At 47.2% G+C, this 57,671-nt stretch carries 51 protein-coding genes and 1 tRNA gene (2 of these 52 cut by a window edge); 27 read left to right on the top strand and 25 right to left on the bottom strand.

Annotated elements, in window-relative coordinates; genetic code table 11:
• A protein-coding gene (locus GXP69_RS10100) for an S-adenosylmethionine:tRNA ribosyltransferase-isomerase (protein ID WP_163914949.1) crosses the window boundary here: on the top strand, window positions 1-439 show its final stretch. 779 nt of this gene lie to the left of the window's left edge; 439 of the gene's 1,218 nt are visible here — the last part of the coding sequence; its start codon lies off the left edge, out of view; the stop codon is at window positions 437-439.
• 496 nt (window positions 440-935) lie between these two features.
• On the opposite strand, the gene GXP69_RS10095 is transcribed toward GXP69_RS10100, so the two are convergent.
• The 3 genes from GXP69_RS10095 to GXP69_RS10085 form a co-directional block, all read right to left on the bottom strand.
• A complete protein-coding gene (locus tag GXP69_RS10095; protein ID WP_163914948.1) occupies window positions 936-2,339 on the bottom strand; it encodes a M20/M25/M40 family metallo-hydrolase in 1,404 nt (467 codons plus the stop codon).
• Between the two features lie 157 nt (window positions 2,340-2,496).
• Window positions 2,497-4,227 (bottom strand): S41 family peptidase, encoded by a 1,731-nt coding sequence (locus GXP69_RS10090; RefSeq protein ID WP_163914947.1) that lies wholly within the window; start codon window positions 4,225-4,227, stop codon window positions 2,497-2,499.
• A gap of 32 nt (window positions 4,228-4,259) precedes the next feature.
• The gene (locus GXP69_RS10085; RefSeq protein WP_163914946.1) at window positions 4,260-5,255 is read right to left on the bottom strand and encodes a DUF1028 domain-containing protein; all 996 of its coding nucleotides are present in this window, start codon (window positions 5,253-5,255) and stop codon (window positions 4,260-4,262) included.
• Window positions 5,256-5,456: 201 nt separating this feature from the next.
• Between GXP69_RS10085 and GXP69_RS10080 the strand changes: the two genes are divergently transcribed.
• The 9 genes from GXP69_RS10080 (at window position 5,457) to GXP69_RS10040 (ending at window position 16,918) form a co-directional block, all read left to right on the top strand.
• Window positions 5,457-6,248 (top strand): NYN domain-containing protein, encoded by a 792-nt coding sequence (locus GXP69_RS10080; RefSeq protein WP_163914945.1) that lies wholly within the window; start codon window positions 5,457-5,459, stop codon window positions 6,246-6,248.
• A gap of 18 nt (window positions 6,249-6,266) precedes the next feature.
• Window positions 6,267-7,121 (top strand): dienelactone hydrolase family protein, encoded by an 855-nt coding sequence (locus GXP69_RS10075; RefSeq protein WP_163914944.1) that lies wholly within the window; start codon window positions 6,267-6,269, stop codon window positions 7,119-7,121.
• A 432-nt stretch (window positions 7,122-7,553) separates the two neighbouring features.
• Complete coding sequence (locus tag GXP69_RS10070; RefSeq protein ID WP_163914943.1) at window positions 7,554-10,280, top strand: S8/S53 family peptidase; 2,727 nt, start codon at window positions 7,554-7,556, stop codon at window positions 10,278-10,280.
• A 155-nt stretch (window positions 10,281-10,435) separates the two neighbouring features.
• The gene (locus GXP69_RS10065) at window positions 10,436-11,203 is read left to right on the top strand and encodes a DUF6056 family protein (protein ID WP_163914942.1); all 768 of its coding nucleotides are present in this window, start codon (window positions 10,436-10,438) and stop codon (window positions 11,201-11,203) included.
• Window positions 11,204-11,224: 21 nt separating this feature from the next.
• Window positions 11,225-11,944 (top strand): hypothetical protein, encoded by a 720-nt coding sequence (locus GXP69_RS10060; RefSeq protein WP_163914941.1) that lies wholly within the window; start codon window positions 11,225-11,227, stop codon window positions 11,942-11,944.
• Between the two features lie 503 nt (window positions 11,945-12,447).
• Entirely contained in the window at window positions 12,448-14,385 is a 1,938-nt protein-coding gene (gene dnaK / locus GXP69_RS10055) for a molecular chaperone DnaK (protein WP_163914940.1), read from the top strand.
• Window positions 14,386-14,538: 153 nt separating this feature from the next.
• Window positions 14,539-15,783, top strand: a complete 1,245-nt coding sequence (locus tag GXP69_RS10050) for a porin family protein (protein ID WP_163914939.1) — start codon at window positions 14,539-14,541, stop codon at window positions 15,781-15,783.
• A 99-nt stretch (window positions 15,784-15,882) separates the two neighbouring features.
• Window positions 15,883-16,377 carry a methylated-DNA--[protein]-cysteine S-methyltransferase gene (locus tag GXP69_RS10045; RefSeq protein WP_163914938.1) on the top strand — a complete coding sequence of 165 codons (495 nt, stop codon included), beginning with the start codon at window positions 15,883-15,885 and terminating at the stop codon, window positions 16,375-16,377.
• A gap of 82 nt (window positions 16,378-16,459) precedes the next feature.
• A complete protein-coding gene (locus tag GXP69_RS10040) occupies window positions 16,460-16,918 on the top strand; it encodes an RDD family protein (RefSeq protein ID WP_163914937.1) in 459 nt (152 codons plus the stop codon).
• 50 nt (window positions 16,919-16,968) lie between these two features.
• Here the strand turns inward: GXP69_RS10040 and GXP69_RS10035 are convergent, their stop codons facing one another.
• The 6 genes from GXP69_RS10035 to GXP69_RS10010 form a co-directional block, all read right to left on the bottom strand.
• Complete coding sequence (locus GXP69_RS10035) at window positions 16,969-17,541, bottom strand: SixA phosphatase family protein (protein ID WP_163914936.1); 573 nt, start codon at window positions 17,539-17,541, stop codon at window positions 16,969-16,971.
• 34 nt (window positions 17,542-17,575) lie between these two features.
• Entirely contained in the window at window positions 17,576-20,440 is a 2,865-nt protein-coding gene (locus GXP69_RS10030) for a tetratricopeptide repeat protein (protein ID WP_163914934.1), read from the bottom strand.
• Between the two features lie 51 nt (window positions 20,441-20,491).
• Window positions 20,492-21,070, bottom strand: a complete 579-nt coding sequence (locus tag GXP69_RS10025; RefSeq protein ID WP_163914932.1) for a hypothetical protein — start codon at window positions 21,068-21,070, stop codon at window positions 20,492-20,494.
• 67 nt (window positions 21,071-21,137) lie between these two features.
• Window positions 21,138-21,833, bottom strand: coding sequence for a phosphatase PAP2 family protein (locus GXP69_RS10020; RefSeq protein ID WP_163914930.1), 696 nt, complete (start codon window positions 21,831-21,833; stop codon window positions 21,138-21,140).
• 121 nt (window positions 21,834-21,954) lie between these two features.
• Window positions 21,955-22,036 (bottom strand) — tRNA-Leu (locus tag GXP69_RS10015).
• Window positions 22,037-22,144: 108 nt separating this feature from the next.
• Complete coding sequence (locus GXP69_RS10010) at window positions 22,145-22,864, bottom strand: phosphatase PAP2 family protein (RefSeq protein WP_163914928.1); 720 nt, start codon at window positions 22,862-22,864, stop codon at window positions 22,145-22,147.
• Between the two features lie 92 nt (window positions 22,865-22,956).
• On the opposite strand from GXP69_RS10010, the gene thpR reads away from it, so the two are divergent.
• The 3 genes from thpR to GXP69_RS09995 are packed head-to-tail and all read left to right on the top strand — an operon-like array spanning window position 22,957 to window position 24,710.
• Window positions 22,957-23,520, top strand: a complete 564-nt coding sequence (gene thpR / locus GXP69_RS10005; RefSeq protein ID WP_163914926.1) for an RNA 2',3'-cyclic phosphodiesterase — start codon at window positions 22,957-22,959, stop codon at window positions 23,518-23,520.
• A gap of 30 nt (window positions 23,521-23,550) precedes the next feature.
• Complete coding sequence (locus tag GXP69_RS10000) at window positions 23,551-24,042, top strand: CinA family protein (protein ID WP_163914924.1); 492 nt, start codon at window positions 23,551-23,553, stop codon at window positions 24,040-24,042.
• Window positions 24,043-24,056: 14 nt separating this feature from the next.
• Window positions 24,057-24,710, top strand: a complete 654-nt coding sequence (locus GXP69_RS09995) for a class I SAM-dependent methyltransferase (RefSeq protein ID WP_163914922.1) — start codon at window positions 24,057-24,059, stop codon at window positions 24,708-24,710.
• Window positions 24,711-25,304: 594 nt separating this feature from the next.
• On the opposite strand, the gene dnaA is transcribed toward GXP69_RS09995, so the two are convergent.
• The 3 genes from dnaA to GXP69_RS09980 all read right to left on the bottom strand — a co-directional run bounded on the left by dnaA (window position 25,305) and on the right by GXP69_RS09980 (window position 28,544).
• Complete coding sequence (dnaA, locus tag GXP69_RS09990) at window positions 25,305-26,729, bottom strand: chromosomal replication initiator protein DnaA (protein ID WP_163914920.1); 1,425 nt, start codon at window positions 26,727-26,729, stop codon at window positions 25,305-25,307.
• 105 nt (window positions 26,730-26,834) lie between these two features.
• A complete protein-coding gene (locus GXP69_RS09985) occupies window positions 26,835-27,770 on the bottom strand; it encodes a metallophosphoesterase (protein WP_163914919.1) in 936 nt (311 codons plus the stop codon).
• Window positions 27,771-27,776: 6 nt separating this feature from the next.
• Window positions 27,777-28,544 (bottom strand): 5'-nucleotidase C-terminal domain-containing protein, encoded by a 768-nt coding sequence (locus tag GXP69_RS09980; protein WP_163914917.1) that lies wholly within the window; start codon window positions 28,542-28,544, stop codon window positions 27,777-27,779.
• Between the two features lie 177 nt (window positions 28,545-28,721).
• Here GXP69_RS09980 and GXP69_RS09975 point away from each other — a divergent pair, with 177 nt between their 5' ends.
• Window positions 28,722-30,503 carry a T9SS type A sorting domain-containing protein gene (locus tag GXP69_RS09975; protein WP_163914915.1) on the top strand — a complete coding sequence of 594 codons (1,782 nt, stop codon included), beginning with the start codon at window positions 28,722-28,724 and terminating at the stop codon, window positions 30,501-30,503.
• 12 nt (window positions 30,504-30,515) lie between these two features.
• Here the strand turns inward: GXP69_RS09975 and GXP69_RS09970 are convergent, their stop codons facing one another.
• Both GXP69_RS09970 and GXP69_RS09965 read right to left on the bottom strand, forming a co-directional pair.
• A complete protein-coding gene (locus GXP69_RS09970) occupies window positions 30,516-31,055 on the bottom strand; it encodes a hypothetical protein (RefSeq protein WP_163914913.1) in 540 nt (179 codons plus the stop codon).
• 30 nt (window positions 31,056-31,085) lie between these two features.
• Window positions 31,086-32,402 carry an amidohydrolase gene (locus GXP69_RS09965; RefSeq protein WP_163914912.1) on the bottom strand — a complete coding sequence of 439 codons (1,317 nt, stop codon included), beginning with the start codon at window positions 32,400-32,402 and terminating at the stop codon, window positions 31,086-31,088.
• 111 nt (window positions 32,403-32,513) lie between these two features.
• Between GXP69_RS09965 and GXP69_RS09960 the strand changes: the two genes are divergently transcribed.
• The 4 genes from GXP69_RS09960 to scpA all read left to right on the top strand — a co-directional run bounded on the left by GXP69_RS09960 (window position 32,514) and on the right by scpA (window position 37,569).
• Window positions 32,514-32,897, top strand: coding sequence for a YkvA family protein (locus GXP69_RS09960; RefSeq protein WP_204281984.1), 384 nt, complete (start codon window positions 32,514-32,516; stop codon window positions 32,895-32,897).
• 70 nt (window positions 32,898-32,967) lie between these two features.
• Window positions 32,968-34,800 carry a methylmalonyl-CoA mutase subunit beta gene (locus tag GXP69_RS09955; RefSeq protein ID WP_163914910.1) on the top strand — a complete coding sequence of 611 codons (1,833 nt, stop codon included), beginning with the start codon at window positions 32,968-32,970 and terminating at the stop codon, window positions 34,798-34,800.
• Between the two features lie 86 nt (window positions 34,801-34,886).
• Entirely contained in the window at window positions 34,887-35,327 is a 441-nt protein-coding gene (locus GXP69_RS09950; protein WP_163914909.1) for a YybH family protein, read from the top strand.
• A 100-nt stretch (window positions 35,328-35,427) separates the two neighbouring features.
• Window positions 35,428-37,569 (top strand): methylmalonyl-CoA mutase, encoded by a 2,142-nt coding sequence (gene scpA / locus GXP69_RS09945; RefSeq protein ID WP_163914908.1) that lies wholly within the window; start codon window positions 35,428-35,430, stop codon window positions 37,567-37,569.
• Between the two features lie 130 nt (window positions 37,570-37,699).
• Here the strand turns inward: scpA and GXP69_RS09940 are convergent, their stop codons facing one another.
• The gene (locus GXP69_RS09940; RefSeq protein WP_163914907.1) at window positions 37,700-38,494 is read right to left on the bottom strand and encodes a hypothetical protein; all 795 of its coding nucleotides are present in this window, start codon (window positions 38,492-38,494) and stop codon (window positions 37,700-37,702) included.
• Window positions 38,495-38,639: 145 nt separating this feature from the next.
• On the opposite strand from GXP69_RS09940, the gene GXP69_RS09935 reads away from it, so the two are divergent.
• From GXP69_RS09935 to GXP69_RS09925, 3 genes are all read left to right on the top strand, one after another.
• The gene (locus tag GXP69_RS09935; protein ID WP_163914906.1) at window positions 38,640-39,035 is read left to right on the top strand and encodes a hypothetical protein; all 396 of its coding nucleotides are present in this window, start codon (window positions 38,640-38,642) and stop codon (window positions 39,033-39,035) included.
• A gap of 93 nt (window positions 39,036-39,128) precedes the next feature.
• The gene (locus GXP69_RS09930; protein WP_163914905.1) at window positions 39,129-39,371 is read left to right on the top strand and encodes a hypothetical protein; all 243 of its coding nucleotides are present in this window, start codon (window positions 39,129-39,131) and stop codon (window positions 39,369-39,371) included.
• 107 nt (window positions 39,372-39,478) lie between these two features.
• Window positions 39,479-40,603, top strand: coding sequence for a WD40 repeat domain-containing protein (locus tag GXP69_RS09925; protein WP_163914904.1), 1,125 nt, complete (start codon window positions 39,479-39,481; stop codon window positions 40,601-40,603).
• Between the two features lie 90 nt (window positions 40,604-40,693).
• On the opposite strand, the gene GXP69_RS09920 is transcribed toward GXP69_RS09925, so the two are convergent.
• Window positions 40,694-42,097: a DUF5723 family protein gene (locus GXP69_RS09920; RefSeq protein WP_163914903.1), complete on the bottom strand. Its 1,404-nt coding sequence runs from the start codon at window positions 42,095-42,097 to the stop codon at window positions 40,694-40,696.
• 255 nt (window positions 42,098-42,352) lie between these two features.
• On the opposite strand from GXP69_RS09920, the gene meaB reads away from it, so the two are divergent.
• A complete protein-coding gene (meaB, locus tag GXP69_RS09915) occupies window positions 42,353-43,333 on the top strand; it encodes a methylmalonyl Co-A mutase-associated GTPase MeaB (RefSeq protein ID WP_163914902.1) in 981 nt (326 codons plus the stop codon).
• A gap of 739 nt (window positions 43,334-44,072) precedes the next feature.
• Here meaB and folB read toward each other — a convergent pair.
• The 3 genes from folB to GXP69_RS09900 are packed head-to-tail and all read right to left on the bottom strand — an operon-like array spanning window position 44,073 to window position 46,339.
• Window positions 44,073-44,429 carry a dihydroneopterin aldolase gene (gene folB, locus GXP69_RS09910; protein WP_163914901.1) on the bottom strand — a complete coding sequence of 119 codons (357 nt, stop codon included), beginning with the start codon at window positions 44,427-44,429 and terminating at the stop codon, window positions 44,073-44,075.
• 6 nt (window positions 44,430-44,435) lie between these two features.
• Window positions 44,436-45,413 carry a DivIVA domain-containing protein gene (locus GXP69_RS09905; protein ID WP_163914899.1) on the bottom strand — a complete coding sequence of 326 codons (978 nt, stop codon included), beginning with the start codon at window positions 45,411-45,413 and terminating at the stop codon, window positions 44,436-44,438.
• Entirely contained in the window at window positions 45,410-46,339 is a 930-nt protein-coding gene (locus tag GXP69_RS09900) for a WD40 repeat domain-containing protein (RefSeq protein WP_163914897.1), read from the bottom strand. Before GXP69_RS09900 ends, GXP69_RS09905 begins: the two co-directional genes overlap by 4 nt.
• A gap of 262 nt (window positions 46,340-46,601) precedes the next feature.
• Between GXP69_RS09900 and GXP69_RS09895 the strand changes: the two genes are divergently transcribed.
• The gene (locus tag GXP69_RS09895; protein WP_163914895.1) at window positions 46,602-47,252 is read left to right on the top strand and encodes a 4'-phosphopantetheinyl transferase family protein; all 651 of its coding nucleotides are present in this window, start codon (window positions 46,602-46,604) and stop codon (window positions 47,250-47,252) included.
• A gap of 1 nt (window position 47,253) precedes the next feature.
• Entirely contained in the window at window positions 47,254-47,844 is a 591-nt protein-coding gene (locus GXP69_RS09890) for a thioredoxin family protein (RefSeq protein ID WP_163914893.1), read from the top strand.
• A gap of 176 nt (window positions 47,845-48,020) precedes the next feature.
• Here the strand turns inward: GXP69_RS09890 and GXP69_RS09885 are convergent, their stop codons facing one another.
• The 6 genes from GXP69_RS09885 to GXP69_RS09860 form a co-directional block, all read right to left on the bottom strand.
• A complete protein-coding gene (locus GXP69_RS09885) occupies window positions 48,021-48,653 on the bottom strand; it encodes a class I SAM-dependent methyltransferase (protein WP_163914891.1) in 633 nt (210 codons plus the stop codon).
• 80 nt (window positions 48,654-48,733) lie between these two features.
• On the bottom strand, window positions 48,734-49,060 hold the full coding sequence (locus GXP69_RS09880) for an immunity protein Imm33 domain-containing protein (protein WP_204281983.1): 327 nt from the start codon (window positions 49,058-49,060) through the stop codon (window positions 48,734-48,736).
• 41 nt (window positions 49,061-49,101) lie between these two features.
• A complete protein-coding gene (locus GXP69_RS09875; RefSeq protein WP_163914887.1) occupies window positions 49,102-49,953 on the bottom strand; it encodes a transglutaminase-like domain-containing protein in 852 nt (283 codons plus the stop codon).
• 104 nt (window positions 49,954-50,057) lie between these two features.
• A complete protein-coding gene (locus GXP69_RS09870) occupies window positions 50,058-51,686 on the bottom strand; it encodes an acyl-CoA carboxylase subunit beta (protein WP_163914885.1) in 1,629 nt (542 codons plus the stop codon).
• Window positions 51,687-51,767: 81 nt separating this feature from the next.
• Window positions 51,768-52,826 carry an MlaD family protein gene (locus tag GXP69_RS09865; RefSeq protein ID WP_163914883.1) on the bottom strand — a complete coding sequence of 353 codons (1,059 nt, stop codon included), beginning with the start codon at window positions 52,824-52,826 and terminating at the stop codon, window positions 51,768-51,770.
• 20 nt (window positions 52,827-52,846) lie between these two features.
• A complete protein-coding gene (locus GXP69_RS09860; protein ID WP_163914881.1) occupies window positions 52,847-53,629 on the bottom strand; it encodes an N-acetylmuramoyl-L-alanine amidase family protein in 783 nt (260 codons plus the stop codon).
• 85 nt (window positions 53,630-53,714) lie between these two features.
• Here GXP69_RS09860 and GXP69_RS09855 point away from each other — a divergent pair, with 85 nt between their 5' ends.
• From GXP69_RS09855 to GXP69_RS09845, 3 genes are all read left to right on the top strand, one after another.
• Window positions 53,715-56,366 carry a putative LPS assembly protein LptD gene (locus tag GXP69_RS09855; protein WP_163914879.1) on the top strand — a complete coding sequence of 884 codons (2,652 nt, stop codon included), beginning with the start codon at window positions 53,715-53,717 and terminating at the stop codon, window positions 56,364-56,366.
• Between the two features lie 79 nt (window positions 56,367-56,445).
• Complete coding sequence (gene panB, locus GXP69_RS09850) at window positions 56,446-57,264, top strand: 3-methyl-2-oxobutanoate hydroxymethyltransferase (RefSeq protein ID WP_163914877.1); 819 nt, start codon at window positions 56,446-56,448, stop codon at window positions 57,262-57,264.
• A gap of 159 nt (window positions 57,265-57,423) precedes the next feature.
• Window positions 57,424-57,671 carry the 5' end (the start) of an RluA family pseudouridine synthase gene (locus GXP69_RS09845; protein WP_163914875.1) on the top strand. 424 nt of this gene lie beyond the right edge of the window, so 248 of the gene's 672 nt are visible here — the first part of the coding sequence; it begins with the start codon at window positions 57,424-57,426; its stop codon lies beyond the right edge, outside the window.

The raw sequence follows: 57,671 nt of genomic DNA, 5'->3' as shown, positions 1-57,671 counted from the left end.
GCTGCCTCAGGTGGAACAAAATAAGCCTGTGATTCCGGTTGGCACTACCAGCATGCGGTCCCTGGAAAGCCTGTACTGGCTGGGGGTAAAGGTTTTGCAGCAACCCGAACTACCCAAAGAGCAACTTCACATAAGCCAATGGTTTGCTTATGAAACGACAAACTTGCCATCAGCAACTATAGCTTTAACTGCTCTGCTGAACTACATGGCAAACTATAACACCGACCACCTGCATGCCAGCACCCAGATCATGATTGCGCCGGGCTATAGTTTCCGTATCTGCAAAGGGTTAGTTACCAATTTCCATCAGCCGGAAAGCACACTTTTGCTGCTAGTATCTGCACTTATTGGCGAGAACTGGAGAACCGTTTACCAGCATGCCCTGCAAAACAACTATAGATTTCTGAGCTACGGCGATAGTTCGCTGCTACTGCCATAGTTTGAAGTCCGGTGATTAAGGAGATTATTGGGATTAGCAGGAAACATGCCGCAAGTTTAGCTTTTGCGTAACTTGTGGCGGTGCATGGCAGCCAGTCTGCAACTGGCTCTGCTTTGTAAAAGCAAAACAAACTATAGCTGCAACTATAGAATTATACTTGAACTATAGTCCTATGCTGGCGCGAAACTGTGATACGTGACTTGCTTATAAAGGTGGATTTATAATCCGACTAGGGCAGAGGCCCAACTATAGTTCGTTACGAGCGAGGACGCTAGCGCCAGCAACCGTGTATCAGCAACTATAGACTATATCATAAGCCTTAGCTATACGCCCACAAGATCCTTTCAGGATGACAAAGAAGAAACTACTGGTAATTATAACTTCGAACAATCTTAAAAAATAAAAAGCCTACCCCGGATAACCAGAGCAGGCGCTTTATTTTAGTGCTATAGTTTGGAGATCAGTTTCTCTTCTCCAAGTCTTCAGATTTACAAAACTATAGGCCGTACTGCGAGATCAGGTACACCAGCGATGCCATAGAAGCAGCTCCTAATTGCATTTCACGGCGGTTTACGGTTTCAAACGTGTCAATCTCGGTGTGGTGGTAATCGAAATAGCGCTGCGAATCTGGTTTAAAACCGATCAAAGCTACTGTTCCCTGTCCTTTTAATGGGCCAATATCGGCACCGCCGCCGCCACGTGTTAAGTCATGCAAGCCATATGGTTCCAGCAGTGGTTTCCAGGTTAATACTTTTGCGTACTGACCGTCGTTGCCATCAATTCCGAAACCACGCGGTGTAAAGCCACCTGCATCCGATTCAATTGCTGCAACGTGGATCTCGCCTTTTGCTTTGGCTTCTTCGGCATACTTACGGCCACCGCGCAGGCCATTCTCTTCGTTCATGAACAGCACGGCACGTATGGTTCGCTTCGGCTTTATACCCAATTCTTTAAACAGGCGCAACACTTCCATCGACTGCACTATGCCTGTTCCGTCGTCATGCGCGCCTTCGCCCACATCCCACGAATCCAGGTGACCACCTACAACTATAATCTCATCAGGTTTCTCGGTTCCTTTTATTTCCCCGATCACGTTATAAGACAGCACATCCGGCAGTGTTTGCGGAGTCATGCGCATGTAGAATTTCAGGTTTGGATCTGTCTTCAGCAGGGCACTTAGTCTTTCGGCATCGCGGGTGCTGATGGCTGCTGCCGGAATTTTGGTAACGCCATCCTGATAGCGTGTTCCGCCTGTATGAGCTACATCCTGCAGCTCGTTGGCCATAGAACGAACCAGTACACCTACCGCTCCCAGTTTTGCAGCTGCAACCGGTCCGCCGCCACGCTGGTCTACCGCGCCGCCATAGGCAGCCATGGTATGCACGTGCGTATTATCGAAAGGGCGGTTAAAGAATACGATCTTGCCCTGTACTTTCTTTTTGCCAAGCTTCTCGAGCTCCTCAAAGTTTTGTACTTCTACTACTGGCGCACTAATACCCTGATCACCGGTGCTTACCGAGCCACCAAGGGCGAGAATATTGGTTTCTATAGTTCCGGTAACGCCAGAGTTAATTCTGCCAATTTCTTTATCTCCGCGCACCCAGTATGGCACCATCACTTCCTGCAGGTACACCCGGTCCAGGCCCATCTGGTCCATTACCTGCTTGCCCCACTCCACGGCAGCAGCTGCCTGCGGAGAGCCGCTTAAACGTGCGCCTATGTTCTTGGTAAGGTAGCGCAGGTCGTTGTAGCTTTTGTAGCTGGTAAGGGCATTGTCGTAAAACTGTTTGATAACAGCGGCATCGTCGGGTGACTGTTTCTGCTGCTGAGCCAGCGCTGGCATTGCAGCTAAAGTAGCCGCAGCAAACAGCCAGTGGCGGAGTCTGGTTTTAAGTAACATGATAAAGGTGAGTGTTGTGTTAGTTTAGTTTGTTTGTGCCTATAAGTTAGAAAAATGTTTTTGGAGTTATAACATATAAATATGACTATATCCTGCTTTCAGGTTTAAGTACAGCTTCTTTCAGGAATTATGCTTTGAACCTTGCACAGCCCTGATGCTATAGTCTGGTGCTTTCCGCTTTAATGTACTCCAGCGCTTTCTCCAGTACTTCGTCGCGCCCCGCTTTTACACCGGCTATAGTTGGTTTCACCTCTATATCAGGTACAATGCCAATGCGTTGCGTTTCGCGGCCGTCGGGGTAGAAAACGCCTATGCCTGTAAACACTGTTTCGTGGCCGCCTACCATTTTAAAAGGGATTACATTGCCATCCGCACCTGCCGTCTGGCTTCCGACTATAGTTGCATCAGCGGCAGTTTGCAGCGCCATTATAGTAAACTCGGCATGGCTCTGTGTAGTCTCGTTTGCAAGCAGCACAATTTTGCCTTTGTAGGCGTTTGGGTTCTTTTCTCCGGCTTTCTGGCCTGTTACCCATTTAAATTTCCCCGGGTAGGTGAGATCAGGAATTGTAAATTTTGCAAAATTACGTGGTTCGGGGTTCAGGTACTTTGCCACTTCGAACATAACTCCATTCGGGTAATTCCTGACATCAAAAATGATTGCCTTACAGTTTGCCAGCTCCTGCATCATCGTCTGCACATCGGGCACATTAATCAGCCCCATATCTACATAACCGATGTTGCCTTCCAGCATTTTCCACTTATCGGTTTTGGTATCGGCTTTGAATTTTAAATCTCTGCCCATATAGCGCGCCACCTGTTTTTCAGCTATAATCCCGTTGCGCTCAAAAGTTATAGTTACAGCATCCGTCACGCCATTAAAAACAGCGTTAGCCATATCTCTGCGCAATGTAGACTGGTTTGAGGCCGGTATAAACTTTTCTTTTGACTTGATGATATCACTAACCTGAACTCCGTTTACCCGGTGCACCACATCCCCGATCTTAATATCATGAACAGCAGCCAGCGAATCGTTGTAGAAGCTGGTAATAATAGCTTTGTCATCTATAATTTTGAAACGGGCAGGCAACCAGAAATGACCAAACACAGTTGGAGCAAGCGCTACAGAAATGCTGGCATGGCTGTCGTTGATTTTGGTAACCAGCTCTACTATGGCCAGGTGGTACTCATTCAAGTCGTTCGCTTGCAGAAACCGGGGAATCATCTCGGCAAGCACATCATTCCAGTTCTGGTCAGTTCTGTATTTGTAAGGAAAATAGTATTCTATGATGTTCCAGTACCTGAAAAGGTTTAACAAGCGGTAGGCTTCGTCGGGGTACTTAAAGTATAGTTCGCTGTAAGGTTCTTCGTTCTTAAGATCCAGAAAACCATACTCATTTATACTAGCATAGTGATTACCGTCCTGTGCCCTGTGCTGCTCTATTACATCAAGTGCCTGTATCAGCTCATCCGTGAAAAGCGTTTTATCATTGGTCCAACTTAAGTTAAAGTTCTCATCGAAAGTTTTCGTATTTACTTTTTTCAGACCAAGTAGTGCTTCCATCACGCTCTTTGAAGCTTTTCGGCTACGGGCTGCCTTCACATCACCCAACTCCTTTATCCACTCCACATAAACCTGGCTCAGCTCTGACTTTGATTGCGCAGCTTTTATCTTGGGCAACTTGTCTATCAGCTGCTGATCCCAGTTCAGTTTGCCGCTGGCCACTGTAGGATGATAATACTTCAGGAAGCCCCAGACCCTGGCCAGCGACTCCAGCTTTTGGGTTTCGGTTATAGTAGTTGAACGGGCAGAGCAGCTACAGACAGTAAGCAGCATGCATAGCGTAACCAGCACTAGTAGGTGCGGCGCTCGTAGATTAAGTTTGTTCATCGGGTATGGCTAAAAGTTGATTCAGGCTATAGTTACTTTATATCCAACACGCGTTTCATATCTTGCGGCTGTAGCACCAGCAGACCAACTTCAGGCAGGCGCGAGGTCAACTCTTTCCAGTTGGCGTCTTTCTTGTACACTTCCCGAAGCAGTTTTATAGCTCCGTTCACGTCGCCGTTGTTCGCCAAGGTAATGGCATGCCAGTACTTCATTTCCAGGTTATCAGGGAACATGGTTTCGGCTTTCATGTACTCTTGCATGGCCACATCCATCTGCCCTTTTTCTACCGCCAGGTCGCCGTTGTTCATGTGCTCGTAAGCGCGATATACTTTCAATAGCCGCTCCAGTTCATCCAGTGGCTTTTCATGATCGTCAACACGCAGGTCTATCGTTTTATCGTCCCAGGGTTGATCTGTTTTTTTGCCTTTTACCACCACCAGCACCGCAGATTGCTTGCCACGTATGTCGCCGCCTTCGCGCTCCGCTGCCTGCATGGCCAGTACCACTCGCTCGGCCAATGGTTTGCCCGCGCTTTGTTCAAAAGCTTTTGCCATAGCCGGCCACACTTTATCGGTCAGCATCATGTTGGCCTGCACCGAGAAATTTTTACCTGTAATATGTCCAGCATAGCGAATGCATTGCTTACCAGTATGGGTGGCCACACGCCCCTGTGCATCCAGAATAGAGACCTGACGCACTTCGCGGCCTTCATCGTCTTTGAGCAGGATCGCCAATGCTTCTTCCGGCGTTTTGCCCTGTTTCAGAAGCTCCAGTCCGCGCAACCCAAACGATTTGTTGGTGAACGATTGGGTAGCAACTACGCCTACCCCAGCCTCAACCCAAGGTACGGCAGTACCCACCGAGAACCAGTGACTTTGCACACCCACCGCCATTTCGCCGGTCTGCGGGTCGCGGGCAACTATAGAATAGGTATGGGCAAGCGGCTCTTCGGTTTTGTAAACCTGCGCTCGTGCTGCAGGCACTGCCAGGCAACAAAGCGATGCTATCGTGTAAAGTGTCTTTTTCATGAGGTTGCGAGTAACAGGTAAATTGGTTTGCGTTGGAAACTATAGCAACTATAAGCGCTTTGGCCTTTTACGTGCTTTATACACTTCTACCTCTCATCTCCGGAATTTTACAGCCACAACGCCACATTAACGTATAAGTATAGCATAAAAATTAGAAAACTACAATACAGGCGGTAACTGCTGCCAACTAACACCCAACACATGAAAAACCCTTATCCTGAAAAAAAGAAACACCGCTTAGCAATACTGATTGACGGCGACAACGCCCAGCCCAGCCTGATAGTTAAGTTACTGGCCGAAGCCGGTAAATATGGACAAATCACAATCCGGAGAATTTACGGCGACTGGACCACCCCACAAATGAACGGCTGGAAAGAATGCCTGAACCACAACGCCATTCAGCCAATTCAGCAGTTCCGTTATACGGTTGGCAAAAATGCCACCGACAGCGCCCTGATTATTGATGCCATGGACCTGCTGCACAGCGGCCTTGTGGATGGTTTCTGCATTGTGTCATCAGATTCAGATTATACGCGCTTGGCTACCCGCATAAGGGAGGCAGGTATTTTTGTAATGGGCATCGGGCAAAGCAAAACGCCCAAGCCCTTTGTAAATGCCTGCAACGTATTCATTTTTACAGAGAACCTGGTAGAGAATATTGATGAAAAAGAGCTTGCTGATGCTGAGCCCGCAACCGGAACAGAAAATGGACCTCGCCCAAACCCGGTTCCGCTGTTAAAAGAAGCTTTTACCATGGCTGCCGACGAAGATGGCTGGGCACATTTGGGAGCTATAGGTATGAACCTGCGCCAGCTCGACCCAAGTTTTGACCCGCGCACATTTGGTTACGGGCAGCTGCTCCAACTCATAAAAGCACATAAAGACCTGTTCACAATCCGGAAGGAAGATGACAAAGGTCCGTCGGCTGTATATGTGAAGCGGGTTAGCAACCGGCGTCACAGCCGCAAAAGAGCCCCCTCCGAAGTATCCTAAACTATAAACACCATACCTATGAAAAAAGTAGTTCCAGTTTTTGCCATTGCACTGCTTACCATGCCTCTGGCTTTTGCCCAGGAGAAAATGAGCTGCTGCACCAAACCTTCTGCCGATGCCACCACCCAGTTTGCCATGCTGGGCAGCGATAAGAATTTCCAGGCGAAGCACGATAACCCGTTGCCATTTACCTTGCAGAACCAAAAAGGCAAGATGGTGACGTTTAAAACGCCTGATGGCAAAACCGGCAGCGCCTACGAAATTAAAGCTCCTAAAAAGACTGATAACTATCTGCTGGTGATACACGAGTGGTGGGGACTGAACGACTATATAAAACAGGAAGCGGAGCGCCTTGCCAGCGAACTGGGCAACGTAAATGTGCTGGCCCTGGACCTGTATGACGGGCAGGTAGCCGCAGACCGGGAGAAGGCGGTGCAATACATGCAGTCTGTTACACCGGAGCGCGGGAAAGCTATTATAAACGGTGCTATAAACTATGCCGGCAAAGACCCGGATATTGCAACTATAGGTTGGTGTTTTGGCGGAAGCTGGTCGTTGCAGGCAGCTATAGAAGCCGGCGACAAGGCCGAGGCAGCTGTGATATACTATGGCATGCCGGAGCGCGATGTGGAGCGGCTAAAGAAACTGGATGCGCCGGTGCTTGGCATTTTTGCGCAGCAGGATGGCTCCATAACGCCGGAAATAGTGCGGGATTTTGAGCAGAAAATGAAGCAGGCGAATAAAGACGTAACTATAAAAATGTATGATGCAGTGCACGCCTTTGCCAACCCAAGCAATCCCAAATACGACAAACAGGCGGCTGAAGACGCACATAAGCTAGCAATAGCCTTCCTGAAGAAACATCTGGACTAACAGCTTTTTTACTTTTAGCGATAAGACCGGCAACTACGTAAGTTGCCGGTCTTTTTGTTTCTATGCTATAGTTTAAACAACCGGATTGCACTGTTCCATCAAAGAAAAAAAGTACCTCGATTTAAGCTTTCTAGCCACCAACTATAACTTTTTAACTATAGCATTTATTCTTCCACAGTAACAATTTCTAAAGACCTACTCTTGCTTCAGCCACATTTCTATGCAAACCACTCAACCTCACAAACACCTAAAAAACAACTATTTAAGCACAAATTCCCCTATCCCGAATAAATTTTAATGCTTTCTGTCAACGATGTTTAAACAAACAAAGTACAACTCCTAACTATAGCTCAACAACACTCTATATTATAATTTTTAAACCCTAAACTATAATTATTTTAATACGATGTAACACCTTTAACTCACCTCACTATGACTAGAATTTTAAGCTTGCTGCTGCTCTGCTTCTTCCTGACGGGCAGCATCCATGCACAAAGCAAACTCGATAAGGAACTGAGCAGCTTACTGCAAACCACCACCGGCTCACTGGGCGTTATTGTTACCTTCCACGGAAATACAGCACCAACCTCTGCACACCTCTCCCTGCTCAACTCGCTGGGCATTACCAAAGGCATCACGTTCAAGTCGTTACCTGTCGCTGGCGTTCTGGCTACTGCCACCCAGATTGCAGCGCTGGAACAAAACCCGCAGGTACGCTCTATTTACCTGAACAAGCGGCTCACTTACTTTAACCATGATGGCACGCACCTTACTGGTGTGCGTAAGCTACGAACCGATAAGGACATGATTGCCCGCAACAACGGCATGCCGGTTTCAGGTAAAGGTGTGGGTGTGATGATTATTGACAGCGGTGTGGACGGTACCCATGAAGACCTGAAGTTCGGGACACACCTGGTGCAGAACGTGCTCGGTGTAACGAACCTGAATGCCCTGAGCGACCTGCTGCCGGTTACCTGGCTCGAAAACGTGCCGAACACGGATACCAACTCAGGCCACGGCACGCACTGCGCCGGCTCTGTAGGCGGCACGGGTGCTAAATCGGGGGGCAAGTACGAAGGAGCTGCCCCTGGCGCCCACCTGATCGGATATGGTTCTGGTGCTGCCCTTTTTGTGCTGGATGCCCTGGGAGGTTTCGATTATGCACTAACCAACCAATACCAGTATGGCATCCGGGTTATCTCAAACTCGTGGGGTACAAACGGCGATTTTGATCCGAACCATCCTGTAAACGTTGCTTCAAAACTGGCTTATGACCGTGGTATGATCTCGTTGTTTGCAGCCGGTAACGAAGGCCCTAGCTCTGATACACACAACCCATATGCCATTGCGCCATGGGTAATTTCGGTTGGTGCCGGCGACAAAGATGGCAGACTGGCAGATTTTTCATCCAGAGGAGTTAAAAACGAAGGCGGCAGCTTTACTGTAGATGGCAGAACCTGGACTTATGAAAACCGCCCAACTATAGTTGCTCCCGGTGTAGATATAATTTCTACCAGAGTAATTGCCCCTATAGCATCGCTGGAAATTCAGAAAGACGTGGAAGAACTTGAACCGGCGCACGTACCGTTTTACACACATATGAGCGGTACCTCAATGGCTACGCCACTCGCCGCCGGTATTGTGGCCCTTATGCTCGAAGCCAATCCTTCGCTTTCGCCTGACCAGGTAAAAGACATCCTGCAGAAAACCGCGACCAATATGCCGGGCTATGAGCCTTGGGAAGTAGGTGCTGGTTATGTAAATGCCTACGCTGCTGTAGATCATATCTTCAGAAATACGACCTATGGCACTTACTCTAACTTAACACGTCGCTTCAGCAGCCATGTAAATACCAGTACCGAAGTAACACCATTTACTATTGACTATAACCCGCTTCTAACTGCCAATAATCAGATCAGCTTTCAGGTAACAGAAGGTACCAACAGTATCGAAGCCAAAATAAGTACTGGTGGCTTGCTTGGTCTGACGGGCAACCCGCTTAACCTGATTCTGCTGGGTCCGGATGGAAGCGAGCACCGCGCCGGCATTCCGGTTACATTTACACTGGCTTTTGACCGGGGTATAGCAGTTGCCGCTCCTGCACCCGGCCAGTGGACCTTGAAAGTTGAAGGCTTACAGGGCATTGGCTTACCTGAAACTATAAACGGCACCCTGCACCAGCAGCGCGTTACCGGCACCACCGGCCTTAACGATATTGCCGGCCACCCGGCTGAGGCATCTATAAAAATGGCAGTCGGCGCGCGCCTTGTTGATGGTATAAGTGGCAGCTTTAAACCAAACGATTATCTCAAACGCATTCAGCTGGCAGACTACCTGGTAATGGGACAGGGAATTCGCCAGTACCTACCAGTTAATGGTGCTGCAACATTCTCAGACCTCAGAGGAAGTGAGGTGTTGTTAGGAGAATCGGTTGCAGCAAAAGGTGCTACCCTGCGCGACAGATTCCATACTTATAATGGCGTGATGTTACCAGATGGCACGGGCAAATTCTCGCCGGCGGGTAACGTAAACAGGGCAAGTCTGGCTTACTCGCTGGTACAGGCACTGGGCTTGCAGGATCATGCTTTAGCGCGTAATGGTAAAGCCGTTACGGTTACTGTAGATGGTAAACAGATACCGATTGATGATGCCAAACAAATACCTGCCGGCCTGGAAGGATACGTGAGCGTCGCACTTGAACTGGGCCTGATAAATGCTTTATATAGTGTTACCCAGGGCCCGCTGGAGCTGTTCCCTAAACTGAAAGCTACCTTTAAACCAACTCAAAATGTTACCCGCGCCGAGTTTGCGGTTATTATTACCCGCACACACTCCAGCTGGAACAATGCTACACAACCGGTTGCTACCACTTCATCGGCTGCGCTGCAGGCAGGTGTACAATGGGAAGAGAGTTACGCTTATCCGAACCCAAGCACCGGCCTGAGTACGATCACTTATTCAGTAACTACTGAGGGTCCTGTTTCTGTAGAGGTTTTTGATGTGATGGGCCGCAAAGTGCAGACTCTGTTGCAAGAAACGCAGAAAGCCGGCCGCCATGCCCTGGAATTTGATGGCAGCAATTTGCCAGGTGGCACCTACTTATACCGCATTACAGCTGATGGCAAAACATCAAGCAATAGAATGGTTATCACAAGATAAAAAATTCATAATGGTTTTATGGTTTGGAAAAAGCTCTCCTGCTGGGGGAGCTTTTTTTGTGGCTATAGTTTATAGTTGCACTTCAGGAATTGCGTAGCTTTTTATCTGCAGCTAAAACTTATTACATTTAGCCTGCAAACTATAACCATACCCCCTTGCTGCCACAGGAGAATCGCACCCGTAACTATAGTATTATAATACTGATAACTATAGGGCTGTACACGCTGCTGCCATTTCTGCTGCTCACACAATACACTCACCCAGCCGCCGACGATTTCAGCTTTGCTGAGAGAGATACAAACCTTAGCTTCTGGGCTGCACAGGTTAAATATTATCTCAACTGGTCAGGCAGATACTTTGGTACAGCCATTGTGCGGATAAATCCGTTAACTTTTGACTCCCTAGTTGCTTACAAACTATACGCTTTGGTGTTGCTGCTATTGTTAAGTGTAGCGGTCTATGCTATAGTCAGAACAGTTGGTCAAGATACTTTTAACAGGAAACAAACTACAGGGCTGGCCGCTATGCTTTTAACTTTGTATATCCTGCAGCTTCCCAGCACCTCCGAAGGCTTTTACTTTTTCTCAACCTACGCCACTTACCAGTTCCCAAACATCCTGTTGCTGGTGCTGCTTATAGTGCTTTACAGATTCTTCCGGGCTCAGAACAGTGCTGGTCGCAAACTATATACAGGTTTGGCCATTTTACTTTGTATTGCTATAGTTGGCTCTAACGAAATGGCGCTGGTCATTACGTTTACTACCGTTTTTGTGCTGGCAACTATAAACCTGAAACATAGATTATACCGCCCTTATCTCATCTTGCTGCTTATAGTTTGCATTATTTGCTGCCTGGTGGCTGTGCTGGCACCCGGCAATTTTAACCGCATGACAGAACACCCGAACGGCGGCAGGCTGGTCTAGTCGGCAGTGTATGGTGCATTTATGACAGGGCTTACCTTTTATCGTTGGCTACTACCTGTTCTGGCAACTTCTGTAGTTTACCTGTTGTACTTTGGTTTGCCATTGGCAGACAAGTATAAAAATAGCCGCTTATTTTCTATTGACTTTCGCCTGGCTGTTGTCTACTTTCTGGGCACAATCTTTTTGATGAACTTCGCCTTTGCCTGGTCTACGGGAGAACGACCAACGCCGCGCCTTGAGAATGTGATTTACTTCTTTTTCCTGTTCGGGTGGTTTTATGTGTTGCAGGTGGCAGTGCAGCATTATAGGTCACGGTTGGCTTCGCTGAGAACTATAACTCCGGTAATCCCAATCATGGTCTTGGTTATTTTTATCCTGAGCATCCTGAACATAAATAACAACATCAGCACAGCCTATGTAGATCTGATTTCAGGAAAAGCAAAAGCTTATGATGCTGCTTTAACCCAACGCTATCGTTTATTAGAAGCATCGGATTGTCAGGTGTGTGAGGCTCCGCCCCTGCCTGCTGTTCCTGCAACCATCCACTTCCACGATCTTATCTCCCGCGAAGAAAGGCACAAGCCAGGCATAGATATGGAATGGATAAACCGAGGCATGGCAAATTATTTCGAAAAAGATTCTGTCTACCTTTCTTCCCCAAATCCGCCTGTAATGGACAATCTGAGCACTTTACGCAACGTTGGGAAAGGAGTACTCAGAGAAAAAGCAGTTATTGAATAATTTTTTTCAGAGAGCTTGCAACCCTTTTGCACCTATAGATACTCTTGTGTTTAGAAAGCATCCATAAACCTGCTTCTTAAGCGGGCTTGGGTCCCCAATGCTTTCACATAAATGTGTTTTAGGTGTTAAAGTGAACATTAGCTCTTGTTACTTGTCGTAACGGGGCTTTTGTTTTTTAGGGCACTTCCTTTCAAACTATAGCACAGCGGGAAAGCTGTTTAGAATTCATTCAGGGGCATACTTACTGACTTCTTCTTTCATCTGGATGACAATCCAATTGACACTTCCCTGCTACGTTACTCGAACTATAGCTCTTCATCAGGTAAATATGTCGCAGCCGTTGTTGTCAGCTTTAGATATAGTCAGACAAAACCAAAGCTATGGTTATAGATTGTGACAGAATGACATAAAAAACCAGCGTTTTGGGGCTTGGCATATTGGTTGATGTAGTGCTTTCAACTGAAATAGAATTTAAGTTAAGAAACTATAAATAAAACTATAGAATGGGAAAAATAATAGGTATTGACTTGGGTACAACCAACTCCTGCGTTTCAGTAATGGAAGGTAACGAGCCGGTGGTTATACCTAACAGCGAAGGCCGCAGAACAACTCCGTCTATCGTTGCATTCTTAGACAACGGTAACGGCGAGCGCAAAGTAGGTGACCCTGCCAAACGTCAGGCAATCACAAACCCGCAGAACACCATTGCGTCTATCAAGCGCTTTATGGGCCATAGCTACAACGAGGTTAGCGAAGAAGCAAAGCAGGTATCTTACAAAGTAGTACAGGGTGCTAATAACACCATCCGTGTGGAGATTGGCGACCGCCAGTATACACCACAGGAAATTTCTGCCATGGTACTTCAGAAAATGAAGGCTACTGCAGAAGATTACCTGGGTACAACCATTACAGAGGCGGTTATTACGGTACCAGCTTACTTTAACGATGCACAGCGCCAGGCCACAAAAGAGGCTGGTCAGATTGCAGGTCTTGAAGTGAAGCGTATCATTAACGAGCCGACAGCAGCAGCGCTTGCTTACGGTTTGGACAAGAAGCACAAAGATCAGAAGATCGCTGTATTCGACTTAGGTGGTGGTACTTTTGATATTTCGATCCTGGAGCTGGGTGATGGCGTGTTTGAGGTACTTTCTACGAACGGTGATACACACCTTGGTGGTGACGACTTCGACCAGGTAATCATTAACTGGTTGGCTCAGGAGTTCCAGAACGACGAAGGCATTGACCTGCGCAAAGACCCAATGGCGTTGCAGCGTCTGAAAGAAGCAGCTGAAAAAGCAAAGATCGAGCTTTCTTCCTCTCAGGAGACAGAGATCAACCTGCCATACATTATGCCGGTAAACGGTATTCCGAAGCACCTGGTACGTAAACTGACTCGCGCTAAGTTCGAGCAGCTGTCTGACGACCTGGTACGTCGCTCAATGGAGCCTTGCCGCAAGGCGCTTCAGGATGCAGGCCTTTCATCAGCTGATATTGATGAGGTGATTCTGGTAGGTGGTTCTACCCGTATCCCGAGAGTACAGGAAGAGGTTGAGAAGTTCTTCGGCAAGAAGCCTTCTAAAGGTGTGAACCCGGATGAAGTAGTAGCAATTGGTGCTGCCATTCAGGGTGGTGTTCTGACAGGTGAAGTAAAAGATGTACTTCTGCTGGACGTAACGCCGCTTTCACTGGGTATCGAAACAATGGGTGGTGTGATGACCAAACTGATAGAGTCGAATACAACTATCCCAACCAAGAAATCGGAGACATTCTCTACGGCATCTGACAACCAGCCGTCTGTAGAGATCCACGTACTGCAGGGTGAGCGCCCAATGGCTCGCGACAACCGCACTATCGGTAGATTCCACCTGGACGGTATTCCACCAGCACCACGTGGTGTTCCGCAAATCGAAGTTATCTTTGACATAGATGCCAACGGTATCCTGCACGTAACCGCGAAAGATAAAGCCACTGGCAAAGAGCAGAAGATCCGTATCGAAGCTTCTTCTGGCCTGAGCGAGCAGGAAATCGAGCGTATGCGTAAGGAAGCTGAAGCCAATGCCGAAGCTGATAAAAAAGCGAAAGAAGAAATTGAGAAACTGAACGCAGCCGACTCAATGATCTTCCAGACCGAAAAGCAGCTGAAAGAGTTTGGTGATAAGCTATCTGCAGGAAACAAATCTGCGATTGAGGATGCCCTAGGTAAGCTAAAAACTGCTCATGGCGCTAAAGATGCAGCTGGTATTGATGCTGCTCTCGAAGCCCTGAACAATGCCTGGAGTGCAGCGTCGCAGGAGATGTACGCAGCCGGAGCCGGACAAGAAGGTGCCCCAGGTGCACAGGCTGGTGGTAATGGCCAGGCTGGCGGCCCGCAAGGCGCAGCCAACGATGGCGGCGTAACCGATGTAGATTACGAAGAAGTAGACGGTAATACAAATAAGTAGTAACCCGAATACGCAACTATAGATAAAACGCCCCGCTGGTTTCAGCGGGGCGTTTTTGTTTTAGGACTTTAGTTTCCGTTTATTGCATCATCTTTATATTATCATCTTCATTCACACGCAATAAACAAGATACTAACCACCCTTATCACTTTTATGAAACAACTTTACATTACACTTTTACTAGTGCTTGCCGGCACGGCAACTTTTGCTCAGAGCGATTTCAGACCCGGTTTTCTGGTGCAGAATGGCGATACAATCTCTGGATTGATAGATTACCGCGGAGCACAGCGTAACACCAAAGTAGTTACTTTTAAAACTACTGAAAAAGCTGATCAGCAGAACCTGGCACCTGAGCAAGTGCAGAGCTTTGGCTTTAAGAAAGAGAACAAAATTTACGAATCCAAGCTGATACCTGCTTTCGACACTTTAAATGTCCCACAAGTGCTGTTTGCAGAAATATTAGTCAGAGGCCAGGCTAATTTATTTTTTTTGCGCGACCCCATGCAAAAAGACCGCTTTTATATTTCTAAAGGTTCGGAAGCACTAGAAGAGCTTAAGGTAGAAGAGTTTAAACAGAAAAATATGCAGGAAGGACGTAAGCTTGGGCATCTTATGTTGATGCGCCGCGAGTTGTATAAGCCTGTACTTATGAGAACTTTCCTGGATTGCAATTCTATAAAAGAGGCTGACATAGATAAAGTTGTGATTGGGCATAATTCTTTAACAGCTATTGTAAGAAAATATAATCAGTGTGTTGGCCAAATAGAGTATGCTAAGCCACAACAAAAAATACGTACAAGTGTAGCACTTTTAGCCGGATTCAGTAGTTCATCTCTTTCCTTTACTCTTGATGGTAAGGAACAGCTTTTCAACAACAACTCTCTTAAGCCAATAGCAGGTGCATCTTTCAACTTCTCGATGCCAACTTTTAGTGAGAAGATATCCATGCAGATAGAAACACTGTTTACAACAAACTATTTTGAAGGTAACACTGGTGATGACCCATTAACACCGGGCAACAATGCTGGGGAGTATTACATTGATGTAAAGCACTTCAAAATTCCTACAATGTTACGTTATACTCTTCCAAGTGGCACTTTCAGACCATATATTCAGATAGGTCCAGTAATGAATTTTGTTGTGTCGGAAGAAAACGAAGCCAAGACATCCATTACGTTTGGTGGCTCTACACGCACTACTACAAAGCCATTGTTAGAAGAAGATGACTTCAGGAATTTTGCCATAGGCCTAACTGGTGGTGTAGGCATCTCCTATCCTTTATTTGGAAAGATGTTCAGCTTAGAGGCACGTTACGAAGCAAACAATGGAGTCTCACACTTCAACTATCACTCTACCCGAATGCAGAGTTATTCTCTACTGTTATCTTATAAGCTATAGGCTGAAAACATGAAAAACAAAAATCCCCTGCTGGAGTATAGCAGGGGATTTTTGTTTTTGTAGCATTGCACTTAACCTACCAAAACCGTACATTTAACTATGCTAGCAAACTTTTATACCAGCAGTTTACACACACCTATTGGTTACCTGAACATAACCACTACCGACACGCACCTGGTATCGTGCCTGTTCTCGGATGTGGCTTACCCAACTACAGCAGAGCAGCCAGTCATAATGCAGCAAACTATTGCACAGCTAACCGACTATTTTGCAGGAAAACGTAAGGAGTTTGACTTACCACTTCAGCCTGAAGGCACCGATTTCCAGAAGAAAGTATGGGGCCAGCTAAACACGATTGCGTTTGGTAAAACAGCATCTTACATGGATGTGGCAAAAGCAGTATCTGGTGAAAAAGCGATACGGGCGGTTGGTGCCGCCAACGGCCGGAACCCGATCTGCCTCATCGTGCCCTGCCACCGCGTTATCGGCAGCGACGGCAGCCTGACCGGATATGCCGGCGGACTATGGCGTAAAGAGTGGCTCCTCAACCACGAAGGCATAAAACAACCTGCCCGCCAGCTCACATTTTTCTAACTATAACTCATTATAACACAACCTGTTTGCACTCTTTTTAGTATAAGCAACCGTAAAACGGCTAAAACTAAACTATAAAACGATGCAGGCAATACACCTTAATTCAGGCGCACGCGTGAAACCAGCCTCTCTGGTGCTGCGATCTATTGCGCTCTTTATTGATGTTGTTTTACTGCTTATAGTTGCTGCCATAGCTGATTATTATACCATCAGCAGCAACGAGGCTACTTTTCTGTGGAAACCTGAAAGCTTGCTGTATATTTTGCTGGGATGGCTCTACTTTGCCGGGGCTGAGTCGAGCATGAGCCAGGCTACGCTGGGCAAGTACCTCCTGGGCATAAAAGTGATCGACAACTACAACCACCGGTTAAGTTTTAAGGCAGCAAGTATCCGCTACTTTACAAAACCGGTTTCGGTACTGATCTTATTGTTCCGGTTTGTACGTGGCTTACCAATTGCCCGGCACCGGTACTTCCATAACCGCATTACCGATGCTTATGTGGTAAAACAGCAGCCACAGCCTTACACTTCAGAAAAATAAAAAAGCCCGCTCCTTAACAAGAGCGGGCTTCTGTTTTATAGTTCAGCTCGTTAATTGGTAGCTGCGCCGTAAGTGGCAGGTTCTACAGTGGCCGTACCATCAGCACCAACGGTTATTTTAAATATATGATCATACTTGCTGTCGGCTACTGCCTCAAAAGGCTTTTTAGCACCGAATGCCTCCACTATAGTCAGGATAGTATTGGAGTGGCCCGCTATAACTATAGTTTTACCGGCATGGTTTTGTAGCACCTGGCTCTTTAAACCGGCATTGTCTCTTGCGTTATAGGTTTGTATGGTTAAGCCATTTTTCTCGGCAAGCGGCTGGACCGTACTCTGGGTGCGCTTGTAGGGCGTAGCATAAACAGCATCTATTTTTTTACCTGCCAGGTATTTTACCAGTTCTTTAGCACGCGCCTCTCCTTCCGAAGACAGCGTAGGATCCTGGTCAGTTGGGTCGGCGTCTGCTTTTTCGCCATGACGCACTACATAAATTGTGGTTATAGCTTCTTTTTTAGCACGTGATTGTGCTGCTACCCTGTTAAGCGGGGCCAACAGGCAAGAAAGCATTAGGCCGGTTATAAACACCAGTGCAAGACGATAGGAATGAGACATTTTTTTCATAAGTTTCAAAAGTGTAGATCAGAGTAAAATTATCTTAAATTCCTGTTTCTGCAAGTATCGCTTTGGCCTTTTTATTTTTACCTCTGCTCTTCAGCAAATCTGCAAGCAACAAACGGGCTTCATACTGATACTGATTTTCACGAAGCGCGGCTCTGTAAGACTTTTCGGCCATTTTTGGCTTATTCAGTACTTCCCACACAATGCCAACCGTAGTTAACCGCTCAGCTTCTTCGGCCGGTGTGTCTGCCCGCATTTGTTGGCGAAGTAGTTCGCTTGCCTTATCGGGTTCGCCGAGCTGTGCCAGCAACGAAACCAATCTATAGTTGTCGGAGCCTACGCGTTGCCTGCCGTTTAGCAGTGGCTGAAGTGTTACTTTAGCAGAATCTTTTAACCCTAACCCTACCTGATAATCAGCCATACGCACCATATATGACGCGCGAGGCGTGCCACTGGCACTCAGTATGCGCTGCACTTCCTCTAACGTAGTGTAAGCTTTTGTATAGTTGCCTTGTGCAGCCAGCACATCGGCATATTGCTGACGCAGCGTATAGTTCTGCGGTTTTAAAGAAACAAGTCGGGCCAGTTCCGCTTCACTTTCCGGTGCTTTTCCGGTTGTACCTTTTAGCCAGTGTGCATAAGCCAGAGCTTCATCGCGGCGGTCGCGCAGGTAAGTTGATACCGTTGGGGCATCTTTCACATAACTCTCCGCTAAAATAATGGCTTCCGGGTAATGCCCGTACGAAGCGTATATTCTGGCAAAATCCATTGTTACAGTTGCCCGGGTCATCAGGTCGTCTTCCAGTTGCAGCGCTTTGCGATACAGTTCGGTTTGCTGCTTCAGGGCATCGGTTTGTTCCAGTTTGCCATCCCGGCGCATGACTTCCAGCAACTCGGCGCGGGCCACATACACCGGCGCATAGTTCGGGTTTATAGTTTCGGCTTTGGTAAGCCAGTTTCCGGCCTCCCGGTACTTGTGCTGCGCCCGGTTTATACTGGCATAAGCAATTAGTGCAGGTTGATAGTTTGCATCCCAGGTTAGGGCAGTATCCAGCAATGCAGCAGCCTGGCTATAGTTGCGGCGAGCCAGTTCACGCTCCGACAGGTTCAGGTACACTTCAGCCCAGTTGCTGGCCATAGCCTGTTTATCGCCGGCCAGGTAAGCCCGCTGCCGTTTTACCAGTCCATCCAGGAAACTATAAAGTTCCGGGTCTTTGGCTTTCAGATCGGCGGTGGTGTTGATGGATTTGTGGTTGAGCGGGTGCACTTTTACTGGCTCGAAGTAAGCCGGGTAAGTCTGTGCCAGGTACTCGTGTTCGTTGTTGGCGGAGTAATAGTCCAGGGTGCGATTTTCTTTCATCGCATTCTGGTACAGGCGGCGCACTTCGCGGTTTTCGGCATCGGTAAACACCCTGCCATGAAACTGGTGCACATACTCGTGCAGCACCACATTGCGCTCCAGATACGAGCCCCGCACTACGTACTCAATGGCAGCAGCGCCACTTCCTACACCCCGAATATCCATCCACTGGCGGTTATCAAACGTAGTGGCCTGCCGGAAGAACGGCGAGTTCATGGCAATGGTCAGGTCGTGGTGAAGCGGCGGAATCACGAACTTTTCGTTTTGCCTGCTCAGGAACGGGAAATAAACAATACTCTCGTATAGTTGCGACCACACCATTTTCTGCACTTCGTTGCCGGGGTAATACGTCACATCCGGGAAAACACGGGCAAAGTTTACCGGGTCTTTTATAGTTGTAGTTCGGATGACCTGCTGCAGCGAATCGTAGTTGTGCAGGTAAGGCAGTTGCTTTTGTTTGATAACGGCTGCCAGGGCATTATGTGCCGGACCGTAGTGTTTCTTGCGCTTCAGGATGTGCTGGAAAATGGTCTGGGCAGAGTCCAGTCGCTGGGCGCGGTCCATATCGAAAGCCATATAATACACCGAGCCACGCAGCATGGCCGGCAACACCGACGTCGGGTATTCCTGCTGCACCTTTGCGGCTACAGCCAGTGCTTCCTGTAGTTTGTTCTGAGCGATCAGTTTATCGGCCTGTTGTAATGCCTGTCGTACTTTATCGTCCTCTGGTTGGGCGTAGTCGGCGTAGGTTAGGTTGGTATGGCCGTTACCCCAGTGCCAGTGCGTTACATAATGTAGCGGGTTCAGTTCCAGCGCCAGTTCCCATTGGGCAGCCATGTCGTTTAGCTGGGTCGCATCTACACGCCGCCAGATGGCATAACCATAGTTAAAGCGTGCATCGGGGTTAAAGGGGTTTAGTGTCAGGCTGGTGATGAGCGGTTTTTCGGCCAGTTCCGGCTTCTGGTTCCAGAAATGCACATCCGACTCCAACAGATACGCATCGGCATTTTTCGGATTCAGCTGCTGCACCTGTTTTGCCTGTGCCAATGCCTGGTCGTACTTTTTCTGCAGCATCAAAATACGGCCGACCTGTATCGTGGTAGCTTCGTGTTTCGGAGCTTTGGCTAATACCTGGCTGGCAGTGGCTTTTGCTTTCTCCAGCTCCCAGGCCTGTACCTGTAGTTTACTTTTAAGCAATAGTGCTTCCGCCGACTCGGGTTGTAATTTCAGGGCCTGCGCTACCAGCTTTTCGGCCTGCTCAAACTCGTTGTTCAGGATAGCCAGTTTTGCTTTGGCAACTATAGTTTGTACAGTTGGTTTGGCCGTAGCTATAGTTTGCTCCGCTTCCTGCCACAAGCCCAGTTCCAGTAACTTTTCAGCTTTTTCGGCAGGTGCTATATTTGCCGTTCTCGCCAGTTGCAGCTCCTGTTGTAGCTTCTCCCGAATTGCTTTTATATCGTCGGGGTGTTGTGCGAATGCTGGTAAGGCAAGGGTAAGTGTGGTGGTTAGGAGGAGAATATGTTTGGATAAAAGTTTCATCATGCTTTCAATTATGATCTATAGTAGCTATAGTTTAATCTGCTCAAATATCAGTTAATCTTTCAGAAAAATCTCCATCATTCCATTTCTAGCTCTGTAGCCATGGTAATCTGGATTGGCATTTTTATAGAAAGCTATATGGGCAATATTTCTGGCCTTTAAATTATTGATAAACTGAGTACTTTCATGCTCGTCTAATGCCTTTCCATCCACAACTATAGCCATACAGTCATCACACTTTACATCTGTTACACTTATAGGCTGAGAAGCAAAGGTTTTTATGTTATCCTTTAACTGGTTCACCAAAACCTTCTTCTCTTTCCTTTTCTGATTTATTCCAGAACCTATAGTCAATAGCCAGTCACATTTCTTATGGTGAAATACTTCAGACATCTCAATGAACATAAATACCCTTAGTTTATCTATTGATATTGTCTCTATTTCCTTTTCGATGTCAGATACTGAGTATGGCACACCATCTACAACTATAAAGTCGCAGAAATCAACCGTGTCAGGGTTTATGCTATGCTTGGCAACTATAGCATTCTTTAAGTGCTGAACAGAAACATTCTGTGCAGCACTATTTGTAAAGCATAATAGACTAAGGATAAATAGTGCTAGCGTAAATTTCATCTTACATTAAATCTACACACTTCTCCCATCACTTAAAACTTTATATCGGATTTATCAAATATCAAGTTCAAGCCTGCTTACGCTCCACTTTTCTGAAGTAGATCTTCTCCAACCTGCGCATGAAGTAGATGGAAAACAGCAGCCAGAGAATTCCGGCGGAGTAGCCAGCCAGCACGTCGGTGGCGTAGTGCACGTTCAGGTAAATGCGGCTGTAACCAATGAGCAGCAGCAGCAGGGTTAAAACTATAGTTAGCAGCCACCGCCAAAAAGGGTTAGGCACCGTGCGCCATACAATGTAAATCAGCAGCCCATAAAACGAACCGCCAATCATAGCGTGGCCGCTGGGGAAACTGAGTCCAGATTGCTCGAGCATGGCAGTTTCAGGTCGGGGGCGCTCGAACAGGCGCTTCAGGGCTTGGTTTAATATGGTACTGGTAAGCGAGATAACGAGCACTTTAAGCGCGAACCACTGCAGTTGCCGGAACCAGGCAAGTATTAGCGTTACCAAAGGCGGCACCACCATCAGATAATCAGCAGAAGCGAAAAAGGAAATGACACGCATAAAGCGCGTGGTTTCGAGAGAAGTGTGATTAGCGGCGAACCGGAACATGGCTTCATCTAAACCGGTGCTTTTCTCTATAAACACCAGCTGGGCCATGTATATAAAAAGCAGCATACAGGCAAAAAAAGCTAGCCAAACCAGCACTGCCTCTACTGACAACAAGGCCAGCGCACTTATAAACCGTTGCAGCCTGCGCTTCATGGATTTGCTTACGCACTTACCACAACAATCGGTACAACTATAGTTGCTGAACTATAGGCATAAAAAAAGCGAAAGCCGGTCCTGAGTAAGAACCGGCTTTCGCTTTTAATTTAAAGTAGTGTGCGCAAGAAAGGACTCGAACCTTCACACCTTACGGAACTGCCGCCTGAAGACAGCGCGTCTACCAATTTCGCCACTTGCGCAAATTCACTAAATCAAATAAACATCCCCAAAACCCTTTAACCCTCGTTCATTGGGACAACAAAGGTACGAACAAATTTGATTAGCGCAATATCTGCATTAAAAAATATTTAACTTTTTTCTACCGGATCGTCTATCAAAACCGGCGTGATTTCTTTACGTGAGTACCGTTCTATTCGTTTTAAGATCCAGATCCCGATCACGACCCACATAAAGCCTGCGGCAAAGCCTGCCACCACATCGGTAGCGTAGTGTACCCGTAAATAAATGCGGCTAAAACCGATCAGCATCACGAAAACAGAAAGCAGAAAAATAAGCAGATTACGAAGCCAGACCTGTTCCACATGTTTCCAGACCAGGTAAATAATAAGCCCATAAAACGATGCTGCCACCATGGTGTGCCCGCTCGGGAAGCTGAGCCCGTGTGCCTCTACCAATGGTAACAGCGGCCGGGGCCTGTCGAAAAAGTATTTAAGCACCACGTTCAGGGTAATGCTGCCGAGGGCTACCACTGGCACTTTTAACGAGTACCAGCGGTGTTTGCGCACAAAAATAAAGTAGGCAACCAGCAGCAGCGCAGCCGGCGTAAGAAACTCCCCGGACCCGAAGAAGGTAATCACCTCGATAAAATTGTTGAATCCCGGGCTGGCAATACTGGCCGCAAAAGCAAAAGCGGCTTCATCAAACCCGAGTTCACCGCCGCGTATTATCTGGCTGCTGATGTAGAAAAACACCACTACGCACGCTATAAACAGGAGCCATACAAAGATCAGCTCAAAGGTAAAAAGCGCTATACCTGCGGCCAGTTTTTTATAAAAATTCCGGATCATAGTTTATAGTTTCGAAAAAACGCGTGCTTAGGTTGTACTGCCTGCGTATAGCTGTAAACGTAAATATGGCTCTAAACGCTACGCTTATAGTTATGCAAGATACGATCAGGCTGTTTATTGCGGCCTCTTTACCCGATGGGTTGGCACCTTACCTGCAGCAGAAATTGCAACCTTTTCTGGATGATTCGGTGCGGGCCATACCTGTGCAAAACCTGCATTTAACGCTGTTCTTCATCGGGAATGTGCCCGGCACTGCACTTGAAACAATACGTCGGCAGGTAAAAGAGATCGCAAACCAGAGTCAGCCTTTTACCTTGTATTTAGATGCCATTGAACAGGGACCTAAACCGAAGTCGCCGCGGCTGGTGTGGGCGCGTTTTAAAGATGACCCGGAGTTTACTAGGCTCAGCAAACAACTGGCGGAAACCCTAGCCCCCAACGAGCCAAACAAACTGAAGCCTACACCGCACATAACGCTGGCCCGCTACAAAAAGCATGCAGCACGACCTGAGTCTAAACCAGCTGTAATGCCCGAAGGAACTATAGCGCTTCCGGTAAATGCCATTGGCATCTGGAAATCGGAACTTGCATCTCCGCACCCGGTATACAGCGTACTGGAAGCTTACCTTTTAGGCCAAAACCAAACCGGCGCCTGAGCAGTAAGTATAGCTCTGAAGCTATAACATATGACGCAATCCGAAATAACAGAGCTTGTAATGGGGCTCAAAGATAAAAACCTGAGTGTCGCTTTTGCTGAAAGCTGCACGGCTGGTATGCTGGCATCTGAGTTTGTAAAAGCCAAAGGCAGCAGCGACGTATTAAGAGGCAGCCTGGTAGTTTACCAGCCTGAGGTAAAGATGAAACTGCTGAACGTGCGCAAAGCAACCCTGGACCTGTACACTGCCGAAAGCCAGCAGGTAACCAACGAAATGGTAATGGGCCTGAAGAAGCTGTTGGATGCAGACATTAGTGTGGCTGTTACGGGACTGGCAGGAAGCGGAGGATCTGAAAACGAAGAGAAGCCGGTAGGTACCGTGTTCGTTTCGATCCTGTATGATGGCAAAGCTGAAGAATTCAGGGAGGTGTTTGACGGTAATACGCAGGCTGTTCGTAAAAAAACGGTAAATTACATCTTCGATAAACTGAAAGGCGTGCTGGAGCAGCACTTCAATCGTTAACTATAGTTTACACCTTGCCCCAAAACCCAGACAGTGGCTTCGACCGCGTAGCTGCTTTTTATGATCCGCTGGCCCGGCTCGTATTCGGTTCGGCACTTCAGGATGCCCAGCGCTGCCTTCTTCCCTACATTCCAGCTGGTGCATCTGTTCTGATCATTGGTGGTGGCAGCGGCTGGATTTTAAAGGAAGTACTGCAGCAAACTTCGCCAAAGCATATTCTGTATTTGGAAGCTTCTGATAAAATGCTGCAAAAGGCAAGACAGCTCAACTATAGCGCAACTATAGTTGATTTCCGCCACGGCACCGATGCTGACCTACAGCCCCACGAGCAGTTTGATTTAGTGATCACGCCTTTTCTATTGGACCTGTTTCCGGAGCAACGTCTTACGCAACTCATGCAGCAACTCTACTATAGTTTAGCTCCCGGCGGGTTATGGCTATTCGCTGATTTTTGGCCGGTGCAGCAAAAGCCACCTTTTTGGCAAAAGTTACTGGCTAAGAGTATGTACTTATTTTTTGGGGTTTTGAGTGATGTACAGGCTAAGCAGTTACCCAACTATGGTATGCATTTTATTAACCTAGGTTTTCAGGAGAAGTATAGCCAGTCATTTTATAATGGCTTTGTGCAGGCGAAGGTATTTTGTCTGAATCAGGATTTACAGGATTAATGGATTAGCAGGATTGGGTTGTTTGCTATTGTTTCAGCTACAGTAATATAATTGCTGAAACAATACATTCCAATATTGCTGGCGCGAGCGTCCCGCTCGTGTCTCACCATGGTGTTGAGTTTGTAACTCAACTGTCCCGGCAGGGATAGGAATGGCAAAGGCGATGGCTATAGTTATCCAACCACCCCTGACCCCTCCTTGTCTAAGGCGGGGAATCTCTACCTACCATTCATTTTGTCATCCTGAAAGGATCTTGTCGGATGGTGCATTAAGCCTTTGCTATAACATACCCCTGCCCTCTCAAGAAAGGAATTTCTGTCATTCCTATAGTTTAAGCTATAGTGCTATAGTTATAGTTTGTCATCCCCCTACCCCCTTCAAAGGGGGACTTTCTGCTATAGCTAATGCGAAAGCTATAGTTCTATAGTTACTGACGTGCTGTTTCGGACATCCATGTCCGAAACTAATCTGCTGCGGACTTCCACGTCCGCACACTGCATTTTGCTGGCGCAGCTATAGCTTAAACACCTTAAAAACAAACCGGGGCTATAGTTTCTGCAACTATAGCCCCGGCTATTTTATAGTAGAGTTTTTCTATCCGGCTTTCGATTTAAATTTCTTCTGAAGTTCCTGTATGCTCGCTTTAAATTTCTTGTCCGTATCGATCAGGTCGGAAACGGTTTGTACGGAGTGGATAACGGTACTATGGTCGCGGCCGCCGAAGTGGTAACCGATTGACTTGAGCGAGTGGCTGGTGAACTCTTTGGCAAAATACATGGCCACCTGGCGCGCCGTTACAATTTCTTTTTTACGCGTTTTGGCCTTTAAAGAATCAAGGCTAACCTGGAAGTATTCGGCTACCGTTTTCTGGATGAAGTCGAGGTTTACCTCAGTCTCAACATCCTCAATAATATGTTTCAGGGCCTGCTTGGCAAGCTCCAGGTCAATTTCTTTACGGTTCAGGGATGACTGCGCGATCAGAGAGATCAGTACGCCTTCCAATTCACGCACGTTAGTATCCACGCTGTAAGCCAGGTACTCGATCACGTTATCCGGAATGTCGATGCCGTCGCTCTGCATCTTTTTCTGGATGATGGCCATACGCGTTTCAAAATCCGGGCTCTGCAAATCTGCTGTTAAACCCCACTTAAAGCGCGATAGCAGTCGCTCTTCCAACCCTTTCAGGTCGCGTGGCGGACAATCCGATGTCATCACGATCTGCTTGCCGGACTGGTGCAGGTGGTTGAAGATGTGGAAGAACATTTCCTGCGTCTTCTCTTTCCCGCTCAGGAACTGCACGTCGTCAATGATCAGGATATCAACCAGCAAATAGAAGTTGGCGAAGTCCTGTACATTGTTCGTTTTCAAAGACTCGATGAACTGGTTCACGAACTTCTCTGATGAAACGTATAGTACAAACTTATCCGGGTTGCTGTTTTTGATGTGGTTACCAATGGCCTGCACCAGGTGCGTTTTACCGAGACCAACGCCACCGTAAACCATCAGCGGGTTAAAAGATGTAGTGCCCGGTTTATTCGCCACCGCATATCCTGCCGAGCGCGCCAAACGGTTACAATCCCCCTCAATATAGTTCTCAAACGTGTAGGCTGAGTTCAGCTGCGAGTTCAGGAAATTGCGGTCAATCGTCTTCGACTCGAACGGGCTCTTGATGAAGTTCTGCTCGGGACGATAAGAGTTAACGACAGCTGCCGGTATTTTTTTGGTCGGGATGTTTACGGTTTGTGGCTTGTTCGACTCGTTACCACGGTCAACTATAATAGAGTATTCCAGGCGACCATCAGCGCCAAGCTCCTGGTAAATAACCTTCTTTAAAAGCTGCACATAATGCTCCTCCAGCCACTCGTAAAAGAACTGGCTCGGCACCTGTATTGTGAGCACACTGTCGCGCAGGCTAATAGGTTTAATTGGCTCGAACCAGGTCTTAAAGCTCTGATCGCCAATATTTTCCTTTATCACCTGCAGGCAGTTACTCCATACAGTCGTACAATCTTTAATCATCCAATTTTCCAAAGCACACAAGATTAGTTTGGTTTTGCAAACCGCTCCTTTTCCACAGGGGGGTTACAAATTTGCTTAAATATAAGTAAACAAAAAATTATTTTTTCACGAAGTTAATACAGGGTTATCCACAGGCAGTGCGGCCGTTCTGACACCCGTTTTCTGCTTCGTTTTTTTACTGAATTCATAATCGATGCGGCCCAGGTAAATACCGGCATACCCCACCTGGTTTATCAGCGTCTCGTGTCCCGAGGCGTGGCGTATTGCTTCCGGCTGGTCCATAAACGTATGCGTGTGCCCGCCAATAATCAGGTCGATGCCCGGTACCTGCTGTGCCAGTTTGCGGTCATCAATCTTCTCAGTGGTGTAACTATAGCCCAGGTGCGACAGACAGATAACCATGTGGCATTTTTGGTTTTCGCGCAGCTCTTTTACCATTTCCTGCGCTTTCTGTACCGGGTCCAGGTAAACGGTTTCGCCGTACTGCTTTTTACCAACCAGGCCTTCCAATTGTATGCCTAGGCCAAACACACCGATGCGCAAGCCTTCTTTCTCAAAAATCTTGTAAGGTTTAAACTTGCCGGCCAGCATCGTTTTAGAGAAATCGTAGTTTGCATTCACAAACTCGAAACCGGCAACCGGCAGCTGCTTGGCCAAACCTTCCAGACCTAAATCGAAGTCATGGTTACCAAGTGTGGCGGCGTCGTACTTCATGTCGGTCATCAGTTTGTACTCCAGCTCACCGTTAAAGAAGTTGAAATAAGGTGTGCCCTGCCAGATATCACCGGCATCCAATAGCAACACGTTCGGTTCTTCTTTGCGGATACGCTCCACTAAACTGGCACGCCGGGCCATACCGCCCATTCCGGCGTATTTGCGGCCATCACTCGGGAACGGATCGATGCGCGAGTGCTGGTCGTTGGTGTGCAGGATGGTGAGCTTTATGGTTTTGCTGGCGGCTTCGGTAGTTAACGGGAAACCAACTATAGTTAAACCGGCTGCTCCTACGGCGCTGTATTTTAAAAAATCTCTTCTCTTCATGGCGGGTTACTTTTGCGGGATTCCGGAAACGCGTTTGGCTGTATCGGCAACTATAGGTTTGCCAGCGGCGGTCAGTTCCTGTATGTGCTTCAGGATCATGTCGCGCATCATCATGCCTACTTTCTCCGACTCAATGGCTTTCTTGAACATCACCATGTTATCCCCACCGCTGGCCAGGTAATCTGATGTTACGATGGTATAGCTGCGGTTCAGGTCCAAAGGTTTGCCACCGATCTTCACATCAATAGCCTGGCCGTCTCTTACCGTGTAAGTAGCATTAGCAATGGGCGAGATACCGGTTTTAGCGGCAAAATCGAACAATTCTTTAGTGGTAGGGCCATCCAGTGTCAGTACAATCACTTCGTTCTCGAAAGGCATTAGCTCGAAAATGTTCCCCACATTTATCGGTCCGGCCGGAAGTGGCACGCGCAAACCACCATTCGTCGTTTGGGCCATATCTACCGGCGTCTCTACCATCTTATTGGTTTCCTCCAACAGCAGGTCTACCACAAAATTACCCAGCGGCGACTCATAGTCAGCTTTGCGTAGCTCAACAGGTGCCGTTCCTATCACTTCACTCATTTTAGCCGTAACCTGCTGGCGGTAAGGCACTATCATGGCTTCCGTTTCAGGCTTGGCACTTAGGGTGCTATCTACGGGCACATCGGTCAGCTCCAGGCTCGGCGATTGCGGCTGCCATACTTTTTGCTGGCAACCCACCGCTGATGTGGCAAGCAAAAGGGCTGTTATATAACTATAGATCGGGTGTTTCATAAATCAGGCATGAGTTATCCACAAAAGTACGGATATACCTGCTGTGGCACAACATCAAATCTGTTTCAAAGGGTTTTGAAAGTAATGCTATTGTAATATAATATTTTTTCTTCAATCGGTTATAATATGTTATCAAAAATATTATATTTGTATATACTTACTAAGCTACCCGATACTATGAAACAACTATTACTGCTTGTGTGTCTTGCCTTACTCGGAACGAGTGCCAGCGCTACACATCTTCTTGGCGGATTCATAACTTATACAAAAGATGCATCTCCGAATGCAAATCCACGCAAAGTTCATTTCAAGCTAACCCTGATAACGGATGAGGAGTCACCGGCACATGAGTCGGTGGCCAAAATAGATATGGGAGATGGCAATGTGGTGGATGTTGCATTAGCCCGCTATATTCCGATTAATAAAGGAATAGCCAGAAATGAATTCACCTGGGATTATACCTTCCCTAGTGATGGACAATTTTCTGCGAGGTGGACAGGCCTGAGTCGTAACGGAAACATACTCAATATGTCCCCTCCTAGCGATCAGATCAATCTTTCGATCATGACAGAATTAAGTATTAACTCCTTACGGGGACCTAATAGCGGACCACAATTTTTAGCACCTGAGCCGATTAACATAAATGCCGGGCAACCTATCCATTTCAATTTACTGGCTTACGACCCGGATGGTGATAGCCTGGCTTATAAAATCTCTGCACCCTTACATAAAAACCAGGAAGGATTATCGGTGCCGGTACCTGGCTATAAACTACCATCGGATGCATTTAGCTGTAACAAATCTGCCGGATCCGGCGCAGCTTTGTTCGACCTGCACCCCAGAGACGGGCAACTAACCTGGGATGCACCTTGCCGCGTTGGCGAGTACACGATAGCGGTGCTGGTTGAAGAATGGAGGGGCAAATTAAAACTAGGCTATGTAACCTATGATATGACCATACGGGTAAACAGCGGCACGACAGGTAATATAACCTTAGAGAACACAGATGAGCTTAAATTAAACAGATCGGGGCATATCGAAGCCAAAGCAGGTCAGGAGCTGGAACTGAAGATAAACTATAATCAGTTAACGCAGGCCGTAGCACCTATCCCGGCCCCTTCTGGCCAAACTATAAGCCAATATTTTGCCAGCGAACTTACACAGCTGTTTAATGTGCCGGTAAGCTATACTTTTGAGAATACAGCTAACGGTATCATCGGCACTTTCCGGTTCACCCCTACCAAAGAGCTGATCAGAGAAAAACCTTACTTTGTAAGCTTTTATGGTATTAAAGATTCTTATTTTACAACAGCCTCCTTTGGGATTCTAGTACGCGAGAACGAGCCGATCTTAGGGCCGCTTGAAACTGAAAAAACACCTCGTTTACAGGGTAATTATTATATGGTTTCTACAAAAGAGACTGAGACATTTAAAGTGCTTGCAGAAGCTTTCCCGGGTTACACAGCCACTGTTACCGCCCAAAGCTCCATAGCTGGTGCAGCTAAGAAGTTTACCTTTACAACATCTGATAGCACTGCAGGAACTATAGGAACTCTGGAATTACAGCCAAGCGAGGCACAGATCAGCATAAGCCCTTATACCATAAAATTTACAGCAACCTATACGCCAACAGAAAGCACTGGCTCAACAGAACCGATCATAAAGGAGCTGAACATGCAGGTTATGGTTTACAGGTATATTCCTAATTCTATTAAGCGCTTCCTCGACCGCAAGAAGTTTTTCATCTTCCCGAGCTTGGTGTATGATAATTTCAGTGTAGAAGCGGAACGCCCGGTTATGCTCAGCATTTATACTTTGCAGGGCAAACTTATACTGGAGCAAAAACTAGAGCAAGGCACCACTGAAATTTCCAGACCAGATGCGCCTGTCGGTTTATACTTTTATACTCTAACTACAGAAGACGGGCAAAAAAGAACCGCTAAGCTGTTGCTCAAGTAGCAGCTTAGCGGTTTACTGAATGCCGCAACTGTTTGCTACAAAACCAAGTATTTCTTCGAAGGCCTGTTCACTTATATCTACTTTATCTATAATGATAGATTTTTGAAGACCTTCTTCGTTGAACAGGATAAAGATATGGTTTTGATAAAGTGTGCATGAAGTCACACGGTTCCAAGTACAGGATAATTGTTGCAGGTTATTTTTATAGACTATTTTCTCCGCATCAATACTGATTTCAAAAGGCCCGAAATCGCTGATTTGTTGCGCAACTTCTTTGAGGTTATTAAAATACTTTCTTCTGTTAATATAATGGTTCATTAAGGAATAAAAGTATATAAGACCTGTTACAAGAATCAGAACTGCAGATTCTGTCTTTTCAATGATTTCTTTGATTGAGTAAGCATACAAAAGAAGTGATATCAAAAGACCGAACCAGACACCGAATAATCTAAGATTGGTTTCTTTATTTTTATTGAGCAATTGCCAGAGCAACTTTCCTTTTAGCAAAAGGTCTTCTTTACCCGGACTAACACCTGAGATAGTTAACTCCATTTCACAGACGTTATCTTTAACACCTCAACCTTACAACTTCTCCTTCCCCGTCATATAGTTCAGCGTGAGGCCGAGCAGGGTTTTAACGCCTAGCTGCATGCCGCTTTCGTCGATGTAAAAGTCGGGGGTGTGGTGGGCTGGTGCGGTAGCGGGGTCCTGGCCTTTTTTCATGCCGCCTACAAACACGAACAGACCCGGAATTTCTTGCTGGTAGTAAGCAAAGTCTTCGGCGCCGGTCATGGCGTTCATCAGTAGCACGTTGCCTTTGCCGGCTATAGTTTGCAGGGTAGGCAACATGCGCTGGGTCAGGGCTTCGTCGTTAAAGGTGATCGGGGCCATTTCTTCTATCGTTACCTCGGCGGTGGCACCGGCGCTTTCGGCAATTTTGGTTGCGGTTAGTTTTATGCGTTCGTGTATCTGTTTCTGCATGTTGGCATCCAACGCACGGATGGTACCTTCTAACACCACTTCTTCCGGGATGATGTTGTTGCGTACGCCTCCATGTATACTTCCTATGGTTACTACTGCAGCGTCTTCGGTCAGGTCTATCTGGCGACTAATTATAGTTTGCAGGCCGTTAATGATCTGCGCCGACACCACAATCGGGTCTACCCCTGCCCATGGGTTGGCGCCATGTACTTGCTTACCATTCACTTTTATGCGAAGCAGGTCGGCACTGGCCATAATGCCAGCTGGGCGGTACTTCAGCTTACCAACTTCTGTCTGGGAGTTTATGTGCAGTCCGAAAATTACTTCCGGCTTTGGTCCTTTGCTTAAAACACCTTCTTCCACCATCAGCGAGGCGCCGCCTTTCTCACCGGCTGGTGCGCCTTCTTCGGCAGGCTGAAAGATGAACTTCACTGTCCCCGGCAAGTCCTTTTTCATACCGGCCAGTACTTCGGCTGCGCCCAGCAGCATGGCCACGTGCGTATCATGGCCGCAGGCATGCATTACGCCCACTTCCTGTCCGTTATAGTTTCCTTTTGTTTTGCTCGCAAAGGGCACATCTGCACGCTCTGTTACAGGCAGGCCATCCATATCGGCACGCAGGGCAACTACAGGGCCGGGTTTTCCGCCTTTCAGCACGCCAACCACACCCGTATGTGCTACGCCGGTTTCAACTTCAATGCCCAGTCTTTTTAGCTCGGCAGCAATTTTAGCAGCGGTTTTTACTTCGCGGTTGCCCAATTCGGGGTGCTCGTGGAAATCGCGGCGCCACTCTATTACTTTGGGTTCTACTCTAGCAGCCATGCTGTTGGCACGGGCAAGTAGTTTGGCATCCTGGGCAGCGGCAGGCAGCGCCAGTAAGCCAGCACCAACTATAGTTAGTAAAAGTTTATGTTGCATAAAGGATGGTTATAGTTTAGTGTAGTAAGATAGCAATTTAACTATAAAACCGCGCTGCCGGCTTTCTATAAAACTTAACTATAAGCTGCTTACTTCCCGTACAACTTAACTATGATGCGCAAATGGAAAGAACTGGTCCGGAAGCTGAAAGAAGATATTTATACCTTGTACCTGGCTTCGGGTGATCCGCGGATTCCGTTCATGGCCAAAGTGGTGCTGGTGCTTACCGTAGCCTATGCCTTCAGCCCGATAGATCTGATTCCGGATTTTATACCAGTACTAGGCTATTTGGATGATATGCTTTTGCTACCCCTGGGCATCTGGCTGAGTATAAAAATGTTACCTGATGACACGGTACATGAGTACCGGCAAAAGGCGCGACAGCAACTGGAGCGGCCCCAAAAAACGAACTATACCATGGCTATAGTTATCGTTGCCATCTGGCTCCTGATAGGCTATGGCGCTTACCACATGTACATTAGCAGCTTTAAATAACAAACCCTACTCCTTAAAAACGTAAACTATAAAGTATATCTTTACATCAAATTAGAACTATATATACCAGATGACGGACGATAGCAACAACACACAAAAGCTATTCTCGGAGTTTACACCTGCCACTGCCGCCGATTGGGAAGCCCGCGCCAGCAAAGACCTGCGCGATACGCCCCTGGAGCAGCTTACCTGGCATACCTACGAAAACATCGACGTTAAGCCCTACTACACCAAAGAAGACATACAGCAGCTGCCTTTTACAGGACAGAAACCAGGCGATTTCCCGTTCGTGCGCGGTACGCAAACTGACAGCAACAGCTGGCTGAACATACAGGAAATTAAAGCCACCGGCAACGGCAGAGCAGCTATAGATAAGGCGACCGATGCCCTGGCACGCGGAGCCGATGGCATTCATTTTATAATTCCGCAGCCGGAGCAATTTGACCTGGTGTACCTGCTGGGCCAGATAGACCTGAACAAAACACCGGTAGGCTATAGTTTGCCCGAAAAGCTGGACCACTTCCCGAGCCGCCTGTATAACAAGCTGACTGCCAACCAGGTGTCGCCGCAAAACCTGCGTGGCTTCCTGAACTACGACCGCATGACGGCAAAGGGGGAATTATCGCGCGAGGAGAACAAAGCCATACTCGAGATATTGGAGCAGACAAAGGAGAGCCCTGCATTTTTTGGTATTTCGGTTAGCGGCATCAACTTCAGCAGCATCGGCGCATCGGCTACACAGGAAATTGCTTTTACGCTGAATGCGGCGGTTGCTTACATCACAAGGCTCACCAATGCTGGTCAGTCGCTGGAATCGGTGTTGCAGAACATGCAGTTCCATATGGCTGCGGGCTCCAATTACTTTTTCGAGATTGCCAAGCTGCGTGCCTTGCGTTTGCTGTGGGCAACTATAGTTAACGCTTACCAGGCCGACCCGAAACTGGCCGGTGCGCTGCGCATCCATTCCACCACATCCAGCTGGTACCAGACTACGCTTGATCCATACGTGAACATGCTGCGCGTGACCACCGAAGCTATGTCGGCGGTTATTGCCGGAGCCAACTCGCTTACCGTTTCGCCATTCGACAGCACCTTTAAGGAGTCGGATGAATTCTCGGAGCGCATTGCCCGCAATGTGTCCATCATCCTGAAAGAAGAAGCCTATTTAGATAAAGCCATTGACCCGGCTGCCGGCTCGTATTACCTGGAGTCGCTGACGAATGAGCTGGCTACCAAAGCGTGGGAACTGTTTAAAGCAGTAGAAGCCAAAGGTGGTTTTGAAGCTGCCTACGAAAGTGGTTTTATACTGGGCTCGATAACCGAAGTGAGCCGCCGCAAGTTCCGTGATATTGCCACCGGCCGCATGGTGCTGGTAGGAACGAACAAATACCCGAACCCAACCGAAACGATAAACTTCGACCCGGAAGAGCTGATACAAAGCCACAAATTTGACACAGCACGTGCCGCCTACCCAACCGAAGTGATGCGCATGGCTACCGAACTGCACCTGCGCAAACGCCAGCGACGACCAAAAGCTATAGTTGCCATAATTGGCAACGGCGAGCAGCGCCAGGTGAATGCTACGTTTGCCAAGGAGTTCTTCAGCTGTGCCGGTTTCGAGACGGAGCTGCAAAACTATAGTTCTGTTGAAGAAGCATCTGATAAACTGGAAAACACGGCAGCCGAAGTGCTGGTTGTGTCGTCATCAGAAGCAAATTATGTGAAAGAGTTCGGCCCGCGTATCCGTAACTACCATGCCAAGCCAACCCTCATCCTGGCCGACGATCCGCAACACATGAAGGATGAGATGATCGCAAACGGTTACGACGAGTTTATCTTCGAAGACTGCGACATGCGCACCATCTTGGATCTGGTACACCGCAAGCTGCACGGAGATAAGTAATGACTGAATTTTGAATAATTGAATAAAACTATAGTCAGAATTCAGTTATTCAGTTATTCAGTTATTCAGTTATTCAAAATTAAAAGATGAGACAACTATACCTGATACTCTTAACCATGACGACAGCTACCATACTTTCTTCGTTTACCATGCCAAAAGGCGATGCTGTACATGAAGTAAAGCAGGCGCTGGAAGGCCAGATTGCTGCCTGGAACAAAGGCGATCTGGAAACAGCCATGACCTTTTACTGGAACTCGCCGGAGATGCTCTGGATAAGTAAGAACGGCACCGAAAAAGGCTACCAGGAAGTATACGACATGTTCCTGAACGACTTTAAAGACCGCAGCCAGATGGGTGTCTATAGTTACGAACCGCTGCATATAGAGCAAGTAGCCAAAGAAACTGTCTACTTTGTGTTCCGCTGGAAGATCGAGCTGGATGGCAAACGCCTGATGGGCGGCGTATCGTCGCAGGTCTGGAAAAAGCTGAACGACCGCTGGGTAGCCACATCAGAGCATGCCAGTTAGATTTGAAGATTTGGAAATTTGAAAATGAGAAGATTTGAAGATGAACCGTGGATGCAGAACCAATTCATAATTCGTCATTCATAATTCATAATTATAAAAAATGAAGCCTGACTTTTCGAAAATAGATATAAACAACGTAGTGGCAGTCAACGGCGCTCCTGCCCCGGCCGATGCCAAGGTTTGGAAAACGCCGGAGCGTATAAAAGTGAAGAGTTTTTATACTGCTGAGGATGCAGCCCACTTTGAGCACCTTGATTTTGTTGCCGGTTTGCCACCTTATTTGCGCGGGCCGTACAGCACCATGTATGTGCAAAAGCCCTGGACCATCCGTCAGTATGCCGGTTTCTCTACTGCCGAAGAAAGTAACGCCTTCTACCGCCGCAACCTGGCGGGCGGTCAAAAAGGCCTTTCGGTAGCCTTTGACCTGGCTACACACCGCGGCTACGACTCCGACCACCCGCGTGTAGTTGGGGATGTGGGTAAAGCTGGTGTGGCCATCGATTCAGTGGAAGACATGAAGATCCTTTTCGATCAGATTCCACTAAACGAAATGTCAGTTTCGATGACGATGAACGGTGCTGTGCTGCCGATCATGGCGTTTTATATAGTTGCCGCCGAAGAACAAGGCGTAAAGCCGGAACAACTTAGCGGAACGATCCAGAACGACATTCTGAAGGAGTTTATGGTGCGCAATACCTACATCTACCCGCCGGAGCCAAGTATGAAGATCATTGCCGACATCTTTGAATATACTTCCAAAAAGATGCCGCGCTTTAACTCTATTTCCATTTCGGGCTACCACATGCAGGAAGCTGGTGCCACCGCCGATATTGAACTAGCTTACACCTTGGCAGATGGCCTGGAGTATGTGCGCACCGGCTTGCAGGCAGGCATGGACATTGATGATTTCGCGCCGCGCTTGTCTTTCTTCTGGGCCATCGGGATGAACCACTTTATGGAAATCGCCAAGATGCGTGCGGCTCGTATGCTATGGGCAAAACTGATCAAGCAATTCAACCCGAAGAACCCGAAATCATTAGCATTAAGAACGCACTGCCAGACATCCGGCTGGAGTTTAACGGAGCAGGACCCGTTTAATAACGTAACCCGAACCTGCGTAGAGGCCCTGGCCGCTGCCCTTGGCGGAACACAGAGCTTACATACCAATGCACTTGATGAAGCTATAGCTCTACCAACTGATTTCTCGGCGCGTATTGCCCGTAACACACAGATCTATCTGCAGCAGGAAACGCATATTACCAATGTGGTAGACCCTTGGGGTGGCTCTTATTACGTAGAAGCCCTGACGCACGAGCTGGCACACAAAGCATGGGCACTGATTCAGGAAGTGGAAGAGTTGGGTGGTATGGCCAAAGCCATTGAAACCGGCCTGCCGAAAATGCGCATTGAGGAAGCTGCAGCCCGCAAACAGGCCCGCATCGATTCCGGCAAAGACATTATAGTTGGCGTAAACCGATACAAACCGCTGCAGGAACAGGAAATCGATATCCTGGACATTGATAATACCGTGGTGCGCGAATCGCAGTTACGCCGACTGGCCCATATTAAAGAAAACCGTGATGCAGCAGCTGTAGCCAAAGCACTGGAGGCCTTAACCGCAGCAGCACAATCGGGCCAAAAGAACTTGCTGGACCTAGCTGTGGAAGCCGCACGCCACCGCGCTACATTGGGGGAGATTTCAGATGCCCTGGAAAAAGTATACGGCAGACACAAAGCAGTCATCAGAGCTATATCAGGAGTGTATTCAGCAGAAATAACCGACGACGAGAACTTTCAGCGTGCCAAAGCTATGGCCGATCAGTTTGAAGAACTCGAAGGCCGCCGACCACGCATTATGGTCGCTAAAATGGGCCAGGACGGCCACGACCGCGGCTCCAAAGTTATTGCCACTTCCTTCGCCGACCTCGGCTTCGACGTTGACATAGGACCATTGTTCCAGACCCCAGCCGAAGTAGCCATGCAAGCTGCCGAAAACGACGTGCACGTGGTGGGCGTAAGCAGCCTGGCAGCCGGGCACAAAACACTTGTTCCGCACTTAATTGAAGAGCTCTGTAAGCTAGGCCGTGAAGACATTCTGGTTATAGTTGGCGGTGTAATTCCAGCACAGGACTACGACTTCCTTTACCAGGCTGGTGCAGTAGGTGTATTTGGCCCAGGTACTATCATCTCGGTAGCAGCGCAGAATATTCTGGAGAAGCTGATGGAGCAAGTAAAGAACTAGTACTTATAATACTTGCCACCGCAATTATTAAACTATAAAAAGAAAGAAGCTCTAGACTAGATCGTCCTGTTAAAACAAAAAACGAGCCCTGCTCAGGACTCGTTTTTTGTTTTGTAACAATTAGTATCTGTTAGTTACACTGATAGGCATAGTTTGTGACAGTAGTTTCCTGATCCTCATCCGTCTCGGTGCTTTTGGTTGGGAAGTCTTTGTCGTTATAGATGTAGGCATAAGTCGAAGTTGAAGTCATTTCCATGCCTTCCATGTTAAACGACTGCGTAATTTTGCCTGGGTTGTTTTTGCTGGAACCCGACCACGGATCAAATAAACCTTTAACGGCTGCCATTGGTGTATTTTTATTGTCGTAGTTCTCGTAAGTCAGGGTAAATAATGCAAAACCATCAGCAGAGATGGCAGAGCTCGCAACATTGCCCTGTGCGTTGTATGTAAAAGTTTGCTTATAGACAACCTCCTCTATTTCACCGTCAAAATCTTCTTCAACTATTTCGCTTAACTCTATTAAACGGTTACTGCCATCGTATTTAAATTCAGCATAGCCATCAGCTGTGCCATCGGCCAGGAACCACTCCGCTTTTGATACCTTCCCATTTGTGTAAGTATACTGCACGTAGTTATCCAGCTTACCTCCGCTGTAGCCTTCCTCTTTTACCAGGCGGTCTGAGTTGTCATAAACAAACAAGTAGTAATCAGAGGTGTTGCCGGCGTAAGTTACCTTTGTAATATAACCCTTGCTGTTATATTCAATATTAGATACATCACCATCAGAGTTAATACTGGTTAGCTTGCAGGCAGCACTAACATTGTCTACAGGATTTACATCGTCATCCTTGTCGCCGCAGGCAGTGAACATAAGCGCTGCTGCTACAAACAGGCTCAACAGTTTGCTGGAAAAGTTTAATTTCATCGTTTTATTTGTGTTAGAAATGGTTTAAGATTTGCAAAATTCAAAATAATATTTTAATCATACAATACCTATTTTTGGGTATATCTTTTTTTTAAACAAAACTACCTGTTTAACGCTTCTATCTGATGAGCGTTATATTATCTTGATGAAGCTAAAACACATCCTTATAGTTGTTGCCATCGCCCTGATCGGGTGGTTTGTATACGACTCCTTATCACAACCGGGCCCGCAGGACCTGGAAGGCAATTTTAAAGAAACTGCCTTTTACCGCAACGAAAATAATACGGGTCCCATTGTCCGGATTTATGCCGTAACCGTGTCGGACACACTTTGGAGCCAGATGCAGCAGTATGGCGATTTTATGCCCCATACCAAGTATGGCAATACCAAAGTCTACTTCTTTTTAGAGGGAAAAGCCCCAACCACAGTGCAGCCCGACATTCCTAATATAGCAGTAAATTTTCAGAGTAACTGCATTGGCTTGTATGAGAAAGATGCTATGAGCCAGGTAAACTTTACGAGATATCCGTTTAGCAGGTAAAAAGCTACTGATCTTCTTTTCCGGTTTAAGGTAAGCCCTGTACTGCTTTGCATCGTACAAACAGTAGAACATGCATTAAAAAGGCTTACAACTATGAAAAAGAAGATCAGAAAAATACTTTCACTAAGCGTGCTTTGTGCCCCTTTGTTACTGGTAGCCTGCGGCGGAGAATACGGCGAAAATGCGGAAAAGCCACCTGAATCGCAGACCGGCCAAACAAACGAGACCGGCGTTGAAGGATCCGGCGACATGCCTGGTACAGCTGCCGACGATACCTCACAATATGTAAACGAGGTTATAGGAGATGATAATGCTGCTGCTGCTGATACTTTATAATTGAATCTTAAAACTATAAAAGGGCGGACCAGTTCCGTCCTTTTTTGTTTATACTATAGTCTGGCACTAGGTTTGCAATTGCCGCGTTATAAGTAAAAGGCAAACACATGATCAGCTTAAAAAATATAGCTGCAGCCCTACTGCTTTATAGTTCGGTATTTGTTGCCCAGGCGCAGGGTGAGCAGCATAACTGGTACTTTGGCAAAGGCGCAGGCATTACGTTTAATGGCGACTCGGCTGTGGCTGTAGGCAACGGACGCCTGTTCACAGAAGAGGGCAGCGCCAGCATCTCAGATAAAGATGGCAACCTGCTGTTCTATACCAACGGCATTACGGTATGGAACCGCAACCACAAAGTAATGCCTAACGGCAACGGCCTGCTTGGTGGTAACTCGTCTACACAGTCAGCACTTATAGTTCCTAAGCCTGGTTCTGCCACCATCTACTATATTTTTACAACTGCCATACAGGCTCAGTCGGATGGGTTGCGCTACAGCATACTGGACATGAGCAAGGATATTGGCAACGGCGACCTGGTATTCAAGAATACTTTTATGATATCGCCAGCCACTGAAAAGCTGACTGCCGTGCGCCACAGCAATGGCAAAGACTGGTGGGTGATTGCACACCGCTGGAACAGCAATGCTTACATGTCCTTCCTTGTCTCTGAGGCAGGCGTGGCAACACAACCTGTGCTTAGCAATGCGGGCACTGTACATGGTGGCCCTAACCGTAAAGCCATTGGCTATTTAAAACCATCGCCGGACGGTAACCGCCTGGCCGCAGCACTTTGGAACGATGACAGCAACTTCGAACTACTCACCTTCGACCGAAGTACCGGCAAGGTGTCGAACCCTATTCTTTTTAAAGGATTTACAGAAGCCTATGGCATTGCCTTTTCCCCGGATGGCACCAAACTATACGGATCAGTTAAAGACAAGAAAACCGGCAAAGGCCAGGTGATCCAGTTTGATCTGAGAGCAGGTACCCCTGATGCTATAAACAAGTCTGCCACAGTGGTAGCTAGGTCCGGAAGCCCGGTAATCGGGGCATTGCAGCTTGGACCTGATGGCCGCATTTATGTAGCCCGTAAAGACAACCTGCACTTAGGCGTTATTTTAAACCCTAATGCAGCTGCCGAAAACGTGATCTACCGTGATAATGGCATAAAACTGGCTGGTCGGCGCAGCGACCTGGGCCTGCCAAACTTTGTACAGGATACAACCCGCTAATCAGTAACTATAGAAAACCAGAAGGCCAGCCCGTATAAAGCTGGCCTTCTGGTTTTTGCGAAACTATAGTTTCTATTCAGCTAACTATAGTTACAGAATCTGTGGTTTGCCAATCTTGAAGCGTAAGAAGCCCATTGCAAACGATGCTCCCGGGTTATTTTTGGTAAACGGAGCCGTTACATCGCGCATACCAACACCAAATTCATAAACCGGCGAAACTATAGCGAAACCAAACGGCACATTCAATTTATCACCCGCACCAGTCGATACACCTGAGCTCAGGCGGAACACAGGAACCGGCGAGAAATCTATACCCAGGCCAACAAAATCGTCGGTAATGTTGCCCGGAGCTTTGTTAAGAGGAGCCACATAATCCACACCTACTTCCAGGCGCTGTCCGATTTTTACACCGGCACCAAAACGGAAACGCGTCGGCAGGTTCACTTTTATCTCTCCTACCGGGCTAAACACCAGCGCGCTATCAACTATAGCCTGCGCCATTTTACCGGCATCGCCCCAGAAGTCGCTGTTCTCAGCTCCTGTGCGGCCGAGATCTTCCATTGTAAAGCCATTATCCTTCCCTTCCAGCAGGTTCTTTGTCCAGCGGATGTTACCTATATCTGTTACCGAAGCGCTTACTTTTACAATCTTAACAATCTCGGCAGAAAGACCTAAGTCAACACCATGCCCGCGGCCAACCGGGTTCAGCAAACCATCTGCGCTGTTATAGTTGAATTTAGGATCATCCAGGTACTTGTCGTAGTCGGCATCCAGTACTGGCGATAAAGCGTTGTAAGCTTTCAGGTTACCAGCTTTCGCACTGAACTCATACATGCCAAGCCCCTGCAGGTATTTATAGCCTACGCCACCATAAATATTGATCAGTGGCAGGTCAATGATTTCGCGCCCGTATGCCAGGTTCCACTCGTTTACCCACGACATTTTTACCTGCGAACCGTCAAACAGCTCCGATACATACAGCGTTTCATCCGGCTGAATATCCTTTAAGAAAGGGGCTTCTTCGCCAAGGAACAGCAATTCAGAAAAGTTTTTGTTAAATGCCACGTGCCCCAACATGCGCTGTCTGTTGCTCACAGCAAACCCACCGATCTTCGGCAGGTTCACCGATAAGGCAAACGTATTTATATCAGCACCGGCATTCAGCACGTTGTCACTGTTAAATGCTTTGGCTAGTTGCAGGCGCTCTTCCATGCTGATGCTCTGATCAGATGCCAGCTTGATTGCGTTTTTGAGGGTGGCTCGTGTAAATGCCTGTGAGCTACCGTAGCCACCAAACTCTGCGATGGTAAACGAGATAAAGGAGGTGCTGCGGCCCAGGTTGGCAGGGTTTACACCAATTGCTTGGTAATCGTGCACAAAAGTGTTCTGAACACCGCCACGGCTTACCACCGAAAAGCTGCTGCTTTCTGTTTGTGCCAGCACTGCAAATGGTGCCATCAGAAGTGCTGTAGCGGCTAAAAGTAATTTTTTCATAAAAGGTCAGCTAATAAAAACTATACAGGAAGTTCTGATTTAAACTTTGCGGCACTCTCAAAACAGAAAAACAGCTATCTGTTAGTGGGTTAGCTTAGACCAAAGTATAAATCGGGACGCAAGTTCAACTTTTTTTCTGAAAATCAGAATATAACGATACTAAACTATAAACACTTTTTAAGAAGCTGCTTTACGGATGGGTTTGGGTATGATGTACCGCTCATTCTGCTAACTTTGTAACTAAACCCTATAGCTATGGCCAAAAGATTTTCTGCTGAAACGTATGTAAATGGTATTCTGAACGGCGACCGCGTGTTGCTGAGCCGCGCCATTACGTTAGTGGAAAGTAAATTACCCCAGGATCAGGAGTTGGCCCAGCAGGTAATAGACCAGGTGCTGCCTTATTCTGGTAAAGCTGTACGAATTGGCATAACCGGTGTGCCTGGTGTGGGGAAAAGTACCTTTATTGAGGCCTTCGGAAACTATGTAATTGAGCATGCCGGCAAAAAGCTGGCTGTGCTGGCAATAGACCCCTCAAGCCAGCGCACCGGCGGCAGTATTCTCGGCGATAAAACCCGCATGGAATCGCTGTCGATCAACCCGAAAGCATTTATTCGCCCTTCGCCAGCTGGTAAATCGCTGGGTGGGGTTGCACGTAGCACCCGCGAGAGTATTATACTCTGCGAAGCCGCCGGTTTTGATGCCATTATTGTAGAGACTGTTGGCGTAGGGCAATCAGAAACATCGGTGCATGCCATGGTCGATTTCTTTCTCCTGCTGATGCTGGCCGGTGCCGGCGATGAGCTGCAAGGCATTAAACGCGGCATCATGGAAATGGCCGATGCCATTGCCATTACCAAAGCCGACGGCGAAAACCTGGGCAAAGCTACATCTGCACAGGCCGAATACCAGGGTGCGCTGCACCTCTATCCTGTGGGCACCTCCGGCTGGATGCCTCGCGTATCTGTATGCTCGGCATTACAGCAAACCGGCTTAAATACTATCTGGCAGACTATAGATGACTATCTCCATCAAACCCAGAGCAACGGTTACTTCGATAAAAAACGTCGCGACCAGAACTTGCAATGGATGTACGAAGCCATACGTCAAGGTTTAGAGGAGAATTTCTATTCGCACCAGCAGGTAAAGGCTCAGTTACAAACTATAGCGGAGCAGGTGAAACACGGGCAAAAATCCGCGTTTGCCGCTGCTCATGAGTTGCTGAGGTTAGTGTAATGTATTTCTTCTGTTGCTCTGCCGAGCGTTAGCGAGGCTTCTTCTCTGCACTTTACTTCATTGTCATTTCGAGCTTCGTGAGAAATCTATCTCAGCCTATAGTTCTCCTTTGTCATCCTGAGCGTTAGTCGAAGGATCTTATATAGCCTATAGCCAACTATAATACAACTGGACACAAGCAGTTTATTCTATAGTTACCACATATCCTGGGAGCTCAATTAACCTATCGTATTATAGTTGCTTTGGTGCGCTCACGGCCGCGGGGCCCCGTCTTCGGGCATCGCGCGGCTGCCTTCTTGCTATCCTCGCTGCGCTCGGGTTGCCTGCGGCACCGCAACAAGTCAAAGGCGCTCAACCCAAAGACTGAAATCACTCGATAGCTACCGTTATAGTTTGTTGAATGGTTATAGCTTGTAGCATTATCGTGGTCATAGTTCCTTAGGGCAGGCTGCGCCTGCCTAGTCATGGACTGTAGCTATAGCCGAAATTCCCCTCTTGGGAGGGGCAGGGGTGGGTTAATTGCCAACTATAGAACTACGACTCCAACTATAGCAAAACCTCAATCCAAACAATCCATCAAACCCCTTAATCCCGGTTCAGACAAAAATCTCCTAATCCGATAAATCCTTTTAATCACTGGTCTAAACAAAAACAGCCAGCCCATTTCTGAACCAGCTGCCTCTGTATCAATAAGTATCTTTCAATTCAGATGAGATAAACTCACCGAATCATTTTAATCTCAATGCGCCTTCTCTAGGGTAACCTTTGCCCATTTGCAAATACCACCAAGTGGCGGATTATATTTATAAACACTCACTTTTACCGAAGCTACAAACGGGAAGCGTTCGTAAACTTTATCGATAATACGGTGACCGAGATGCTCTAACAGGCGGGCCGGTATTCTCATTTCCTCCAACACCAGCGCGTACAGCACTTCATAGTTTACGGTTTCGTTCAGGTCATCAGACTCGGCGGCGCGGCGCAGGTCGGTGTTTATGGTCAGGTCGATGCCGTACTTATTGCCAATCTTCTGCTCCTCGTCGTAAAACCCGTGGAAGGCAAAGAATTCCATGCCCTCCAGTGTAATTTGCCCCATTCCCGCTTAAATCTCGTCGAAGAAAGAACCGCCTTGCTTCACTGTTGCCCCGTTGGCAGCATAGGATGCGTTACGTGATGGTTCAGTTAGTGGCGGCTGAATTTCCGGCTTGTCCGGCTGAACTGGCTTAATTTCCGGCACAGGCTTCTCGATATCTGGCGCCGGCACACGACCCGGATAATCTGGTTTTACTGGCTCAATTTCTGGCGATGGCACGTTTGGCACAGGCGTAACCGGGTTCGGAATTTCCGGGTGCGGCTGCGTTACATCTGGCGCCGGGTCGCCAAGCGGGTTGTATTCTTTGTCATTATTCTGCACCGCTATCGGAGCATTGGCTGTAGTCGATACCGGTATCTGCTGTTGTATAGTTTCTGTTGTAATATCCATGTCTTTCAAGGTTTTCAGCAGCTCTGTGTTATCAATATTCACATTGGCCGCTCTTGAAAGCATACTGTTTACACCACCCTTTGGTTTAGCTTTTGTGCGCTCAACTTTATCCAGGGCATCATTTGCAAGGTTTTTCAGGTCACGCACAAGGGTGTCCAGGTAGCCTTCCATGCGCTGGTATTCCTGCTCCAGGGCCTTAACTTCTTCCTGCATCTCCACCACCATTTTTTCGGTCTGGCGTGCCGCATCTTCCAGGGCTTGGCGCGCCTGGTTGCGGGCTTTATTCAGCAATTCATTGGCTTGCAGTTCCGCCTCACGGGCACGTAGTTCAGCTGCTTTGGTAGCCTGCTCTAAAATATTGTTACCAGTATCTTCGGCAGTTTTAAGCGTTTTGTATAGCGATGATTCCACCTCGCGCAGCTTCTGGGTTTCGCGGTTAGCGGCATCCAACTTCAGGCGCAGGTCCTTGTTTTCATCCAGCATCTTCTCCCACTGCTGCGACAGCGTCAGCAAAAACGCATTTACTTCATCCTTATCCAGTCCTCTGAAAGCCTTCTCAAACGTTTTCTGCCTGATATCTAAAGGTGTAATCTTCATAATGCATCAAAATTTATATCCCAAACCGAAATGGTACGGTCATCGCTACACGAAACTAACTGATTCTTGTGAGCCGACCAAAATAATTTATTCACCGATGTGCCGTGGCTGGCATTGCGCACTTTATCAATCACCTTCAGCAACTTAAAGGTTTCCGCATCCCATACTTTAATGCTTTTGTCCATGCTGCAGGTGGCAAAATAGCGGCCATCGGGGCTGTAGGTGATGTTGTTAATGGTATACATGTGTGCAATCACATAACCACGCTCTTTATAGTTGTTCGTTGCTTCCCAAACCCGAAGGTGTGCATCACGACCACCCGTTAACAACAGTTCGCCATCCGGGGAATAAACTATAGTAAATACTGAGTTCGTGTGGTTCTGCATCTCAAATTTCAGATCCATAGTTACGGCATCAAAAATGCGTACTGTATGGTCGCTGTAGCCGGCTGCCAGTTCGTTAGTTTTATAGTTGTAAGCCAGGCTGCGCACACTTTTCTCCGATTTCCGGACTATAGTTTCCAGCTCAAATGTATCGGCGGCAACTATAGCAATGCCTCCGTTTTTCAGGCCAACATATATTTTGTTAAGTTCCGCTACATATTCAATATCAAAAATGGGTACCTTCGGTAGCGGCACCGACTTAACTATGGTTTTCTGCTTTACATCAATCACGTGCAGGCCTTCGTTGTTCTGGCCAACAAGCAACAGGTCGCGGTCCGGGATGTACTTGATGGCATACACAGAGCTTTCGGTACGGGCGATCAGTTCGCCGTTCTCCGGGTCATTGAAATCCCAGCGCACGATCATGCCATCGCCGGCAGCAGAATAAAAATGGGTTTCGCTACCCGATCTTTCCAAACTATAAACACAATCGCGATGACCGGTTAGGGTGGCTATTTTTTGTACTTGTACCTTGCTCGCCATCAGTGAAATCAGCGTAAGTTAATTTTTACCTAAATTTACGATTTACCCGGCAGCCCTACAAAAAGCGGGGTTGTTAAGTTATTTTATAGTTAGTCAAACAACTACTTTTGAAAAGTCTCCCCTTGAGGACAAGCAAGAACGAGGGTTCGAAGTTTGCGAGCGCAGCTCAAAGAGGGGTGTTGAACTTAGTAAAGGACTTTTGAAACTGGCTTTACACCCCTATAGTCCCCTCAAGGGGACAGTTTACTTAGCGACACTACTTATGCCCCTACTTTTCACTCGCCAGCTAAACGAACATACTATACTTGGAACGTGGTCAATTACAGAACGCGCAGATGAGCTTTTGCTTGCCCTGCCTGCTGGCATTTCGCCGGAGTTGATGCTGGAACAGGCTCATCCTCGGAGGCAAATAGAATGGCTAGCCAGTCGTGTGCTGACCTATAGTTTGCTGCAACAGTTTACCTCAGAAACACCTGTACTTCAGCGCAATGAACATGGCCGCCCGGTGTTTGAGCAAGCTCCATTTCATGTTTCCATCAGCCACTCGCCGGGGCTGGCAGCGGTTATCCTTTCAGATAAATATGAAGTTGGCATAGATGTTGAATTACTGAGCCCAAAGGCGTTACGTGTGGCGAACAAGTTTTTGAGCGAAGATGAGAAGAACTATACTTGCGGAGAAGAGGCTAAAACCTGTTTGTATTGGAGCGCCAAAGAAACATTGTACAAAATGTACAGTAAAAGAAAACTGATATTTAAAGACAACCTGCTGCTGCAACCTCACCCGGAGTCAGAAAATTTGCTTTTAGGACGTGTAGAGACGGATAATTTCTCTAAATTGTATCAGATACAACACGAACTTATACAAGACCATATCCTTACTTATTGCATCGATTATTCTACTAACAAACTATAACATGAAATTATTAGCAACCTTAGCCTTTGCCATGCTCTTAACAATAAGTGCATTTGCGCAGGGCAGCAGCTACCAACTGGGCGATAAGGTCGCAGACTTTACGCTGAAAGGAGTAGGCAACACCGAGGTATCGCTCAGTGATTTTGCCAACAGCAAAACTGTGGTGCTGGTTTTTACCAACAACACCTGCCCGTATGCTAAACTATACGAGAACCGCCTGGTAACCTTATCGAGCGCGTATGCCAGCAAAGGCGTACAGTTTATATTTATTAACCCCGGCGTAGGTATGGGAGAAGGTAGCGAAACCCTGGAAGAAATGGCCGCCAAGAACTATAGATTCCCGTACCTGGCTGATGATGGACAAAAACTAAGCGCCCGTTTTGGTGCCACAAAAACCCCGGAAGCCTTTGTACTAAACAATACCGGCGATAGCTTTATCTTAAAATACAAAGGCGCTATAGACGATAACCCGCAGGTAGACAGCGGCGTGAAAAACCCCTATCTGAAAAACGTGATCGATGAAGTGCTAGCCAATCGCGCCGTAACTGTAGCTGATAAACGTGCTACCGGTTGTTTGATCAGGAAATACTAAACTATAGTTTGAAGTACAAAAACAGAAGCCGCTCTTATAGTTTAGGAGCGGCTTCTGTTTTATAGTTTATAGCTTCTCAATGCCCTCGCTCGCGTCCCGCGAGTGTGTGTTACAAGCGGACTCTGGCCGCGTTGAACTATAACTTATAGTTTAACACCCATATTTTGTGATGTGCGCTATCCTTCTTTTCTACAGGTTACCATGTAGAACCTGAGTGGTGGCTTTCCAGGCATATGCTTCGTAGGCTCTTCAATCTCTTTAAAGTCAACCAATGTATAGTTACCGAATTCCTGTTTCACCACAGCCTCATCATAAAAGTACATCTGCACACCTTCAAAAATTTCGAACCGGTTTCTGCTTAGTTGCCGGCCTGTGCCATAGTTCGGAGATTTTGTTGAAACAGCCACAAACACCATATACCCGCCCGGACTTAACTGGCTGTAGCAGTCGCTAACCAGTTTCCTTCTTTCATCCTGGTTCAGCAGGTGGATGAGCGCGTAACAGAAAATACCATCATACAGCACATCATCAAAAGGCATATCCGTTACTGAACCGTGGTAAACTTTCAGGTCAGCTCCGTAATGCTGCCTGGCCAGGTCAATGGCTGTCTGGGAAATTTCGATGCCGGTCACAACCATCCCGCTCTCACGGAACAGCTGTGCATTTCTGCCATAACCAAACCCCGGAACCAGTATGTTTTTGAGTTGCTTCTCTTTGAAGAGCTCATTTGCAACTATAGCTGATTCCGATGGCTCGAAACCCCACATGGTCTGCTTCTCAATAAAGCTTTCTTCCCAGAATTCAGCCATGTTTTATTCAAATAATTAGACTTGCAGTATTGCCGAACCCCAATCTATAGCTGTCAGGAAACACTGTAAGATGCACTTTACTATTCTTCATGCTTCTGAATAACCCATTTACCTTTCACACCTTCTCTGTAGGCATAAAATCCTTCCGGCATATCAGCTAATTCGAGAACAGAGTTATCCAGCTTTATTATTTCACCGAGCCCAACTATTTTAGCAACGCTTTCGAAATCTTCAAATTCATCATCGCTGAAAAATTGCCACGCACCATCCTCTGCATCATGCGATACATAAGTGATTGGTTTTTTATCTTCGATTACAAATTTAGTTGTGAAAACCGCTGTATTCAGAGGTTCCTTGAATTCCTTTGCTGTTTGAGCCAGGGATTTACCGAATCCGAACAAAGCCATAACTATGGTTAAGAAGATTATTTTCATTTTGTTGACTATAACTACTGTATCGCCGGATCATCATCCGTAATAGCAGTGAGCAGTTTGGTAACTTCGGTAGCTTTTTCCAGGTCTTTCATTTTTTCGAAGGAGAAGGCCAGGTTTCGAAGCGCGCGTTTTACGATCTCCAGGTTCGAAGTTGGTTCGTAGAAAATATCAACCGGGTTCAGGTTGAGCTGCAGGATATAGTTGTCGATATCGGCTTTGGAAAGGATAAGCCCTTTGTTGTAGACGTTAATATAAAACTGCACCCCATCCATTTTATAAGTAAGGATAAACAGGTTGGGCAGGTTCACGCCATAAACCGGAAAACCCAGTCGTTGCGCCACAACCATGTAGATAACACAAAGCGTTAGCGGGTTGCCACGTTTGGTTTCCAGGGCCAGGTGCAGCATGGAGTTGGCCGGCGAATGGAAGTTTTTGGTATTAGCTGAGAACTTCTTCTCCCGGAAAAGCACATTGTTCAGCGATTTCACCTGGTCGTAAGGGTGCATTTCATCCTTCATGTGCGTCCAGGCATCAAAATACAGCTGATCCATTGTCTTGGAAATAGCCGCGAAATCCACGTCAGGGTACATGTAAGAGTTAACCAGCCACATACCTTTCAGCAGATCGGTAGCGCCTTCCTCTTTCCACTCCTGCAGGCGGTGCAGCAGCGCATTAAACTGCATATCATGAATCAGGTCTTCGATTTTTTTCTGAAGATCTGTATTCAGTGTTTCCCCCCACTCTTCTTCCAGCAACGGAATTGCGTCTTCCCCTAAGGAGATTATCTTCTGCTCCACATGGTGCGCTACCTCATAATCCGAATCATCCAACAGCGAGATAAGCGCCTTTATTTCCTTCTTCGTCACAAATGCTATTAATTAGAAATGCAAAATTAGAAACTAGAAATGTTTGTAGCGATCTACTAAAATCAATTTCTAATTTCTAATTCATAATTTTTAATTTCCTCAAATCACGTCTGTATCACACCCACGTTGTATGGTTTCTCTATCGGGGCGTGGTTTGCCGCTTCTATGCCCATGGATATTACTTTGCGGGTCTCCAGCGGATCGATGATGCCATCTACCCATAAACGAGCCGCCGCGTAATAAGGTGACAGTTCTTCGTTATACTTTGCGGTAATGCGCTCCAGCAGCTCCTGCTCGGCTTCAGGGGTAATTTCTTCGCCTTTGGCTTTTAGCGCCGATACCTGAATCTGAAGTAGAGTTTTGGCTGCAGCTGCCCCGCTCATAACGGCTAACTGGGCTGTTGGCCACGAGTAAATCAGGCGTGGGTCGTAGGCTTTGCCGCACATGGCATAGTTACCGGCACCGTAGCTGTTACCAACTATAATCGTGAATTTAGGCACTACCGAGTTGGCCATGGCATTTACCATTTTAGCGCCATCTTTTATAATGCCACCGTGTTCGGCCTTGCTACCAACCATAAACCCGGATACGTCCTGCAGAAACACCAGCGGAATTTTCTTTTGGTTGCAGTTCATGATAAAGCGGGCTGCCTTGTCGGCAGAGTCGGAGTAGATTACGCCGCCCATCTGCATTTCGCCTTTTTTGCTTTTCACGATCTTGCGCTGGTTGGCAACTATACCCACAGCCCAGCCATCAATTCGGCCCAGGCCGCAGATCAGCGACTGGCCATAAAGTTCTTTGTAAGGCTCAAATTCCGAGTTATCTACCAAACGGTGAATGATGTCCATCATGTCGTAAGGCTTCGCGCGGTCGGCTGGCAGAATGCCGTAGATTTCCTGCTCATCCAGTTTAGGAGCAGCTGGTTCTACTCTACTGAAGCCGGCTTTCGGGTTCTCACCCAGTTTATCGAAAATAGTGCGGATGTGGTCCAGCGCTTCTTTATCGTCTTTGCACTTATAGTCTGTAACCCCGGAAATTTCGCAATGCGTGGTAGCTCCGCCCAGCGTTTCGTTATCTATAGTTTCGCCGATGGCAGATTTCACTAAGTATGATCCACCTAAAAACACCGAACCTGTACCCTCCACTATAAGAGCTTCGTCGCTCATGATCGGCAGGTAAGCGCCACCGGCCACGCAGCTTCCCATAATAGCAGCAATCTGCACAATCCCCATCGAACTCATTACTGCGTTGTTGCGGAACATGCGGCCAAAGTGCTCTTTATCCGGGAAGATCTCGTTCTGCATTGGCAGGAAAACGCCGGCGCTATCTACCAGGTAAACTATAGGCAGCTTATTTTCAATGGAGATTTCCTGTGCGCGCAGGTTTTTCTTGGCAGTTATCGGAAACCACGCACCGGCTTTTACAGTGGCATCGTTAGCAACAATCACGCACTGGCGACCTTTAATGTAGCCAATTCCTGTCACCACGCCACCGCTCGGGCAACCACCAACTTCAGGGTACATACCTTCGCCTGCAAAGGCGCCTACTTCCAGAAATTCCGAGCCTTCATCAATCAGGTAATCAATGCGCTCACGGGCAGTTAACTTACCTTTTTCGTGCTCTTTGGCAATGCGTTTTTCGCCGCCGCCCAGGTATACTTTCTTTAACTTCGATTTAAGCTGAAATACAAGTTGCTTTAAGGAGTCTTCGTTTTTGTTGAATTCGATATCCATTGAGGGTAGGTTTGTATTGGGGCACTTATAAAGAAAAATCCGCCCAGAAAGCGGATTTCACAAATATACAATTTTATAGTCTTATTTAGATTTTGTTGTATCCGGTTTAAGCGGAACTTTCAACGTATCAGGCACAGGCCTTCTGAACTCGTCTGGATTTTCGTCTTGCATATCTTTTACTTCTTCCAGGGTTATTACACGTCCGGTAGCGTCTACTTTATATCTATCCTTTCGGCCAATCAGAGAAAACTGCACGTAGCGTTTCGGGTAGGCTTGTATGTCACGCAACAGCATGTTCAGGGCTTCGGTAGAGCGCGCCATATTCTCGTACAGGGCATTGTCGTTCATCAGCTTGCCCATTGAGCCCTCATTTGAGTTGAGCTTGGCAACTGTTTGCTGCATTTCCACAACAGCCTTATTGGCATTATCAATTAGTTTATTAACCTCAGCCCGTTTTAAGGTATCAGTAATTTCGGCCATGTTTACAGCCATGCGGTCTATGTGGCGCTGCGTCTGGCGCAACGATGCAATAAGGGCATTGGTATTGGCTGTAATTTCACTGATATCACGCTGGTTAGCTCGCAGCATCTGGTTCAGTGCTTCGGTAGTAGCCTGTGTATTGGCCAGTATCAGCTGTATATTTTGCTTGGCTTCGGAGTCGAGCAGGCGGTTTACACGGGCCAGCGTGGTATCCACCCTATCAATAACCGGAACAGCTTTACTGGAAAGCATATCGGCTATGCTCTTTTCGCTGTACGGGATCAGGCGTTCGCCCCCGTTATACATTTTACTGCTGTTGCCCAGGTATAACACAATAGCCTTGCTCCCTAGCAGGTCGGAACTGGCAAGTGCCGCAATAGTAGAATCGCCGACCTGCAGGTCATCCATTACTTTCAGCTCTACAAGTATGTGGTTCTTCTCCTTGGTAAGCAGATTCAGCTTCTGCACCGTACCCACCTGCACACCATTCAGCATAACAGGGTTAGATGCCGTTAAACCATCTACATTATTATAGAGCACATAATAGGTTCTGGAATCGGAAAATATGTCTGAACCTTTCAGGAACATAAATCCGAAGTATAAAATGACCAGCGCCACTATACCAAGCAGCGCTACTTTTATTTCTTTTTTCAGTTTCACGAAGGGGTGTTAGGTACTTGTTAGTTCATGGCCTCGAGCTCTTTCTTATAATCTCTGAAAGCCCGATATATACCTGAAGCCATATACGATTGCCCCGTTTTATCGTTAAGAAATTTTTCTTCGTTCACATTGGTCAGAAAACCACACTCTATCAGCACACTTGGCATATACGACTTCCAGAGCACCAGAAAACCAGCTTGCTTCACGCCACGGCTTGTACGCCCTGCACGTGTTTTAAACTCGTTTTCAACTTTCTGGGCAAAGCGCAGGCTGTTCTCCATGTATGCGCTCTGGTGTAAAGTAAATAAGATATGGCTTTGCGGAGAGTTAGGATCAAAGCCGCCATAGTTCTCTTTATAATTATCTTCGTGCAGAATTACGGAGTTTTCGCGCTTGGCAACATCCAGGTTACCTTTGGATGTGTGCAACCCCATAGTATAAGTTTCGGTACCGAAAGCTGTAGGCGGTCCTGCGTTCAGGTGGATGGATATAAACAGGTCGGCGTTGTTCTTATTGGCTATACCGGCACGGTCTATCAGTTCTACAAATTTATCTTCCTTGCGGGTATAAACAACCTTTACATCCGGCAGGTTTTTTTCAATCAATTCACCTACCTGCAAAGCAAGTTGAAGGGCTACATCAGCCTCGTGCGAGAATTTACCGTTACAACCAATATCCTTGCCACCATGACCAGCATCTATAACGACTGTACGCACCCTGTAGTCTTTGCGTAATTCGAGCCTGTTTGAAGAGCACAGGAGGAAAATAAGGGCTAAAACTGAAATGATAACAATATTTCTCACAACGCTCGTTAGTTAAAAGCTAAAACAATAACTTTGTACAAATTAAATAAAACTTTAGGGAAGTCTGAAGAAGTTGCGACACATTTTGATTTTTTTGCTGCTGGTACAGCTAGCCGTACTTTCTCCCCTCAAGGCGGCCGCTCAGCTTACCCGTGCACCACAGTCTCGGGCCGCTGCTACACCACAGGATACCGTCACCACTGATTCGCTCCGGTTAACCCCGCAAGGCGACATCGAGACGACAATCAAATACTCTGCCAGAGACTCCATCCAACTGGAAGCAGACTCGAAGGTAGTGCACCTGTATGGCGATGCCAAGATCAACTATGGCACCATGAAACTGGATGCCGCTTATATCCGCATCGATTACGAAACAAATACTCTCACGGCCACTTCCCTCCCCGACTCTTCAGGCAAAGACATTGGCGTACCGCTTTTTGCCGATGGCGCCGAGTCCTACTCAGCAAAACGTATCGTTTACAACTTCAAGACCAAACGTGGTCGCATTGCAGAAGTAGTAACGCAGCAAGGTGAAGGATTTATACATTCCGAGATCGTAAAAAAGAACGAACACAACGAAATTTTCGGGTTTCATAATAAATACACTACCTGTAACCTAGCGCACCCACACTTCTATATCAGTGCCGGCAAAATAAAAGCCATCCCTAAAGACAAAGTAATGTCGGGGCCATTTAACCTGGTAATTGGTGATATTCCAACGCCGCTGGGTTTCCTGTTCGGGCTTTTCCCAACGCCTAAAAACAATCGCTCATCCGGGGTAATTGTGCCAAGCTTTGGCGAGAGTTCTGCGCGCGGATTTTACCTGATGAATGGTGGTTACTACCTGGCCCTAAACGACTACATCGGCACGACTTTAACCGGTGATATTTACTCACTAGGGGGTTATAACCTGCGTATGAGCAACGATTACCGCAAACGTTACTCGTACCAGGGAAACCTGTCGGTAGACTATACTTATTTTAAGAACGATGAAGCTGATGTAGAGCAGTCCCGGGCTACGAATGATCTGAGAGCTCAGCTTCCACCAACAATGCGCTCATGGGGTGTTCGATGGAACCACAACCCGGTACAGAAACCAGGCAAAGGCCGATTTACAGCTAACGTAAACATTCAGAGCGATCCGCTTCACAACAGGATTTCAGGAAACAGCACCGTTTCCGACCGTCTTGCTGCGTCGTTTAACTCCAGTATCACATACCAGAAAAACATTCAGAACTCACCGTTCAATTACACAGTTAAGTTAAGACAGTCTCAGCAGGCAAACGGTACCATGAACTTTGTGTTGCCGGATATCAGTTTTGGCATGACACAGGTGAGTTTGTATGAGATGTTGACAAACAACGTCCCAACTGGTAACTGGTACGAAAATTTTACGCTTGGCTATAGTTTAACAGCAGCTAACGAAATGTCGAACATTATACCGGGAAGCAGATCACTGTTTAACGGTTTACCTGTGGTAGGTGCCAACACCGAAAACGATACGATCAGCTTCGGAGACGTAAGAAGGCTTTGGGAAAACGGCCGCCGTTCTGCTACCCACAACTTTCAGATCGGACTGGGCAACTATAAAGTTCTGAAATTTTTCAACCTGTCGCCTTCAGTATCTTATTCAGAGCGGTGGCTGGACCGCAAGTTCTCTTTCGCATACAACCCTGACCTGAATGCATTGGAAGTAGATACAGCCAAATTTGGTCGTGTTTATGAATACAGCGCCGGAGCATCGCTCAGCACAACAATTTATGGAACGGTGCAAGTACGTGGTAAACGTGTAGAAGCCATTCGCCATTTAATAAGGCCATCCATTTCCTATAGTTATCGCCCAGATTTCGGAGATCCATTCTATGGCTTCTATCAGACACTGTATGTAGGCGATGATGTGAACGGACGACCGATTTACAGGCCGTTCAGCCGTTTCGAATCCGGAGCACCAGGTACAGGGTTAACAAGTGCCCTGAGTTTTGGGCTGAGCAATAACCTGGAAATGAAGGTTAAGGCCAAAGGTGACACTACAGGCAAGCAGTTCGAAAAAGTGAGCCTGATCGACAACTTCAGTATAAACGGTAGCTATAACTTTGCCGCCGAAGCCTTTAAGCTGAGCAACATCTCCATGAGCCTGAACACACGCATTCTTAAAGTAATAAACCTGAATGCCAATGCGCTGTTCAATCCTTACCAAACAGACTCGGCTGGTGCCTTTGTAGACCGCTATTTGCTTAGCGGACCTGGCTTTAAACCTGCACGCTTAATAAATGCAGGACTTAACCTTACGGCAAGCCTGAACCCGCAATCAAGACAAAATAATACAACCTCTCAGAGCACTGTACCGGAATTAGGCCAGAACCCGAATGTATTTGAGCCAGACTACATCGATTTTAAAATTCCGTGGTCATTGAACATCGGCTATACCCTGAACTTTAACCGGGGAACCGGAGCACAGCCTAACTCAATAAATAATAAAGCCGACCTGAATGGTGATGTGAGCATTACAGATAAATGGAAAATTGGCTACAGCGCTTACTATGACCTGGTAGCTCAGCAAATATCCAGTGCACAGCTCAACATACACCGCGACCTGCATTGCTGGGACATGAGCATCAGCTGGATACCATTTGGATACAGCCGGGGCTACAACATTACCATTAACGCCCGATCTGCCCTGCTCCGCGACCTGCGCCTGACCAAAAGATCATCTGCAACAGGTATAAATTACAGATAACCCAAAACAGCCGCCCCCGGGTGGCTGTTATAGTTTAAGATAGTTTTATAGCTTTACACTTCATTTAACACTGCAAACTATGTCTGTTCATAAAAACGATATCAAGAAAATAACTACGCACCAGCTGCAGAACATGAAAGAACGTGGCGAGAAGATCTCGATGCTGACTGCCTATGACTTCTCGATGGCTACTATTCTGGACGCTGCCGGGGTGGATGTGCTGCTGGTTGGAGACTCGGCATCTAACGTAATGGCCGGTCACGAAACCACTTTACCCATTACGCTGGACCAGATGATCTACCATGCGCAGTCGGTAGTGCGTGGTGTTAAGCGCGCGTTTGTAGTTGTTGACCTTCCGTTTGGTTCTTACCAGGGCAATTCATCTGAAGCACTGCGTTCTACCATTCGCATTATGAAGGAATCCGGAGCGCATGGGGTAAAAATTGAGGGCGGTGCTGAGATAAAAGATTCTGTTACCCGCATTTTAAGTGCCGGCGTACCTGTGATGGGCCACCTTGGCTTAACGCCACAGTCTATCTATAAATTTGGTACCTACACCGTGCGGGCCAAAGAAGAAGCCGAGGCACAAAAGCTGATTGAGGACGCGTTGCTGCTGCAGGAACTCGGATGCTTTGCTATAGTACTGGAGAAAATTCCATCGTCGCTGGCAAAGCGTGTAGCTGAAAGCCTGCAGATCCCAATCATTGGCATTGGCGCCGGCCCGCATGTAGATGGCCAGGTACTGGTTGTGCATGATATGCTGGGCATCAACAAAGAGTTTAAGCCACGTTTCCTGCGTCACTACGCCGACCTGCATACCATTATGACTGATGCTGTGCAGAACTATGTAAAAGACGTAAAGAACCGCGAGTTCCCGAACGAGAAAGAAGCATATTAAATTTAATTATGAATTAAGAATTACGAATTATGAATGAGTAGTTCGTAGTTCTTGATTTCTATAGTTGCTTCAGCATGTTTGACTTTTGATCCCCTTCAATCAACATCCCCATAGTACTGCATTCATAATTCATAATTTCTAATTCATAATTAACCAAGCTTGGCTTTAGATGTTCTGTTTGAGGATAACCATGTGCTGGTCGTAAATAAACCGGCAGGCTTGCTGGTGCACGGCGACGAAACCGGCGATGTTACCCTTGCTGACCTGGCGAAGGACTATATCAAACAGAAATACAACAAACCTGGCAATGTATTTATTGGTGTTGTGCACCGCCTGGACAGGCCAGTAAGTGGTGTCGTGCTGCTGGCCAAAACATCGAAGGCGCTTGCAAGGCTGAATGAACTGTT

The sequence above is a fragment of the Pontibacter burrus genome (assembly GCF_010686685.1).
GTDB lineage: Bacteria > Bacteroidota > Bacteroidia > Cytophagales > Hymenobacteraceae > Pontibacter > Pontibacter burrus.
The sequence above is the reverse complement of the archived record's forward strand: the minus strand, read 5'-3'. Positions and strand labels throughout refer to the sequence as shown.

Excerpts from the sequence above, each read along its gene's own strand:
- GXP69_RS10095 (WP_163914948.1), bottom strand. The coding sequence starts at position 2,339 with ATGTTACTTAAAACCAGACTCCGCCACTGGCTGTTTGCTGCGGCTACT.
- GXP69_RS10090 (WP_163914947.1), bottom strand. The coding sequence starts at position 4,227 with ATGAACAAACTTAATCTACGAGCGCCGCACCTACTAGTGCTGGTTACG.
- GXP69_RS10085 (WP_163914946.1), bottom strand. The coding sequence starts at position 5,255 with ATGAAAAAGACACTTTACACGATAGCATCGCTTTGTTGCCTGGCAGTG.
- GXP69_RS10080 (WP_163914945.1), top strand. The coding sequence starts at position 5,457 with ATGAAAAACCCTTATCCTGAAAAAAAGAAACACCGCTTAGCAATACTG.
- GXP69_RS10075 (WP_163914944.1), top strand. The coding sequence starts at position 6,267 with ATGAAAAAAGTAGTTCCAGTTTTTGCCATTGCACTGCTTACCATGCCT.
- GXP69_RS10070 (WP_163914943.1), top strand. The coding sequence starts at position 7,554 with ATGACTAGAATTTTAAGCTTGCTGCTGCTCTGCTTCTTCCTGACGGGC.
- GXP69_RS10060 (WP_163914941.1), top strand. The coding sequence starts at position 11,225 with ATGACAGGGCTTACCTTTTATCGTTGGCTACTACCTGTTCTGGCAACT.
- dnaK (WP_163914940.1), top strand. The coding sequence starts at position 12,448 with ATGGGAAAAATAATAGGTATTGACTTGGGTACAACCAACTCCTGCGTT.
- GXP69_RS10050 (WP_163914939.1), top strand. The coding sequence starts at position 14,539 with ATGAAACAACTTTACATTACACTTTTACTAGTGCTTGCCGGCACGGCA.
- GXP69_RS10045 (WP_163914938.1), top strand. The coding sequence starts at position 15,883 with ATGCTAGCAAACTTTTATACCAGCAGTTTACACACACCTATTGGTTAC.
- GXP69_RS10040 (WP_163914937.1), top strand. The coding sequence starts at position 16,460 with ATGCAGGCAATACACCTTAATTCAGGCGCACGCGTGAAACCAGCCTCT.
- GXP69_RS10035 (WP_163914936.1), bottom strand. The coding sequence starts at position 17,541 with ATGAAAAAAATGTCTCATTCCTATCGTCTTGCACTGGTGTTTATAACC.
- GXP69_RS10030 (WP_163914934.1), bottom strand. The coding sequence starts at position 20,440 with ATGATGAAACTTTTATCCAAACATATTCTCCTCCTAACCACCACACTT.
- GXP69_RS10025 (WP_163914932.1), bottom strand. The coding sequence starts at position 21,070 with ATGAAATTTACGCTAGCACTATTTATCCTTAGTCTATTATGCTTTACA.
- GXP69_RS10020 (WP_163914930.1), bottom strand. The coding sequence starts at position 21,833 with ATGAAGCGCAGGCTGCAACGGTTTATAAGTGCGCTGGCCTTGTTGTCA.
- GXP69_RS10010 (WP_163914928.1), bottom strand. The coding sequence starts at position 22,864 with ATGATCCGGAATTTTTATAAAAAACTGGCCGCAGGTATAGCGCTTTTT.
- thpR (WP_163914926.1), top strand. The coding sequence starts at position 22,957 with ATGCAAGATACGATCAGGCTGTTTATTGCGGCCTCTTTACCCGATGGG.
- GXP69_RS10000 (WP_163914924.1), top strand. The coding sequence starts at position 23,551 with ATGACGCAATCCGAAATAACAGAGCTTGTAATGGGGCTCAAAGATAAA.
- dnaA (WP_163914920.1), bottom strand. The coding sequence starts at position 26,729 with ATGATTAAAGATTGTACGACTGTATGGAGTAACTGCCTGCAGGTGATA.
- GXP69_RS09985 (WP_163914919.1), bottom strand. The coding sequence starts at position 27,770 with ATGAAGAGAAGAGATTTTTTAAAATACAGCGCCGTAGGAGCAGCCGGT.
- GXP69_RS09980 (WP_163914917.1), bottom strand. The coding sequence starts at position 28,544 with ATGAAACACCCGATCTATAGTTATATAACAGCCCTTTTGCTTGCCACA.
- GXP69_RS09975 (WP_163914915.1), top strand. The coding sequence starts at position 28,722 with ATGAAACAACTATTACTGCTTGTGTGTCTTGCCTTACTCGGAACGAGT.
- GXP69_RS09970 (WP_163914913.1), bottom strand. The coding sequence starts at position 31,055 with ATGGAGTTAACTATCTCAGGTGTTAGTCCGGGTAAAGAAGACCTTTTG.
- GXP69_RS09965 (WP_163914912.1), bottom strand. The coding sequence starts at position 32,402 with ATGCAACATAAACTTTTACTAACTATAGTTGGTGCTGGCTTACTGGCG.
- GXP69_RS09960 (WP_204281984.1), top strand. The coding sequence starts at position 32,514 with ATGATGCGCAAATGGAAAGAACTGGTCCGGAAGCTGAAAGAAGATATT.
- GXP69_RS09955 (WP_163914910.1), top strand. The coding sequence starts at position 32,968 with ATGACGGACGATAGCAACAACACACAAAAGCTATTCTCGGAGTTTACA.
- GXP69_RS09950 (WP_163914909.1), top strand. The coding sequence starts at position 34,887 with ATGAGACAACTATACCTGATACTCTTAACCATGACGACAGCTACCATA.
- scpA (WP_163914908.1), top strand. The coding sequence starts at position 35,428 with ATGAAGCCTGACTTTTCGAAAATAGATATAAACAACGTAGTGGCAGTC.
- GXP69_RS09940 (WP_163914907.1), bottom strand. The coding sequence starts at position 38,494 with ATGAAATTAAACTTTTCCAGCAAACTGTTGAGCCTGTTTGTAGCAGCA.
- GXP69_RS09935 (WP_163914906.1), top strand. The coding sequence starts at position 38,640 with ATGAAGCTAAAACACATCCTTATAGTTGTTGCCATCGCCCTGATCGGG.
- GXP69_RS09930 (WP_163914905.1), top strand. The coding sequence starts at position 39,129 with ATGAAAAAGAAGATCAGAAAAATACTTTCACTAAGCGTGCTTTGTGCC.
- GXP69_RS09925 (WP_163914904.1), top strand. The coding sequence starts at position 39,479 with ATGATCAGCTTAAAAAATATAGCTGCAGCCCTACTGCTTTATAGTTCG.
- GXP69_RS09920 (WP_163914903.1), bottom strand. The coding sequence starts at position 42,097 with ATGAAAAAATTACTTTTAGCCGCTACAGCACTTCTGATGGCACCATTT.
- meaB (WP_163914902.1), top strand. The coding sequence starts at position 42,353 with ATGGCCAAAAGATTTTCTGCTGAAACGTATGTAAATGGTATTCTGAAC.
- folB (WP_163914901.1), bottom strand. The coding sequence starts at position 44,429 with ATGGGGCAAATTACACTGGAGGGCATGGAATTCTTTGCCTTCCACGGG.
- GXP69_RS09905 (WP_163914899.1), bottom strand. The coding sequence starts at position 45,413 with ATGAAGATTACACCTTTAGATATCAGGCAGAAAACGTTTGAGAAGGCT.
- GXP69_RS09900 (WP_163914897.1), bottom strand. The coding sequence starts at position 46,339 with ATGGCGAGCAAGGTACAAGTACAAAAAATAGCCACCCTAACCGGTCAT.
- GXP69_RS09895 (WP_163914895.1), top strand. The coding sequence starts at position 46,602 with ATGCCCCTACTTTTCACTCGCCAGCTAAACGAACATACTATACTTGGA.
- GXP69_RS09890 (WP_163914893.1), top strand. The coding sequence starts at position 47,254 with ATGAAATTATTAGCAACCTTAGCCTTTGCCATGCTCTTAACAATAAGT.
- GXP69_RS09885 (WP_163914891.1), bottom strand. The coding sequence starts at position 48,653 with ATGGCTGAATTCTGGGAAGAAAGCTTTATTGAGAAGCAGACCATGTGG.
- GXP69_RS09880 (WP_204281983.1), bottom strand. The coding sequence starts at position 49,060 with ATGGCTTTGTTCGGATTCGGTAAATCCCTGGCTCAAACAGCAAAGGAA.
- GXP69_RS09870 (WP_163914885.1), bottom strand. The coding sequence starts at position 51,686 with ATGGATATCGAATTCAACAAAAACGAAGACTCCTTAAAGCAACTTGTA.
- panB (WP_163914877.1), top strand. The coding sequence starts at position 56,446 with ATGTCTGTTCATAAAAACGATATCAAGAAAATAACTACGCACCAGCTG.